This is a genomic window from Archangium lipolyticum, from assembly GCF_024623785.1.
GTDB classification, from domain to species: domain Bacteria; phylum Myxococcota; class Myxococcia; order Myxococcales; family Myxococcaceae; genus Archangium; species Archangium lipolyticum.
In genome coordinates, this window is sequence record NZ_JANKBZ010000001.1 from 57672 (window position 1) to 115342 (window position 57671).

Below are 57671 nucleotides of genomic sequence, written 5' to 3' on the forward strand. Positions count from 1 at the left end.
GCAGACCTGCCGCCGGCCGCGCTGACACATGCGGCACTGGCCGCAGGGGACCATCGTCTGGCCCACCACCCGATCGCCCACCGAGAGCCCCTTCACGCCCTCGCCCACCGCGGCCACCTGTCCGCACCACTCGTGCCCGAACACCAGCGGGAAGCGAGCCCGGCCGTCCCTCAGATACGAAGCGGTGCCGTGCAGCAGCTCCAGGTCGGTGCCGCACAGCCCGACATACGAGGTGCGTACCAGCACTTCGTCCGGCCGCGGTCCCGGGATCGGAATCTCGGTGAGCTCGACACGTCCCGGCGCGGCGATCGCCACCGCGCTCATCTTGCCTTCCGGCCACGTTGCTTTCCGCAGGGCGCTCATAATTCGGGTCTCCTCGGGGGCAGGGATTGGGAGAGCTCGCGAGGCATCACGGCGAGCCAGAGCAGCTCCAGCCCGGTGTCCCCGCTGACGAGGTGCCCCTGCTTCCCGTCGGGCAGGAGGATCAGCTCGCCGGGCTCGAGGGCGCGCGCGGGTGCGTCCGAATCCGGCTCCAGGAGCCGCCCCGAACCCGCGACGACGAACCAGGCGCTCTCGATCCCCTCACGGCCGCGCAGCGCGAAGCGGGTGCCCGGCGCCAGCCGCACGTAATCGAAGGACTCGCACTCGCTATGCAACATCCCGCGCCGTGCCAACGAGCGCCAGCGGATCTCCTCGTCTCCGTTCCGGGTACGGGAGGTGCTTCCAATGGTGGAGATGATCATGGCGCTCCACCTCCGGGTACCTCGAGGCTCGCCAGGAAGTACTCCAGCCCACCCGCCCCGGCGGTGATGACCGTCTCGGTCCCCAGGGGCAGCGTCACGGAGACTCCGTATTTCAGCGGGACCACCGCCTCGCCCGAGGTGATCTCCCCGGAGCCGTCGAGCGTGAACAGGGTGTGCTCCACACCCGTCGCGGCCAGCGGGGACTTCCGTCCGGGCTCCAGCTTCACCAGACGGATGCTGCGCAGCGGTCCGGTGAAGGTGGAGCGCGGATCGACCTCGCCCCTCTGTCGCAGGTTGAAGACCTCGGCATTCACGTCTCTTCCTCCTCGTTCAGGTGGGTTGCGGAGGGCGGTGGCCGGGCGCGACAGCTCGATCACGAGCCATCCCAGCCCCTCGTCTCCGATGTTGCGCAGGCCGTGACGGGTCCCCAGTCCCGTCAGGATGAGGCTGCCCGGGCCCACCGGGTGTGGCCTGCCATCGAGGGTCATCTCCCCGCGGCCCGAGAGGATGAAGTAGATCTCCTCGGTGCGGGTGTGCATGTGCTCACCGCTGATGCCGCCCGGGGGGATCCACGCCCACTCCACCGCCTCCCACGCGCCGAACAGCCCGGTCCGCCGCGCCAGACACTTCCACTGGGAGAGCCCCGTGGTGCCGTGGACGCCGTGAACCACGGAGGGCTCCTCGAGGTCCCCGATGATCAATCCCTCACGCATGGGCGGCCTCGCGCTCGGGCAGGGCGACGTTCCCCAGCTCCTGGAGGGTGGAGAGCGCCGTGAACAGCTCGGACGGCTGGAGGTCGTTGACGAAGCACGCCGCACCGATGCCGAGGGCCAGCGGCAACCGCTGGAGCCCGTCGCGGTGCTTGACCGTGTCGGCCAGCGCGCTCGCCAGCAGCATGGGACTGCAGAGCCGGTGGTACAGGGGCAGCTCCAGCTTGCGCATGAGCGCGAAGATCCGGTCCCGCTCCTCGGGGGTGATCAACCCGCGCTGCACGGAGAGCAGCGTGGACAGCGCCATGTCGATGTTCACCGCCTCGCCGTGCAGCAACTCCGGCAGCGCCATCATCTCGAGGGTGGGGCTGAACGAGTGGCCGTAGTCGACCACGCGCTCCAGCTTGTGCTCCCACAGGTTCAGCTCCAGTTCCTCCAGCATCCCCGTGATGGCCCGCTCGATGACCTGGGCCGCGGCCCGATCGCTCTCCTCGGTCAGACCCTGCAGGCGCTCCTCGATGAGCGAGGTGGCGTGCCGCTCGAGGAGCTCGAACAGCGTCCGATCCTTGATCAGGGCGATCTTCAGGATCTCTGCGAGGCCGTTGACGACGTGCCGGGTGTCCAGCGTCTTCAGGAAGCGGCGATCCAGCAGCGTGTCCTTCGCGGGGAAGTACGTCCCCAGCCGGTTCTTGTGAGCGCCGTGATTGACGCCCGTCTTCGCTCCGACACCGGCGTCCACCAGGCCGATGAGCGTGGTGGGGATCCGCACGTAGGGCGTGCTGCGGCGGTAGAGGCTCGCGGCGAGCCCGACGATGTCCATCAGGACTCCGCCCCCCATGGCGAGGATGGGCTCGTGGCGGCGCGAGATACCGAACCCGTCGATGGCCTTCACCACGGTGAAGACGGACTCCATGGTCTTTTCCGTCTCGGAGGCCTGCAGCGCGAGGATGTGGTGCTTCACTCCGTGGTGCGTGAGGTATTGGCGGAGCTGGACGCCATAGAGGCGATCCACGTTGGCGTCGATCACCACGAGCCTGCGGGGGTTGCTCTTGCGCTGGGTGCTACCCGCCTCCAGCAACGCCCGGTTGTCGAGCTCGAGCAGACCGTCCACCAACCGCACCTGGTAGTGGACGGGGAGGGCCGCGTTGACGATCCAGTGACGAGGAGTGTCTTGATTCAAGGTTCTTCTCCGGGAGGTCGTTGGAGGGGAGTGCGCCTCGGGACGGGAGCACCACGCTGCTTCACGGGTCCGTGTCTCGAGGAGCATCCAGAGAGATGAGGACGGCCGCGGATGTGACTTCAGCCGTGCCACTCGCCGAGCATGAAGCGCGAAGCCTGCTCGCCGATGAGGATCGAGGGCGCGTTGGTGGGGCCGGAGGTGATCTCCGGCATGATCGAGGCATCCGCCACGCGCAGGCCCTCGAGGCCATGGACGCGCAGCCGCGAATCCACCACCGAGCGCTCGTCCTGGCCCATGCGGCAGGTGCTGGTGGGATGGAAGAAGCAGGTGGTGGCCTTGCGGATCCACTCCAGCATCGCGGAACGGCCGAGCGGTCCCGGCATGAGCTCGCGCTTGCGGAACGCATCGAAGGCGCGCGAGGCACCGATCTCCCGGCACAGCTCGACGGCGACCCGCAGCGCCTCGAGGTCCGCCTCGTGGCCCAGGTAGTTCATGTCGATGATCGGCGGGACGGACGGATCGGCGGAGGCGAGCCTCAGACTGCCCCGGGAGGCCGGGCGTACCAGGCCGGGGACGAGCGCGTAGCCGTTGTCCGGCAAGGGGCCGAGTTCGGGGGTGACGAGGGGGAACTCGTGGAGGACCGGCTGGATGTCGGGACGGGCGAGCGCCGGGTCGGAGCGCCACCACAGGGTGGCCTCGGCGCCGTTGCCGTGGGGCTCGGGCAGCGGGCCCTTGCACTCGTAGTTGATGCCGGCCACCAGGATGTGGTCCTGCAGGTCACGGCCCACGCCGGGCAGGTCCCGCACCACGGGGATGCCCAGGGCATGGAGCTCCCGGGCCGGCCCCACCCCCGAGCGCAGCAACATCGCGGGCGAGCCAATGGCGCCGGCCGACAACACCACCTCGCGAGCGACCCGCACCCGGCGCACCCGGCCCGCCTGGGAGAATTCCACGCCCGTACACCGGCGGCCCTCGAAGCAAAGCCGGGTCACCTCGGCCTGGGTGAGCACCGTCAGGTTGGGCCGGACCATGGCCGGGAAGAGCAGGCCCCGGGCCACGCTGAAGCGCTCGCCACCGGAGATGCTCAGGTCGAAGAAGCCCGCCCCCTCCATCTGCTCGCCGTTGTAGTCGCGGGTGGTGGGCAGGCCGGTCTGCTGGGCCCCCTCGATGAAGGCCCGGGCCAGGGGGTTGGGATCGGCCGGCGGGGAGATGCGCAACGGGCCGCCCACGCCCCGGAACTCGTCCTCGCCGCCCGCGTAGTCCTCCAGGTCCTTGTAGATGCGACGGACCGCCTCGTACTCCCAACCGGGGTTGCCCTGGGAGGCCCAGCTCTCGAAGTCCAGACGGTGGCCCCGTACCCAGACGCAGGCGTTGTTGCTGGCCGAGCCCCCCAGCATCTTGCCGCGCGGGCACGGCACCGTGCGGCCCGCCGCGTGCCGCTGCGGCACCGTCTGGTAGCGCCAGTCCATCTCCGTGCCGAGCAGGAACCGCCAGCGCGAGGGGATGAACACATCCGGGTGGGTGCCAGGACCTCCGGCCTCGAGCACGAGCACCTGGTGCGTCGGATCCTCCGACAACCGGGCGGCCAGCACGCACCCGGCCGAGCCAGCACCGATGACGATGAAGTCGTAGACCTCGCGCGGATTTTCGCGCAGCCGCCGCTGGTTCTCCCAGGAAGCCAGGGCCTCACCGGCCAGCGCAGCCGCACGCTCCGCGGGGATACCCGCCTGCTCTGCCTGCTGGAGGAAGCCCTCCCGGTCCAACTCGCCGCTGCGCAGCCGGTGCATGAGCAGGCCGATACCCGTGTCGTCACCGCGGTCCATGATCTCCTCCCAGGAGTGTGGCTGTTACTCGCAGGGGGAGTTCAACGGTGCCGCTTGTGAGATGCCCGGGATGTCTGCTCGCCTGGAGGCCGCTCAGGTCCCGAGGCGCTGCATCTCGCGCGTCAGCTGGGACTCCAGGTCCCGGATGTTCTTGTAGACGAGGCAGCGGTAGCTCGCGACGTCGAACCGGAGCTCCTTGACGTCACGCACGAGCAGGATTGTCGGCCGCCCCCGGCCCCACGCGTAGCCGACCTCCAGGTACACGTTGGGATTGGCCATGGAGAGATCGGCGATGACGACCTTCGCGCTGTCGATGCGCTCCTTGATGCGCTCGATGATCGCGCCCTCGAAGACGGCCTGATCCACGCGCTCGCACAGGAGCCCCGCCCCCTTCACGGGCCCCTGGATGCCGTAATGGTAGACATCCTCCAGGTCGGGCTCGAAGGGCATCGCGACGAAGGCGTGGGGCTTGGCCAGAGACTGCGCGCCGGCCGAGGCCAGCGACGGAGCCTGGACGACCTGGTTCATGCGCTTGACGCGGAAGCCCCATCCCACCGGGAGCTTCTCCACGCCGGGACTCCCACCAAGTCCCCGCTCCACGGCCTTGCGGAGCCGCTCCGCGCGCCGGGCATTCACCTCCACCACGGTGATGCGCTCCAGGCTCTGCGGCCCGGCACCTCGCAGGAAGGCCTCGACGAGCCCTCCGACGAGCGCGAGCGCCGCCTCGTCCTCATCGAGCCCGTAGTTGGGACCGTGGATCGTGCAGGCGACGTGGCGGATGCCGGAGCGCGACTCGAGTGCCTTGAGCGCCCGGGCCGCGAACTGGCGGATCTCGTGGTAGCCGAAGTGCCCCAGGCGCACGGTGCCGAGGAAGAGGGCCAGGGGCGCGTCGATGCCGCCCCGCGTCTCGATGAAGCGCAGCTCTCCGGCGGGCACCTCGAGCTGGGCCTTCGGGATGCCCACCGAGTCGAGCCGCCGCGCCACCGCGCTGTCCGCGCCGTAGAAGCTCTGCGCGTGCTTGAGCAGCACCACGTCCGCGCGAGTGGTCGTGATGTCTCCAGCTTCCAGGACGACGTCGAGGGCAGCGCTCATGAAGGTGGAACTGTAGGAGGCGGAGCGCCCGGCGCTCAAGGCGTGGGCGAGCCCACCACCGGGGTCTTGGAACCCGTGCCGGAGCTGGAGGGCATCGGCCAGAAGGTGACGGCGCTCTTGCCGGACAGCGACGTGACGAGCTTCTTCGTCCTGGCGTTCCACAGCTTCGCCACGGGCTTGTCCGCGCCGTCGCTGGCGGAGAGGAGCACCCAGTCGCCACGCACGTACGCGGTGAGCGCGCCGCTCAGCGACAGGCCCTCCGGCTCGACGAGCCCCTTCTCCCCCTGGATGCGCACTGGCCCGGACAGGAACGCCAGCTCCATGCTCTCGTCCTGCCAGAGGTACAGCGGGCCTCCCGCGGTCTCGAGCTGGTACCAGCTTCCCGACTCAGACGGCGGAGGCAGCGCCTTCAACGCCGTGAGCACGGCGGACTCCTCGGGGACCGGGAAGACCTTGTCGCGGGACAGGGACTCGAGCTTCCCGGTGGTGGGAGACAGCGCGTCATACGCATCGAGGATGCGGTAGCCCGCGGCGTAGTCCCACTCGAAGGACGAGCTCTTCGTCTCGAAGCGCTTCCACGCGCCGCCCTCCTGGCGGAAGGCATGCGCCAGGCCCGGCATGCCATCCAGGGCGTGCTCGTACCGCTGGCCCTCGAAGACGAGCTCCTTCTTCGCGTCATCACCCTCGCCGACCGTCTCCACCTTCAGGTGCGAGGGAGCGGGGTTCTCCTCGTCCGGATGATAGATGTCCTCCATGAGCGCCACCGTGCGGCCCTCGGCGTCGAAGCCGAGCGTGCCGAAGAGGCCCAGCGTGGGCAGCGTCAGGGACGTGCCCTTCGCCGTCGCGAGGTCCACCCGCCAGGCCTGAGCCCCCTTGTCGGCCGGCACGGAGACCAGCGCCTCCTTGCCATCCCCCTTCCACGCCACCTGTACCGAGTCGCAGGAGGAGGGAACGGTGAAGACGACCTTCGGCTCACCCGGCGGGGTGTGCTGCACCCAGTGGCACTTCTGGTCGGCCGAGGGCTCCAGGTACGAGAGCGTGGTGTCGGAAACAGACGCCGGAGTGGGAGCGGGAGCGGGCGCCGGCGCGGTGGCCTGGGCCGGCGGAGCGGCCTCCTTGTCCTTGCTGGACTTGCAACCGGCGAGCAGCAGCCCGGCGACGAGCGCGTGGCTCCAACGGTGGTGGGCGATACGCATGATGGGGGTCCCCCTTTTCAGTGCCCCGAACCGGATGGGGCACGGGATGGGCGGACCATACCCCATCCTCAGAGCGCCGAGGGACGGCGGCGGAACAGCGCGATGGCGATCTCGGTCATCACCAGCTCGCCCTTCTGGTTGCGCACCTCCATGCGCATCTTGATGGACCCCCGGTCCGGCTTGCTGCGCGAGGGCGTGGACTCGAGCACCACGAGGCGCGGGGAGATCGTGTCCCCGGGCCGCACCGGAAGCAACCAACGCAGCTCGTCCAGGCCCGGCGAGCCCAGACTGGAGGAGTCTCCGATCAGGGACTTCACCAGCAAGCCGTGGCAGATGGACGCGGTCTGCCAGCCGCTCGCGATGATGCTCCCGAAGATGGAACGGCGGCCAGCCTCCTCGTCCAGGTGGAAGGGCTGGGGATCGTACTTGCGTGCGAACTCGAGGATCTCCTCGCGCGACACCTCATACGACCCGAGCTCGAACGTCTGTCCCACCTGGAAGTCCTCGAAGTAACGCATGCACTCCTCCGGATGTGTCCGGATCCAAGCATGCGCGCCCTCGAATGGCACGACCCGTGTGACCCGAAGTGCGAATACACTCCGGGTCCTCCCCCCCGAGGAACGCCCCATGCCCCCCGCCACACCCGTCGTGAACCAGATCGATCACCTGATGATAGAGGCGGAGGATCCTTCCTTCCTCTTCCGGCTGTTCAGCGAGACCCTGGGGATGACCGTCGCATGGCCGCTCGAGGACTTTGGCGATCTGGTGAGTGGCGGCATCTGTGCCGGGAACGTGAACCTCGAGTTCATCCGCTTCAAGCGCGAGCGCTTCGGGAGCGCGCCGCCCTCTCTCGCGAAGGGGGAGGCCGTGTTCAGCGGTCTTGCCTTCGAGCCGTATGACTCGACGGCGTCGGCCCTGGAGGCACTGGACCGGCGGGGCATTCCCCATGAAGAGCCACACGACACGCCCAACTGGACGGATGCCGGCTTCGATGGCCCGCTCGATGCGCCCTGCGTGACCTTCCTCGCCGAGTACCACTTCGACTTCCGGGGCTGGCGCCGCACCCTGCGCACGGATCTGGAGGGCAAACAGGGCGGGAAGCTCGGGGTCCGGGAAGCTCGGGAGATCCGGCTCGAGGCCGCCGAGCTGTCCCGGGCGGAGATCCTCTGGGACACGCTGCTGGAGCCCCACTCCCGCCCGTCACCCCACGCCTGGGCCTTCACGGGTGGACCGCTCCTCCGGCTCGTGCCGGGCCAGCGCGATGCCATCCGGGAGCTGGTGCTCGGGGTGGGCTCGTTGAAACACGCCCGGGAACAGTTGAGCCGGCTGGGGCTGCTCGGGGACAACTCCGCGCGGCACGTGGGCATCCTTCCGGCCGCGCTCCAGGGACTGAGCATCCGCCTGGAGGAGTGAGCTCAGGCCGGAGCGACCTCGACTTCTCCGCCCGGCTCCACTGTCACCCGCACCGGGAGGAAGCGCTCAATGACCCGCGCATGCGTGGTGAGGTGCTCCGTCACCCTGGCCGTCGTGTAGCGCGTCGTCCCCGGTGAGGCGGCGCCCAGTCTCCCCGCCGCCAGCAGCGCCGCGGGCAGGAGGATCTGATCCCCGAGGTGCTCGTCCAGCGCGCCCCCGCTCTCCATGAAGCGCGCCATCTCCTCGGCCGCCTGGCGCCCCACCTCCTCCGCCGGACGTCCCCGCTCCCCCAGCGCCGTGAAACCGGCGACGGTGTTCTCGAACTGCGCCAGGATGAACGTCACCGTCCCCACCGAGCGCGTCGTCGGCAGCGGCCGGTTCTCCGCGTGGCTGTAGAGGCCGCGCTCGCGCAACGCCGCCACCGCCGCCCGGGACTGCCGCTCCGCGATGCCGAAGGACAGTCCGCCCGCGAACGAGCTCACCGAGAGATCCCTCGGCGTCCCTCGCGCCAGCAGCTCCACGCGGCCCGGAGGATCCCGGACCGGCTCCACCTGGGCAATGAACTCCCCCGCCCCCTCCGGGTAGAAGCCCGCGTGCACCAGGCGCAGCGAGGCGTTCAGCCCATACGCCCGAGCCACCGGCTGCCACACGCCCACGAGGTAGTGGTAGCTGGGGCTGTGCGGCAGGTGCGTCCCCCCGCGCAGGGTGAGCGAGCCGCCCCCCGCCAGCGCCAGCGGGTAGAAGAGACACTGGAAGAGCAGCGGCGTGCTGCCCGCGGTGCCCACCTCCAGCAGGTAGTCGCCCGCCCGCACCGGTCCCGGCTCGAAGCGCAGCTCCGAGGCGCCCACCGCCGCGCCCTCGCTGCGTCCTCCACTCAGGGCCTCCGCGCCCCGGACACAGGCCAGATGCTGGGGCCGCAACCCCGAGGGCTGGCGGTTGGCGCGCACGCGCGTCATGTGGAAGGGCCGACCGGTGATGAGCGACAGCGACAGCGCCGAGCGGAGGATCTGCCCTCCCCCCTCGCCCTCGCTTCCATCGAGCTCCACCGGTCCCTCGTGCCGGTCAACGCCTGCCATGCCCCTCCCCGTCCGAAGAAAGATGGAAGCAGCGTAGCAGAAGGCTTTCGACTACTGTCCGCCCGCCGTGGCCCTCGCCATCTTCCTGTTCACCTACGTCTTCATCGCGGGCATCCGCCTTCCTTATCCGAAGCTGGACCGTCCCGGAGGCGCGCTCGTGGGCGCGGTCCTCATGGTGGTGGCTGGCATCGTCGCCCCCGCCGAGGTCTTCAACTACAGCTCCGACCCCGCCCGGCACGCCGTGGACATGGACACGCTCGTGCTCCTGCTGGGGATGATGCTGCTCGCGGACTACCTCTCGCAGGCCGCCTTCTTCCGAGCGGCCGGCGCCTGGGCCCTGCGCAAGGCGCATACGCCCCGGTTGCTGCTGGTGGCCGTGGCCTGCATCAGCGCCTTCCTGTCCGCCTTCCTCGTCAACGACACCATCTGCCTGATGCTCACGCCGCTCGTGCTGGTGGTCGTCGAGCAGGCGCGGCTGCCGCCCATCCCGTACCTGCTGGCCGTGTGCATGGCCTCCAACTCGGGCTCGGTGGCCACCTTCACGGGCAACCCGCAGAACATGCTCATCCAGGGCGCCTCGCAGCTGCCCTATGCGCAGTTCGCCGCCTACATGGCGCTGCCGGCCGTGCTCTCCACCGCCGTGGTCGTCGTGTCGCTCCTCTACTTCTTCCGCAAGGAGCTGTCCCACGAGCGCTTCGAGCTGCACCCGCCCCCGCCACCGGTGGACCGGCCGCTGCTGGGGCTCACGCTCGTCACGCTCCTGGGGGTGGTCGCCGCCTTCTTCGCCGGCCTGCCCATGAGCTGGAGCGCCCTCACGGGCGCGGCGGTGGTGATGACCCTGGCCCGCCGCCACCCGCGCCAGGCCATCGAGCGCGTGGACTACGTGCTGCTGCTCTTCTTCGCCTGCCTGTTCGTCGTGGTCTATGGCGTCAACAAGGCCGGCTGGGCCGATGACATCTACCGCGTCTTCTCGCCCTTCATGTCGGGGCCGCCCTGGCGCGAGACGCTCGGCTTCGCGGGGCTCACGCTGGTGGCCTCCAACCTCTTCAGCAACGTGCCCTTCGTCATGCTGGCGCGAGCCTGGGTGCCCACGCTGCATGATCCGGTGCTCGGCTGGCACGTGCTGGCGCTCGGCTCCACCCTGGCCGGCAACCTCACCCTGGTGGGCAGCGTCGCCAACCTCATCGTCTTCGAGGCCGCGCGCGGCAAGGCCGACATCAGCTTCTTCGGCTACCTGCGCGTCGGACTCCCTGTCACGCTCATCAGCTTCGTGCTGGGACTCGCGGTCCTGCTCGCCGAGCACGCGCTGTTCTAGTACTACTGTGTCATAAAGTTGAGGGATTGGCCGGTTTCAGAGGAGGCTCCGGCCATGTCAGTATAAGCAAGCACGCCCGAGGAGATGCCCGAGGCGTACGTTCCCTCGTGTGAGAGTCCGCTCCCAGCAACGCCTGACGTTTATGACACAGTAGTACTGGGGGAACGTAACGCCGTCGAGAGTCACGCCACCAGCTCCAGCTTATCCGGCCCACAGCTTGAGGGTGTAGGTTTCCCGGGCCTCGCTCTTCACCGCGTCCAGCTCCACCACGATGCGTTTCGACTTCCCCGGCGGGATCGATGAAGACGCTGGAACCACGACACAGCCTTGGCCTTCATCCCCGGCCTCCGCCGCGGGGCTTCAGGTTGACACCCTCAGGCAGCCCCAGCTCACGCAGGGCCACCTTCGTCTCCTCGATCTTCGACATCGTGGTGCCACCGGGCGGCTCAACGTCGACCGTCACGGTGAGCTTCAGGCCTCCGGCCGTGGCGAAGCGCGAGAGGACCTTCGTGTAGAAGTTCATCCACTTCTGCGGCGAGATCTCGCCGGTCCACTGGAAGCCGGCGCTCTCGATTCCGGGCGGCGGCTCCGAGGCCCCAGCAGGCGTCGGCGTAGCGCCCTGGGACGCGCCCGTAGGCGTCGGGCTCGGCGTGCCGGGATTCGGCGCTGCCCCGCCCGAAACGTGCTGTGTGGCGTCGGTAGGCGGTTGGGGCGCGGCCTTCTTCGCTACGTACTCCTCGGCGCGCTCGTGAACGATCAGGTAGACGTCGTCGGCGATCTCGATGTCGCCGGAGCCGAGGGAGCGCTTGTAGACGAACGGCTCGTAGCTCCCGTCGCTCGCCTTGCCGACGTACGCGACAGTGCCCGCGTCGAGGCCGCGCGAGATAGTGTCCTTCACGGCCTCCGGCTTCAGCAGCCTCGGGAACTTGGGCGACGCGTAGAACGCATCGCGCACGGACTTCGTGCTCCACTCGGGTAGCGCGGGCGGCCAGTACCGGGTGAGGAAGTTCGGGCTCACGCCCTCGACGACAATGTCCTCCTGCTTGAGGCGCGAGAGGATCAACTCGACCAGGGAGTTTGCAGCGCTAGAGTGAACAAGCCCGAGATCTATCTTGCGGAGCGAGTTGTCGTCGGCAAGCAGGAAAACGTTCTTGTACGCCCTCCACACGGCTTCGCGGAGGTCACGCTCTGCGCGCTTTGTGTTCTCTGCGAGCTGGCGCTGCTGAGTCTCGTCGAGCTTCAGCTCGCCGGCGTCAGCGTCGATGTCCTTCCATGCGAGGAGCTTGCGTGCCTCTTCGAGCAGCGTCGTCGCGTCCTCGGGCACCACCCAGATGAGCGCGCTCTTGAAGGTTCGCGAGGACGAGCCGCTCTCGGTCGTCATCTGCGTGATGAGGTTCTTTGTCGCGGGCTCCGGCGCGGTGTTCTCCGGTGCGAGCACGACGAGCGAGAGCACCGGACGGTCGGGAACCTCGTTGCTCTTCTTCGGGAAGTAGACGCGCTCGATGCCGCTGCCCGCGCCGAAGACCTTCTGGATCTCCTTGCGCACGACATCGTCGATGGACGCCGTACTGACGCTCGCGCGACGGTCGGCGAGGAGCTTGTTGAGGTTCGGCTGAAAGCTGAAGCGGTAGCGGTTCTTCTCGGCCGCCAGGAAGTAGCAACTGTCGGTTAGCGCTTCGAGGCACTGCTCGACGCTGCCGATGTCGAGCGCGGGCTCGGCTACGGCGAGACGCACCTCAGGTAGCGTTGCCTCCCCCCGCTGCTGGCCGCCGTTAGACTCGAAGAGGATCGTGGTCGCGACCTTGCGGTGCAGGCGCGCCTTCTTCAGCTCGGGCGTCGCCTCCGTATCGAGCCGCAACGCGTGCGCGTGGTCCTTGCCCGCAATATCCGTGGTAACGGCGGGCTCAAGGCGAGCCTCGCCGAGCTGCTCGAAGAGCGCCGCGCGGAACAGCGGATCTTCGAGTGGCGCCGTTCCGAGCGAGATGAGCGGGTCCTTGTGCGCGCCTTTGTAGCCCTCGCTGTAGGCCTTCGAGACCCACAGAGCGAGGAGGCGCAGCACACCGCGCGTCTGCTGGAAGCGCGGGAGTCCCTGCCACTTGCGCTCGAACACCGAGAGCAGCGACGGGTGGAACGGATACGACGCCTTCAGCGCCTCGCGCGCGTTCTCGACCGGGAACCAGCTCGGGAGCTGCTGCTTGTTCGCGAGCAGCCACGCCTCGTACTCCTCGACCGTCGCGATGGCCTCCTTCGGAAGCCCCTGCCACTCGAAGAGACGCCGGCGGATGATCTCCGAGGTCTCGGCCTCGGCCGACATGATGACCGCCTTGCCGAGTCGATCGAGGAGCTTCTTGAAGCGCTCGAAGTCTGACTGGTCCTCGGCGGTCATCTCCAGCTCGGACGCCGGGATGGACACGGCCAGAACAACGTTGTCGCGTGCGCGGGCGACCTCGGAGAGGTTGTGCAGGAACGCGTAGAGCTGCGCGGCGAGCCCGATCTTGCGGCTGCGGCTCACGTAGTTCATCAGCTCATCGAACAGGATGAGGGTCGGCTTGCCTTTGGGCAGCATGCGCTCGATGACGTCGCCGCCCGGAGCGGTCAGCTCCTTCTCGTGCTGCTCGACGAGCTTGAATCCTTCCTCGCCGCCGAGCTGGAAGGCGATCTCGCCCCACGGCGTCTTGCGGAGCGGCGTGCCGTCGTTGCCACCACGACCGCTGATGGAGTCGAACTCGGTGCCGACGAAGATGGCCGTCGCGGCCTTCGGCACGCTGGTCACGCCCGCGTCCTGAAGGATGCCGCTTACGCCCTTCCACGACTTCGCCGCGTCACCGTTCTGCGCGAGGTGGAAGAGCAAGGTCAGCGAGTGGGTCTTACCGCCGCCGAACTGCGTGGAGAGGTTGAAGATGGCCGACGTCTCAACCTTCACGCCGGAGAGGCGCCGCACGACCTGCGCGGAGAGCTCACGGAGGTTCTTCGTGAGGAACGTGCGCTCGAAGAACTCGGCCGGGTTCTGGTACACGGCCGGCGCGCGCCCATCGCGAACGTGGTCGAGGTGGACCGCGAACTCCGACGCGTCGAGCGGCTTACCATCGCGGAGATCCTCGCGCGGGGTGACGATCTTGTACCAAGGCTTCATTGCCATGTTCTTCTCACTTTCACTGCCGCGCGAAGCGCTCGAAACGCCCCGTGTTGGAGTTGAGCTTCCACGCCTGAAAGAACCCGTAGGGGAACGTACCCGCGTCGTTGCGTGAGCCGATGATCACCAGCGTCTCGCCTTCGAGAGCCGCTCGCTCGGCGATGGGCATCGCGTCGACTACGCCGCTGCCGAGCGACGCGATGAACGCGGGACCGTCTGCAAAGTCGGGTCGGTAGCAGAAGACGATGCGCAGGCCGCACCGCACGCACAGCACCTTCCAGAGCGAGTACGCGACAAGATCCGCGTCGGCCGAGTTCTCGAGCTCGCACACCGCAACCGGGAAGCGCCAGCCCGCGCCCGACGCCAAGAACGCCATCACGTCCTGCGAGAGGTACTCGTTGCGCTTTACCGGCAGCACCGTGCAGCGATGGCCCTTGCCGGCCGCCGCCCAGCCGAGCGCCTCGAACGAGCGCACGACGACGCCCGTCAGCGTCCCGGTCCACCGCGTGAGGTCGGAGCGCACGGACGCATCCCGGAGCTCGTAGGCGGCGAGCCGGTCGTCTCCGAGCGTCGCGAAGAACTGCGACATCCACTTGGTGGCCAGTGCGATCATCCGAACCCAAGTCCCTTCTTGCGTGCGAGGACACCATCAACCCAGCGCTTCTCGTCGGAGCCACTGGGGTAGAGGGCCGAGAACGACTGCACGAGCTTCCAGAAGAGCGGGCTCTGCCCGACACCCTCCTGCACCAAGAAGCGCTTGAGAGCTTCACCGCGCCCGGAGGCGAAGAGGAGCATGGCTTGGTGAACGCGGTCGATGGTCGTCGCGCCCGCTTTGGGAGCGCCGACGTCACTCCAGCCCTGCTCCTCGGCGGCGTGGTCCAGCTCTGCGAAGATCGTCATCTGCTTCTTCTTGCTCAAACGCTTGGGGGCAGGCGCCGCGTCGGCACCGCCGAAGAGGTGGTTCGTGCGCTCGGCTACAGCGAGCAGGCGTGCGGTCTCGCCCTTCACCTCAACGATGTGATCGAGCGCTTCGAGGCGCGCGCCCAGCCCCTGCGCGATCTTCTGGGCGGCGTCGTACTCGAGGCTAAAGCCTGCCAGCGCGTCGTCGCCTCCCCCGTCATCGTCAATCGGTTCGTCCTCAGCCCCCTCTGAGGTGGCCGACGAGCCCGGCCCGGCCAGGGTCCACAGCCACATCGCCGTGATGCGCGCGTCCTCTTCGAGACCGGCGGTCTCGGCTTCGTTGAAGATCATCGCGAGGGCTTCGCGTGAGACCGTCGCCCAGACCTGCTCAAGGTACTCGTCGAGCGGAACAATGGCGCCGGAGACCTTCTCAACGCGGGCGTAGCGAGAGAACAGCTCCAGCGCCGGGCCGATGCACGCGAAGATGGCGTCGGCACCGACGATGCCCTCGCGCGCGAGTCGAGGCATCCACTCGGTGATGCGTTTCGGGAGGGCCGAGAGGATGTCGCGCCAGTCGCCGACGGTGTCCGTGATGAGGCGGCCGTCGCGGTGCTCGCGCGGGCGACACACGAGGTGGATCGACGAGCCAAGCACCGCCGAGTTACGCACGTGCAGCCGCGAGGCGTTCTCGGTGTCAATGGGCCACGAGGCCGTGATGATCCAGCCCGCGGCGATCATCGCGGCGAGAAGGTCCTCCCAGCCGCTCGTCGACTTGTGCGCGAAGATGATGACGCCGATGCCGTCGGGCCGCGTCACGCGTCGCGCCTCAGCGAGCGCGGCGGTCATGATACGCCGATAGTAGTCGCGGTCCTTGCCGGCAATTGGGTTGACGATGGCCTCGTCCTCGCGAGGCACCAGCGCCGTCTTGAACAGCTCCGGGTGATCAGCGCCAAGCATGCGGCGCAGCCAGACATAGAAGAAGTCGGAGAGGTCCGCGTAGGGAATGGCGTCGTAGTAGGGCGGATCGGTGACCAGCAGGTGCGCGCAGTCGGTCGGCAGCGGGTGGTGGCTCGCCGAGGCCATGCCGACGTCGGCGCCGTGCGTGTCGACGTGCGCGTTGCGCAGGCCGCGAGCGACGTGCTCGACCGCGCCCGTCCACGAGCCCGACGACGACGCAAGCGGGTTCGCCTCACCGTAGTCCCAGATGATCGGCAGCGCCTGCCGCGTGAAGAGGTGCGGGAGCGCCGAGCCGCTCGGGTTCCAGGAACAGCCTGTATTCTGGTAGTCGCAGAGACGATCGACGGCGAGCGCCAGGCACGAGCGCACCGCAACGCCGAGGCCGTTCGGCGTGCGGTCGTCGGGCATCGATTCGCGCACGAGGCGCGCGAGCGTCGTGAGGGTTAGGAGCTGGCGCGGCGTGAAGAGGTCACGCCAACGGACCATGCCGTAGCGCTGGACGCGGAAGCCTAGCGTGCCGATGGGCGGCAAGGGCTCGCCCGGGAGATCGTCGCTGCGCGTGCGCTCCAGTTCGGCCACGGCGTTGGACGCAGCCGCGAGCGCCGCGCGGTCCTCGTCCGTCGGCGCACGGAACGAGCGCTCGCCCGAAGGACCGCCAAGTGCGACGGCCACGAGCAGCGCGGAGGGCGCGCCTCCCGAGCGAGTGGAGAGCTGCTCGCGCACACGCTCGACGGGGATCGTGTAGCCGCACTTCAGGCACGTCGCAGCGCCGCGCCGAACTGTCGGCCCGAGGAACGAGCGCAGGTTGCCTTCGGCGATCTCGAAGCGAGGCGTGGGACCATCCCAGCCCGCGAGGCGCAATCCGATGGAGCGCTCGCCGCGACGGGAGAGGTGGAACTTGCTCGTGAGCACCACGTCTGCCCCACACTTCGGCCCCTCGCACTGGATGCGGCGGAACGAGATGTAGGCGACGGGCATCTGGCCATCGACGACGGGATAGAAGCGCTGCAGTTCCTGCTTCGCCTGCTGCGTAATCCGCGCGCCCCACTGCCCGACCGCCGCGAAGAGCTTGTCGCCGAAGCGCTGGACGTACTCGAGCGTGACCTTGCTGATCAGCGTCGCGACCGGGTTCAGGTCCGACGCGTACGACGCGGCGCCGAGCCGGAGCCCCTCGAGCGGTATCGAGCCACCACCGCAGAACGGATCGGCGAGAAACGACGGCCCGCTCTCGAAGAGCGAGGCGTGGGCCGACGATGCCAATGTGCGCGCGGCGTCGCGGTACGCCGGGTCGGTCGCGCGCTGCCAGGACGCGAAGTCCGAGACGAGCCGCAGGAGGCCGCGACGCAAGCCTTCGTCATCGCCGTCTACCCTCGTTCCGTAGAGCTGGCCGAGTACATCGCGCGCGCTCGTCTTGAATGCCTCCGGGCACGCGGGGTCGAGCGGGTCGATGAGCAAAGCTGCGAGTGCAGCAGCGCGGCATGAAGGGAGCGGCTTCCGCGCCCACCAGATGTGGATCGCGGTGATGTGGCCGTGATGCACCGAGCGGCCATCCCGCGCGTGCTCGGACACCGTGGCGATCGGAAGATCGACTTCGATGAGACGGCGCGGATATGTCTCGGTCGCGGCCATCATTCAGAAGCCAAGCCCCTTCTTTCGTGCGAGCACGCCATCGACCCACCGCTTCTCGTCCGTGCCGCTTGGGTAGAGAGCGGAGAGCGACTGCGCGAGCTTCCAGAACTGGGACTGCTTGCCGACGCCTTCCTCGACAAGGAACCGCTTCAGCGCTTCGCCGCGTCCGGCACCGAAGAGAAGCATCGCTTGGTGAACGCGATCGAGCGTCGTGGTACCGGCCTTCGGCGCACCGACCTCGCCCCAACCCTGTGCCTCGGCGGCCGACTCAAGTTCGCCGAATAGGGTCATCTGTTTCTTCTTGGCGGCTTTCTTCACCCTGGGAACACCTTCAGCCTTGCCGAAGAGGTGCTTCGTTCGTTCGTGAACGGCTAGCAGACGAGCCTTGTCACCTTTCACCTCGACGACATGGGAAAGCTCCTCAAGTCGGGCTCCCAGTCCTTGCGCGATCTTCCGTGCAGCATCGAAGTCGAGCACGAACCCTGACGAAGATGGGGAACCGCTCTTCTCCTCCTCGTCATCAGAGTCGTCCTCTTCCTCGTTGAGTCCCTCGTCGGCATCGGCTGATGAGGCTCCGGGCGCTGCGAGCGTCCAGAGCCACATCGCGGTGAGTCGCGCGTCTTCTTCGAGGCCCGCTGTCTCGGCAGCGTCGAAGATCATTGACAGCGCCTCGCGGGAAACTGCTGCCCAGACGTGCTCAAGGTATTCGCGAAGCGGAACTACCTCACCCGATACCTTCTCGACGCGAGCGTATCGCGAGAACACCTCCAATGCGGGCCCGAGGCACGCGAAGATGGCATCGGCGCCAACAATACCTTCCTCCGCGAGTCGCGGCAGCCACTCGTGAATTCGGCGAGGGAGTTCCTGAAGGATCGCCCGCCAATCCCCAACATCATCCGCTCGAACGCTACCGTCCTTGTCCTCCCGTGGTCTGCAAACGAGATGAACCGAAGAGGCCAGAGCGGCCGACTCGATGGCACGAAGTCGCCCCGCACGCTCCGTGTCGATCGGCCACGAAGCTGTGACAACCCATCCAGCGTCCAACATCGCCTGAAGTTGCGCCTCCCAACCTGCGGTCGATTTGTGCGCGAACACCACGACGCCCAATGATTGCGGATGCGCGACCCTACGGCCATCATGAAGGCAGTCGCCCATCTTGCGCTCAAAGAATGCCGCGTTCTTCCCGAGTCCTGGGTCGACTATGCACTCCTGACCACTCGTAGTCGCGCCGTCAAGCTCGTTCGGCAGCACGCCGATGGCCTCCAACCAAGTCGCGAAGTAACCGGACAGGTGAGCGTAAGGAATCGCGTCGTAGTACGGCGGATCCGTGAAAAAGAGTGACGCGGCATCATCGGGCAACGGAATTGAAGATGCATCGGCCTGCCTCGCCGACCCCTCATGACGAACGCCACTGAGCGTGTGAGCTATGAACCTGTCGAGATAGTCAAGACCTTCGCTGAAGTCTCCCGCACTGCCAGCGTACGGATTCATCTCGCCAAAGTCCCAGACCATCGACAGCGTCTGCGAACCGAAGGTGTTGCGGACGCAACTCCGAACATTTCGCCAAGCGCAGAGACTGCTGGTGAAGTTGGCCATCTTCGAAATCGTGAGTCCGAGGATGGCCCGTCCAGCGATGGTTAAATCGGGGTCATCGCTGATCTCAAGCTTCCGAATGATTGATGCGTACGTGGACAACATGAGCATCTGCCGGTGGGTGAAGACTTCGCGCCACCGCGTGATGCCGTACTTTTGAACACGAAAACCGAGAGCACCGTCGGGAGGCAGTTCCTGTGCTCCGAAATCGACTCCCGAACGTCGCAAAGCGGCAAGTCGCTCCCGGCTCTCCTCAACAGCCCTGATATCGCCTGGAGTCGGCGCTCGGTACTCGGTTGAGCCGGCAGGAGTCTTCACGACGGTACAGTAGAGCCGAGCGTCCTGCGTCCCTCCGTGCCGCTCGCGCAACTGAAGGCGCACACGTTCAACTCTGGTAGTGTAATCACACAAAGGGCACGTGGCCGACCCCCGAGCGACGGTGCCACTGCCAACAGCACCCGCTCGCGCACCTTCGACTACTTCGAAATCAACGCTATTGCCGAAGCGGCTCTTGACGAGCCGAATAGCGACCGAACGATTCCCCTTCCTAGCGAGCCAGAGGGACCTGAGTAGAGGAACATCTGCACCGCACGCTGGGCCTTCGCACTTGATGGTCCGCGCCCAGAGGTAGGCAATCGGTTTGGATCCATCGGGATGTGGCGGATACAGCGACGCCAGTTCCTTGGCCGCCGTCTCGTTCACCCACCGCCCCCACTTACGTACTGCCTCGGCGAGACGCTCGCGGTTCTTTGGGATGAATTCCAGGCTGACCCGGTTCATGAGCACTGCGACAGGATTGAGGTCGGACGCAAACGCGTCCGCTCCAACACGAAGTGCTTCGAGTGGGATAGTTCCACCTCCAGCAAACGGATCAACGACTAGAGGACGTGCTCCAGGGCCACCGAGGGTCCTGTGCGCCACCTCCACCAGCGCCTGGCTGGTCTCAAGGTAGTCCTTTTCGTTCGACAGGTCCCAGTTAGCAAAGTCAGCGATGAAGTCGAGCAGGGCGCTTCTGAGCTCCGACGGGTCACTCCAGTCGCGGACCGGACCGCCTCTACGGTCTCGTAGCGACCTCATTCGTGAGGCGGCCTCGCGCAGAAACTCTGCCGGGCAATTAGGGTCCGCAGGATCGGGCCATAGTGCCGCCAAGATGACTGCGCGACATGCTGCAAGCGGACGCCGAGCCCACCAGATATGCAGCGTCGAGATGTGGCCGTGACGGATCGACTTCTCGCGCCGTGCGTGCTCCGAGATCTTGCGGATCGGCAGGTCGACCTCGATCAGCCGCTTCGGTCCATACAAAGATACGTTGTTCATTTCTTCGACGCCGCCTCTCGGAGTAGTTCAACGAGGGGACCGAACGAGACGCTCGCGGCGTACGCGCGACATGCTTCCCCCACGAGGAACGCACGATCACGGCCGAGTCGTTCTGCCAAACGGTCGAACCACCCGTGGTGGTCACCGCCCGCGAGCTCAGCGAGGAAAGAATCCACGTCCAAGCCGTAAGTGGTCGACCAGAGCTGCTTGACCGCCGCGTTGCCGAAGACTTCTTTCTCCGGCGGCATCGTGCCCGGGAGCTTGAACACGAAGTTTGTCGGCTCCTCTTTGGAGTCGGCATCGAGTACTGCGGCGATTCGGAGACCGGCCTCCCGCAGCGTCCGCATCGCAGCCGCGATGGCGTCCTTGCCACCACCCACGCTCTGGTCCTTGTCGTCACGGTAGCCGCCAATGACGATGGCGGTGGTCTTCAACAGCTCCGGTTCCGCCTTTGCCAGCATCTCGGTGAGAATGGCTGCGGCGACATCGTCTTCGACGAGAACCCGCAGAGCCTTGTCGTGACCATCAGTTAGGACGCTTGCGACCTGCGCCGAGGCCAAGCCCGGAAGCACTCGGACGCCCGTGCCACCATCTCGCACAATCAACATACGTGACACCTGAGGCAGCGCACGAAGCAGGTGCTCGCTATGCGTGCTGAGAAGGATCTGGTGGCCCTTTCTGATCGCGAGGTCGACGAGGTACTCGCCAAAACGGAACTGCGCAGACTGGTGCAGCGAAATCTCCGGCTCCTCAAGGAGGATGAGTGACTTCGGAGGTTGCGCCTCCAACCTGTCGATCAGGTTGTGAACGCGACATTCGCCGAAACCCATGTGATTTTCGGAATAGACGACGTGCCCGCGACCGGCGGCCAGGATTGAGCCCGACCGAGTCTTGAGCGACACATCGGCGCGCTCGACACGATCATAGTGCGTGCCGAGAACCTTACCTACCGCCTTCGATACATCGACCGCACACGGGGTCCGGGTCCCCACAACCAATCGACCGGCTTGACGGAAGTAGAACCCCTGCTCCTCAGCACGGGGCGGGAATTCGGCGGCGCCGAGAAAGAGCACTTCCCGCTCATCACGCTTCCTGTAGTCAGACCAGCGGTTGGTGCGTCGCGACAACGAAAGTGCGCGCTCTTTAGCGTCGGACTGCCACGTGCTGATATTCAGACGCGCGGTCGTAGCGAACGGCGACGGGTCGAGCTGTCCAACCGCGAAGAAGTCGCGGAGCTGGTAGCCTCTCTTCCCCTGCCGGTAGCTGCACGCAGCCAACTGGAGCAAGGTCGTTTTGCCAGTTCCGTTCGGGCCGCAGAACGCCGTAACAGGGCTGCGAAACTCAAGAATCGAGTTGGCGTGGAGTCGGAAGCCACGCACCTCAAGCCGCGTGATGACGTTGCCAAAGTTCGCGTGGCGATGGTTCGACTCAAACTTCTTTTGAAGCGTGTTTCTCGGGTCAGCCACGTGCAGCCTCCAGGATCGCCTTTGCCGGCACGTGGTAGTGCTCGACCTTCACGACGGGCTCCCATCCGAGCGTCGCCGGGTTCTGAATTGTGTTGAGCTTCGGCGTGGTCGCACAGTCGAAGACGACGTAGAGCCAGAAGTCCTCGCCGAGCCGTTGCGCGGTCCGGTACTCGTTCGCGGTGAGCGCGACCTCGCCGGTGCCCGAGCGACCCTTCACCTCGATGAAGCGGGCCTGCACGAAGACGCCCGGCTCGGTCGGGTGCGGTCGCTTCGAGAGCAGATCGTAGCCTCGGTTTTCGTTCTCGACGCTCTCGACGATCCAGCCGCGAGCGCGCTCGTGTTCCATCGCGACCTGCACGGCGATCTTCTCGATCTCTGGGTCGCTCACCATCGGCGCGATGCTCGGCGCCTCGCGCTCGGGATGCGGCAGCACCCAGGCACGCCCGAGGTGCTGAACGTCGCCGATGGAGCAGTGGCGCTCCATCTCGAGCTCCTGGCGGCGGCGTTCGAGGCGCGCGTTCAACTCGTCGAGATGGTCCTCGGCCTGCTTGATGTTGCCTTCGAGGCCCGGGATGTTCGCGCCCTCGATGCGCCGGCCCTCCAGTTCGGCGAAAGTGAGCTGCTGCCGGTCGATGAGCGCGTTGAGGGAGATCTCGATGTGCTCGCGCACGATGGTGTTTTCCTTCGTGCGCTGGTCAGCAACCTCGGCGAGAAACGGGTTGAGCGCGTGCTGGACGAGGTGGACCTCGACGAGGTCGCGTTCGGGCAGCCCCGACAGGCTCGGTGCGTGCGTTCCCTTCGCGGCTGGGATGAGGTCGAGGAAGAGCGTGGGTTGGCGCAGCGTCAGCGTGCCGTCGGGATCGGCGCGCACCACGAAGAGCTTCTTGTGCAGCGTGTTGCCCCGGCCGTCCTTGATGGACGCGGCGAAGACGTCGAGTCGGTACGGCGCCTTCGCGTGCAGGTCCCAGAGCACCGCGCCCCTGCGAAGGTCGTCGCCCACACGGTCCGCGACGTCGCTCCGCACCACCTCGAAGAGCGGGTGGCCAGGCGTCACCCACTCCAGCGTCGCGTCGTCGCCCAGCAGGCGCTTGTCGAACACGACGCGCTGGTACTCGCGACCGAGCTTGCCGAAGCGGGGCTCGAGGCGCTCGCCGATGGCGTTGAGCGTCTTCGGCACCTTGCCGACGCGGTACACATGGTCCTTACCGCGCACAGGCGACGGGTGGACACCCGCGATGGGGCCCGCCGAGGTGAAGAAGTCCTCGACCACTTCGGGGACGAGGCGCCGCTCCTTGGCCTCCACCGACTTGCCGACGAGGGCCGATAGGTTCAGCTCCTTCTTCGCGAGTCCCTCGAGCGTCGCTCCCGTAATGCGCTTGAAGCGCTCCGGGTCGATGTCCTTCACGATGCGGTCGGCGATGCTGCTCTCACTGAGCCGCTTCGCGTACATCTCGCGGAACATCTTCTCGAGCGAGTTGGACGGCAGCATCTCGCCGACGACGTCGAACACCTTGTCGGTGCCGAGCTCGTCTTTGATCTCGGCGAGACGCATCAGCAGCTTCTCGAGCACGCGCCCCTCGCGCGTGTTGACCGCCGCGAAGTTGAAGATGAGGCAATCCTTCTGCTGGCCGTAGCGGTGGATGCGGCCCATGCGCTGCTCAAGGCGAACGGGATTCCACGGGATGTCGTAGTTGATCATCAACCAACAGAACTGGAGGTTGATGCCTTCTCCGGCGGCCTCGGTAGCAACGAGCACCTGGCAGTCCTCGCGGAACTCGCGCTCGGCGTAGATGCGCGTGTTCGGCGTGTCGCGGTCGCCGATCGGCATGCCGCCGTGGATCTGAGTGCAGGAGAGGCCCCACTCCCGCAGCTTGCCGAGCGGGCGTCCGTCGCGGCCGTCGCCTGCGAGGTAGTCGAGCGTGTCCTTGTGCTCGGTGAACACGAGGAGCTTCATCCTCGGGTCCTTGAAGATCTGCTGCTCGTTCAGGACCTGCTTCAGCTTGTTGAGCTTCGACTCGACCTCGCGTTTTTCGAGCGCGCGCGCCTGATCAACGAGCTTGTCGAGGCGTTGGATCTCCTCGCGAAGCGCGATGGGGTCGACGGCGAGGACCGTCTCCTCCGCGCCCTGCATGATCTTCGCCTGCTCATCCTCAGGCAGGTCGTCGAAGTCGTCGGGCAGCTTCCGGTCGATCTGCTCCTGGCGATGGCGCTCGGGGTCGTCGAGGATCTTGCGGCGCTTGTCGCGCATGCGCTCAAGGCTGCGGCGTACGGCGTAGATGCTGGAGGCGAAGCGGCGTTGCAGCATCGCCATCTGGAACGAGAGGATGTTCGCCTGCACGTTCTCGGCAGCGGCGGCCTGAATCGACTGGTCTTCGACGTAGCGCGTGAGCGCGTCATAGAAGTCGAACTCGTCGCCATCGAGCTCGAACCTGGTCGTGCGCACGTCGCGGTTGGTGAAAAGCTTTTTCACCTCGCCGGTCTCGGGATCAGGGAAGGCGACCAGAGCCTCCTTCAAGCGGCGTAGGTAGAACGGCGCCTCATGCCGGCGCATCGCCTCTTCGAGGCTCTTCACGTCGCCGTACACGTCACGGTCGAGGAGGCTCAGGAAGAGGCGGAAGTTCTCCGGGTCACCCTTGTGCGGCGTCGCCGTCATCAAGAGGAAGTGGTCGGTGCGCTGCGACAGCGCCTCGCCGATCTGGAAGGCGAGCGTCTTCTTGTCGGCGCTGTAGGCACTCATCTTGTGCGCCTCGTCGACGATGACAAGGTCCCACTGGGAGCGCAGCAGGCTCTCCTTGGCGTCCTCGACACGGGAGATCCACGAGACCGAGGTGACGACCTGGTTGTGTTCCTGCCAGGGGTTCTGGCCATATTGCGTGCGCAGCACCTCGCCGCGCATCACGTCGAACTGCTCGCGGAACTTGTCCTTCAGCTCGCGCTGCCACTGGAACGTAAGGTTCGCGGGCGCGACGATGAGCGTGCGCTTCACGAGGCCACGGATCTTCAGTTCCTTGAGGAGCAGGCCCGCCATGATCGTCTTGCCGGCGCCGGGGTCGTCGGCGAGCAGGAAGCGGATGCGCGGAAGCTTCAGGAAGTAGTCGTAGACGGCCTCGAGCTGGTGGGGCAGCGGATCGACACGCGCGATGGAGAGGGAGAAGTACGGGTCATGCTCGTAGGCAAGCCCGAGACGCGCGGCCTCGACGCCCAGCTTGAAGTGGAGCGGATTGCCGTCGAAGGGCTCGGTCTCCGGCGTTGCTTCGAGGAGCTTGAGCTGATCGGAGTGCAGGACTCGCTGGTGGACATGCCCCGTCTTTTGCCCGGCGCCCGTGAGCTTCACGACATCGCCAAGAGGCGTGACGACCAGAACCTCGACGGGTTCGGGCAGCATTGGGCCGCGGACGATGATGCCGGGCTTCAGGTCAGCGGCGTTCATTCGTTGTCCCCATCGGCGTCACGGGACGCGCCCTTCTGTTGCTCGATCCACTGGTCGAGGTCGGCGCGCTTGAACCGCCACTGCCCGCGCACCTTGAACGCCGGCAGCTCGCCCTTCTGGGCCATCGTGTAGACGGTTTTTTCGGCAACCTTCAGCAACTGGGCGATCTCGGGCAGTGTGAGAATCTCGTCCTGCATCGGGACCAGGCTCCACCTGGGTAGCGGTTGGCAGATGTTGCCAGCCGACGCCAAGGTACACCACGTGCGCTTGAGCCAGCAACGCCTCTGGCGGGGAGCTTCGTCGCCAGCTGGTGGCGAATCAGCCCAGATGCTCCGCCCTGTTCCTCCACATGTGCCGCCATCCGCAGTGCTCGCTACACTGCTCCGCCCCATCCACCACATCACGGGTCGAACTTCCGCTGCTGTAGGTCCCGTGCGCGCAACTGAAGGACCATGCGCTGCGCCCTTCGAAGCTCCACCCCTATCTGGAGTCCAGGCTGGCGGAGGGCAACTTCGATGCGCCGCCGGTTCCGCCCGCTCCACCGCAGATGCTGGAGTCGTTCACTTCAGCGGGTGACAGGCCGAGGCGTCGTTTCCGCAACGCGCGCGGGCAGACGAACGACCGGCAGCTCGTGGACGTTGGAGATTGCTGGGATGGACTCCACGGTCTTCGGTTTCATCCCAGAAATTTAGGACAAATTGCGTGGAAGCCATGCGCGGTGCTCATCCCTTCGGAAACTGCCACCCCGCCGCCCGCTCAAGCCGGAAGGGCCCACGCGCGCACGAGAGGGGATGACGTGTCACGCGGGGAAGACGCGTGCCCGCCAGAGGTAACCCAGCTATTTCCTACGAATGCTGGGGACCCGTAGGAATGCCTCGCGCGGCTCGCCGTAACGGGCTGCCCCCTACTCCTCCCCAAAGTCCTCAAGCGTGATGATGCCCCTCTGGAGCCCGTCAAGCACGACCTCGAGTTCGGATTGAAGGCGGTCGAGCTTGGCGTGGAGGTGGACGAACAATGAGCCTGCCCCGAAATGGAGTGCCGATGGCCGGACTGACCCCAGGATGATGGAGGGGGCTGACAGGCACTTACGGATCCGGATCCGGCAGCTCGCCGGGCGCCAGCTCGGGCTCGGGGGCTTCACGGGAGGCGGCGGCTCACGGACAGTCGTGTGCACGCGGGGCGCCCTCTAGAATGGGGTCACCCATATGCGCGCTGACTCGCCCCGGCCCCGGCAGGTGAACCTGCTGCTCGCTCTGGCCCTGCTGTCCACTGGATGTGTGTCGCTGACGCCACCACCCGGCCAGGGAGCGAACCTGCGTTACACGCCACGCGAGCCTGTCCCGACCGTGTCGGCGACGGGGCCCGGCTTCGAGGCTCCGGACGCCCTCCCCTCTCCGCCTGATCCCGAGGCACCGCAGCGGCTGAACCGGCGCCGGACCCTCCTTGAAAGGGTAACGGCGGCGGGCCCTGACAGCGCGGAGAGAGATGCGCGGCAGAGCGCCCTCGCAGCCCAACTGGCGCTCCGCGGTGCTCTCGGAGACGTGTCCGGTTCCACCCACCGCATCTCCGGCGAGCTCTCCAGACTCAAGGCCAGTGGGCGGGGGATCGCCAGCGGATCGGGTGTCTTCGTCCGCTTTGTCGATTATGGCGAAGGTCAACTGCGGTGGATTGACGCCCAGCTCGCCGCCGCCACCCGGCTGGCCAACACTGCCTCGAAGGTGGAGGACCCGAACATGCAGCACGCCCTGCTGCGCCTCGCCGGCCCACGGCTCGAGGCAGCCATGATGGGCTCGCTCCTGCTCGCCGTCTGGTTCGACTTCATCCACCTCACCGACGTCATGCTCAAACAGGCCCTCCACAGCGTGGAGAAGGTGTTCGTGGACATGGACCGCTGGCAGGGGATGATCGAGCCCTCCATGACGGCGCTCTCCTCGCTGGAACCCGGGCAGGTGGAGGCCACGGCGCAAGACGTTCCCGCGCTCGTAGGCCACCTCACGGGCGAGCTCGCCGCGACCCTCGGGACCGTGCGCAAAGGGGCGAAGAACGTCGAGAAGGTGCTGGTGCTCAAGGAGGCCCTCGAGGCGCTCACCCTGCTCTCGGCGTTGAAGTTCTCGCTGCCCCCGGTGTCTCCGTCCGCTCCCGCCCTGCTCGGCATTGGACTCTCAGTGGGAGGCGACGGCGTGATGATGGGCACGCGGATTGTCGTGTCCGCCGAGTGGGTGGAGATGATGCGCCAACTGGTGCTGGGCCGCACATGGCCCGGCGAATGGAACCGGATGATCATGGAGGTGTTGCAAAAAGCCGAGACCAGGGCCGGCCGGATGTTGACGCGCAACGAAGCCCTGGACATCGTCGCAAGGTACATGAAGGAGTACAAAATCCCGATGAACTTCACCCCCTGGAGAGGAAGATGAGCGGGGACCGTTCCTGGGAGGGCAACTGGAAGGTGCGCCTGTACGATCGGGTCCGCGAGCGTGGCTATGATTCACTGACCGCCTTCGCAGAAGCGCGCCCCACCGCCTCGCTGCTGGCACTGGCCGAAGAGCTTGGCAAGGATGACCTCGCTGCGGTCCAGGTGTTCAGCGGGTTGGTTGCCGAGGCGGAGCGGGGGCGTCGGGTCACACGTTTGGTGCGTGGCCAGCTCGTACGCGAGTTGGCCGAGGCACTTCCAGACGGCTGGCCAGCCATGCTGGACGATGCAAACCGCTTCAAGGTTGCCGTGGCGCTCGCGCGTTGGGGTACCTACACCCCAGAAACCCATAAGGAGCGCGTCGACCGGGCCAGTGATGTGCTCCTCGCCACGCCCCCTCCCCCCGGCTGGTGCCCGCTCGGCCCCGATGACGAAGTACTGCGCTCGCTCCTGCCCGACGAGGAAGTCTGACCCCAACAAGCATGGGTCGAGCCGAGCCACTGCACTGGCAGCGGGGACTGGCCCCAGGATGACGGAGGGGGCTGACAGGCACTTACGGATCCGGCAGCTCGCCGGGCGCCAGCTCGGGCTCGGGGGGCTTCGCGGGTGGCGGCGGCTCACGGCCCGTCGTGTGCGTGCTGTCCGGACCTTCGCCCTCGACCAGCGGTGCGCTTCCCTTGCGATCCTTCGGGCTCAGATCCTGGGCGAACTGCCCCGCGAGCACGTCCAGCATCTCCGTGATCTGCTGCCGGAACAGCGTGGGCTCCTTGCCCACCTTGAAGGGATCCAGCGGCTCCGCTCCCTCCGCCACCCGGTCCACCCGGAACGGACGGCGCCAGAACTCCGCTCTCCCCTCGAGCTTGAACATCCGCGCATAGCCCTGGATGTACGGGCCCGCCCGCCCCTTCTCGCTCCGCATCCCGTAGTCCTGGATGACGAACTCCACCACCGTGTCCACGCCCAGCCGTGACAGCAAGTCGTAGTCCGGGGCGTTCGCCGGCACCTCCTCCACCAGGAAGCTCTCCAGCACCGTCGCCACCCGCGCCGGATCCACCGTGTTCATCCACGGCCTCTCCTCCAGCGGCAGCTGCCGGAACGTGTTCACCCGCAGCCGCTCGGAGACCTCGAAGCGTGTCACCGCCGCGGCCAGCTTCGCCTGCAGCCGGCGATCCGCCTCCTTCGGCTCCAGCTTCTTCAGCTTCTGCTTGTACGCGTCGTCCTCCTGGAACACGAGGCTCCGCGGGCCGGCCTCGATCTCGATGCGTGAGATGAAGGCGGGCCTCCTCACCTGATCCAGGTCCGCGCCGGCCAGACGCTGCGAGGCGCAACCCGCCGTCAACAGCGCCAGGAATACGAGGAATGAGTTTCGCGCCATTCCCCACACATACAGCAGTTTTCCGCTTCCACCCAACGGATGGAGTCTCCTGGAGCACACTCTCTTCCTGGGGGAGCAGGCTTCAGAACAGCACGAGCTCCTCGTGCGGCTCCACCGTCTCCCCGGCGACTTTCCGCGCCCCTCCACCCAACAGCGCCTCCGTGCTGCGTTGCCGCGCATCCGACAGATCCGACACCAGGGCGAGGATCTGCGGATGGGTGAGGATGAGCGTGTCGAAGTCCTCGCGAGGCAGCCGCAGCAGCGACGTGTTCCGCGCCGCCGTCACGGTGGCGGTGGCGGGCGTCTTCTGCAGCAGGGACATCTCGCCGAACAGCTCGCCCTCGCGCAGCTGCGCCAGGGGCTTGCCGCCCTTGCTCACGCCCACCTCCCCCGAGAGCACCACGTACAGGCCGTCCACCTGGTGGCCCTCGTGGATGATGACGTCGCCCCGGCGCACCTCGCGGGCCCGGAAGCGCTCCACCAGCTCGCGCCGATCCTTCCGGCCGAAGGGCTGGAAGAGCGCCGAGGTGTTCACCACGTCCGACAGCAGCCGCTGCCGGCAGAACCGCCTCAGCGCCTTCGCCACCGGCGGGAAGCGGCGGGCCAGGTCCGCGAGCACTGGCGCCGACAGCTCCAGCACCTGCGTCTCCTCCGACGCGCTCACCACCGAGGCCGAGCGGGGCGAGCCGGACAGCAGCGCCATCTCGCCGAAGAAGGCCCCCTCGCCCAGCGTGGCCAGCTCCCGCTGCTCCGCGCCGATCCGGCGCAGGACGCGCACCCGGCCCGCGCAGAGGACGTAGAAGGCATCGCCCCGGGTGCCCTGCTCGATGATCGTCGCGCCCTCGGGGACGCGGCGCAGCGGGCAGCGCTCGAACAGCGCGATGAAGGCGTCCCTCGGCAGGTCCGAGAAGAGCGGGATTTGCGGCAGTGTCCCCTCGGTCGCGGGCGGCTCGGTGACGTGCTCCTCGGCCGAGGCCGGCTCCGCGTGCTGCTCGGCTCCCGCGAGCGCCGCCAGCTCCACGGCGTGCAGGAGTGAATGGGCCTCGATCGTGAGCTCCGTGAAGGGCGTGCTGCCCGGCACGGGAGGCTGGAAGTCCACCCCCTCCCGGGGCGTGAAACGCTCGACGCGCGGGGGGCCGGCGGGTCTCACCGGGGCGGGTTGGGGCTTGGGCTCAGGCGCGGAGGGCGTGGGCTCCGCCGGTGTCGCGGGCTGGACCGCCCGGAATTCGCCCGTACGGCGGGGGCGCAGGCCCGGAGGAGCGGCTTGCGCCACCGTGGGCGGTGGGGACGGCGCTGTCGCCTCGGCGCCCTTCTCCGCGTCGCTGAGATCCAGCTCCACCTCGATGGAGGCGTCGGAGGCCTCCTCCCGAGCCAGCGTCTCGTCAATCTCCGGAGGCAGCTCGATGTGCAGCGCGGCCCGGGGAGCCGGCGCCTCGGCGGCCACGGCCTGCTTCACGGGCACGGGGGCCGGTTTCGGCGTCAGCGCGCGAGACGCTCCTCCTGGCCCACTCCGGCGGGCGTAGAGGTTGGCCAGCATCTGCTGGACGCCCTGGTGCGACGGGTCCAGCTCCAGGACCAGCTTGCTAGCGGCGATGGCGCGCGGAAGGAACCCCTCGCGCGCGAAGCCCTCGGCGGCGGCCTGGTAGGCGACGACGGCCCGGGCGCCGTTGCCCGCCTTCGCCCACGCATCCCCCAGCCGCAGCCGCGACTGGAAGTCCTTCGGGTCCAGCTGACAGTACTCCTCGAAGAGTTCGGCGGCTCGGGAGAAGCGGCCCTTGAGGAGGGCTTCGTTGGCTTTGTCCCTGAGCTGCCGTGGCTCCATGTCAGCGTGCCCCCTCCGCTGCTGTCGTCGTCTTCGCCAACGCCGACACGGCGGCTTCCCGGACACGACGGTAATAGTCACTCTTGAGCGCGTCCAGTGCGTCGGCCTGGGAACCCGCGCCGATCCTCGCCAGCGCCCCCGCCGCCGCCGCCCGGATCTCCGGGAGATCATGGTACAGGTCGCGCGCCACCACCTCCGCCGCCGAGCTGTCGCCAATCTCCGCCAGGGCGTTGAGCAGCTCGCGCCGGCCCAGGCTCGAGGAGTCCTCCAGCGCCTTCACCAGCGTGGGCACCGCCTCCTTCGCCTTCATCCGGCCCAGCAGGGAAATGGCCAGTACCGACTCGGGGCCGCCCTCGGACACCACCTTGCGCAGCGGCTCCACCGCGGAGGCCGGCGCGCCCGTCCGGCTCAGCGCATCCAGCAGCACCAGCTTCTCGCTGCTGATCTGTGGCAGCACCTCCATCAACGCGGACTGTCCGGCCTCGCCCTGCTCGGCGAGCGCCTGCGCCAGGGCCTTGACCAGATCCCTCTCGGCCTCGAACAGGCCCGCCTTGGCGATGGCCACTCCCTCGGGCCCCAGCCGCGTCAGGCCCACCAGGGCGGCCGTGCGCAGCGTCACGCTGGAGTCCCCGGCGAACCCCTTGAGCAACTCCAGCGCTCCGGGCGCCTTCACCGCCGCGAGCGCGCGCAGCAGCCCGGCCAGCGGCTCGAACTGGGCGGAGTCCACGTCGTCGAAGAGCTCGGTGGGCACGCGCTGCTGCACCACGGGCCGGCCCAGGCCGCGCGCCTTGGCCGCGTTGAGCGCCTTCACGCGCGCCAGGAGGCTGGTGTGCTTCTCGCCCTTCTGCCGCTCCTTCTCCACGTCCGGCTTGGAGGGATCGAACCCCGGCCCGTAGCGCTCGGGCAGCGCCTGGGCGACCCAGTCCTGGCGGAGCGACTTCACGGTGGCCAGCTCCTGCTCGAAGGCCTTCTGCAGCACCGGGGCCGCGGAGACATCCCCGATGGCCGCCGCCGCGTCCACCGCGAGCGCGCGCAGCGTGGCGTCGCCCTGGGTGATGTAGGGCAGCACCTTGGGCAGTGTATCCTTGGCCGCCGGGCCGAGGCCGATCACCGCCTGCAGCCCACCCGCGGCGGTGGCGGGCCGCGACAGACGATCGACGATGGGCTCGAGCGGGCAGCCGCCGCGCTCGCGCATCGCCCGGGCCACGGGGATGGCCTCAGAGCTCACGGCATCGAGCACGATGGCGCACAGCACGGCATCCGTCTGCGGCTGGCGCGGCATGTCGAGGAGGGCGTCGATGGCCAGGGGGCTCACGGAGCTCTTCTCCACGGCCACGGCCTGCAGCCGGGGAATGGCCTGCGGCTCCTGCAGCCGGACGAGCGCGGTGATGGCGGACTCGCGCAGCTCGGGGAAGCTCTCGTCCAGCAGCGGGAGGATGGCGGGCACGGCGCGCTTGTCGCCCAGGTCTCCCAGACCCCGCACCGCCGCGGCGGCGAGGATGACCTGGCTGTCACGCACCAGCGGCAGCAGCCGGTTGAAGGCCTCGGGCCGGCCGCTCTTGCCCAGCTCCTCGGCGGCGCCCACGCGCTCGGGCAGCGCGCCCTCGGTGAGCGCCAGCAGGTTGCGATCCCAGATGCCCTTGGACTCGGCGGCGACGACCTCGGCCATGGCGCCCGGCACGTTGGCCTGCTTGAGCGCCTGGACGATGACCTGCCGCGTCTGGCGGCCCCTCCGGCCGTACTGGAGGGTCAGGTAGGCCTTGGCCTTGTCGTTCTTCACCTGCGACAGGGCCATGGCGGCCTTGCCCTGGACGTCCACGTCGGAGTCCTCGAGCAGCTCGCCGAGCAGGTCCACGATACGGGCATCCTGACTCTTGCCGAGCGCCACGGCGGCCTCGCCGCGGACGATGGCGGCCATGTCCTTGGCCGCGCGGGTGAAGAGGGCGAGATCGTCGGGGCGGGCCTCTTCGGCCAGCTTCTTCACGGCGAGAGCCCTCACCTCCGGGCGAGGGCTCTGCAGATCCGCGAGGAGCTGATCCCGACTGCCACTGCACCCGGCATTGACGAGGAGGGCCAGGACGACGAGGAATTTACGCGCGCCGGTTCGCATCGTTCTCCGGGGAAGAGAAAGCGTGAGACGCGGGCGGTTATATCAGCGGCGCGCGTGACCGCCCACGACTCAGCGGCCCTTACGGGGCCCTCGTCCCCTCGGCGGCCCACCAGCGCCCCGAGGACCACCCGCACCGCGAGGCCCACCCGCGCCACGGGGTCCACCGGCGCCACGAGGCCCACCCGCCCCACGAGGAGGACGCGCGGTCCACTCGGGCTTGGGCTCCTGGCGCTTCCTGGAGCGCCAGTCCACGAAGGAGCCGGACTCCTTGCCCGCCTCCTCGCCCGCCGGCCGTGCCGCGCCGCGGCGTGCCGGGCGTCCCTCGTCTCCGCCCCACGTCTTGCGCGCCGGACGGCCCTCGGCACCACCGGCCGCGCCCCACGTCTTGCGCGCCGGACGAGCACCCGCCTCGCCCCGAGGCCCGGGACGAGCACCGCGCTCGCCGCGCTCCTCACCGCGCGGAGCCCACTCGCGACGCTCCGGACGAGGACTCCTCGCGGGAACACGACGCTCGGCGCTCCCGCCCGCGAACGGCGTGCGCTCGGCACGGTCACCGCCACGCGCCTCACCGCGCGGGGCCCACTCGCGACGCTCCGGGCGAGCACCGCGCTCGCCGCGCTCCTCACCCCGAGGCTTCCACTCGCGACGCTCAGGACCCGCACCACGCGCGGGACCACGACGCTCGGGACGCGCACCAGCGCCGAACGGCTTGCGCTCGGGACGCGCACCAGCGCCGAACGGCTTGCGCTCGGGACGGTCACCGCCACGCGCCTCACCGCGCGGGGCCCACTCGCGACGCTCCGGGCGAGCACCGCGCTCGCCGCGCTCCTCACCCCGAGGCTTCCACTCGCGACGCTCGGGACCCGCACCACGCGCCGGTGCACGACGCTCGGCACCCGCGCCAGCGCCAAACGGCTTGCGCTCGGGACGACCACCGCGCGCCGGCGCACGACGCTCGGCGCTCGCGCCGAAGGGCTTGCGCTCGGGACGGCTGCTCCGCTCCTCACGCTCCTCACCGCCGGACAGGCTCTCCTCCTGCTCGTCCTCGCGAGGCGTCCACGTGCGGCGCTCGGCACGGCCACCCGCGGCCCCACGGAACGCGGGCCTCGAGCCACCCTCCCCGCGCGGCGCCGACTCCCTGCGCTCGGGCCGGGCAGCGGCGCGTGCCGGACGCTCCGCCTTCGCGCCCTTGCGCTCGGGACGCTCCGTCCGGGCGGCCCGCTCGGGCTTCGCCGCCGCACGCGACTTCACGGGCTCGGGAGCCTCCTCGCCGAAATCCTCGTCGTCCATGTCCGACTCGAAGCCCGGTGCCGCGCGCCCATGGCGCCGAGGCGGCAGCTTCAGCTCGCGCTCCGGCGGCGTGGCCTTCCCGTCGGCCACTTCCTGCAGCATGCGCACCTGGTTCTCGCTGAGCGGCCGCAGTTCACCCGGGCGCAGGCCCTCGACGGTGATTCCCGCGTAGGACGGCCGGTACAGACGCACCACCGGGTAGCCCACCGCGGCGCACAGCCGCTTGATGAGGTGCGGGCGGCCCTCGGCCACCACCAGCTTCAGCCAGGTGTTGCGCTCGGCCTGCTCGAAGACGTCCACGGACAGCGGCGTGGCCATGCCGTCCTCCAGCCGCACGCCGCCGCGCAGCTTCTCCAGCGAGGCCGCGTCCGGGGTGCCCTTCACCTTCGCCAGGTACGTGCGCGGCACCTGGAAGCTGGGGTGCGTCAGCTTGTGCGCCAGCGCCCCGTCGTCCGTGACGAGCAGCGCCCCTTCCGCGTCGTAGTCCAGCCGGCCCACCGGGAAGAGCCGCTTGCCGGTCTCCTCGAGGTAGTTGGCCACCGTGGGGCGGCCCTGCGGATCCGACAGCGTCGTCACCACGCCCACCGGCTTGTAGAGGAGGTAGTAGGAGGACTCCTCCGGGGGCGAGACCAGCTCGCCGTCCACCGTCACGAGGTCCCCCGGCTCCACCTTGCTGCCGAGCTCCGTGACCTTCTGGTTGTTCACCGTCACGCGGCCCCCGGTGATGAGGTCCTCCGCGTGCCTGCGCGAGGCCACGCCTGCGCGGGCCAGGTACTTCTGTAAACGTTCAGCCGCCATTTCCGCCACCTTCCACTTCTTCGCCCACCCGTCAAGCAGGCTCTGGTCCCTTTTCGCCCTCTTCGGAGGGCGGCGGGGTCGGGTTCAGGACACTGGAAGCGGCCTTCTGGGTCTTGTCCGCCTCGGACATGGCCGCCTCCAGCTCCTCGAGCGCGGCCTCGGACGCCGCCACGCTCTTCTCCATGCGTTTCTGGAATTCCGGATCCGCCAGCGTCTCCACGGTGCCACTGGCACCCGGCGCCGACGGCCGTTCCTTCTCGACGATCTCCTGGTGCTCCTGTGTCAGCTCGTGGAACTCCCGCAGCGTGGGCAGGGCGGAGAGATCCTTCAGGGCGAAGAACTCGAGGAACTCGCGGGTCGTCCCGTACAGCATGGGCCGGCCCACCTCCTCCTTCTTGCCGAGGATCTTGATGAGCTTGCGATCCAACAAGGCCTTGATGACGGCACCGCAGTCCACGCCGCGGATGTCCTCGACCTCCGGGCGGGTGACGGGCTGCCGGTAGGCGATGATGGCCAGCGTCTCCACGGCGGCGCGGGTGAGGCGCTGGGGCTTCACGCGCAGGTAGCGCCGCACGTACTCGCCCGAGTGCGGATCCGTGCGGAACTGCCAGCCGCCGGCCACCTCGTACAGGACGATGCCGCTGATGCCGTCGCGGTGGAGGCCGGAGATCTGGTTGAGCGCCTCCTGGATCTTCTCGCGATCGATGCCCGTGGCCTCGAAGAGCTGATCCAGATCCAACGGCTTCTCCGCCACGAAGAGCACGCTCTCCACCACGGTGCGGACGCGCTCCGGGGAGAGGTTGCGGCTCTTCTGGACGAGCTTCTCGAAGGACGACTGGAGATCGGGGACCTCGTCGGACTCGATGGTGGCGACGTCCGAGTCCTCCAGCTCGTCCTCGTCACCGGGGCCGGTGACGGCGGCGATCTCCTCCTCGGTGAAGGGGCTGGGGCCGCCGGAGCCGCGCGGCGGCCTGCCGCCGGGGTTCTCGGGGCCTTCGTTACCGGTACTCACTCTCGTCCACCTCCGTGGGGACCAGCCGCTCCAGGGCATCCCCGTTGGGCGTGAGCAGGATGTCCGCCAGGGGGGCCTCCTGGCTGACCTTGATGAGCCGCCGCTTCACCATCTCCAGGATGGCCAGGAAGGTGATGACCACCTCCTGACGGGTACGTTGCTCATCGAAGAGGCTCTCGAACGTACACGGCGCCTGGGCGCGCAGGCGCTCGGCGATGCGCAGGATGGCCTCCGAGAGGCTCACCTTCTCGCGCACCACCTCGTGTTGCAGCTTGGGGGCCAGGCGCTCCAACACCCGATCGAGCGCCTCGATCAACTTGAGGACGGAGAACTCCTGCAGGCCCACCTCCTCCTCGGGGATGGGCACGGCCTCCACGGGCACCCGGCGCGGGAAGACGTCGCGGTCCAGGATGTCCTGCATGGCCAGCTGCTCGGCGGCGTCCTTGTACTTCTGGTACTCGAGCAGGCGGCGCACCAGCTCGGCGCGCGGGTCGCCCGCGTCCTCCTGCTGCAGCTCCGTCACCGCGTCCGTCGTGGCCTGCTCCGCGGTGTCCTGGCGCGGCAGCAACATGCGGCTCTTGAGGTGCGCCAGGGTGGCGGCCATCACCAGGAACTCGCCGGCGATGTCGAGGTTGATCTCCCGCATGCGCTCGAGGTGCTCGAGGTACTTCTCGGTGACGAGCGCGAGCGGGATGTCGAAGATGTCGAGCCGGTGCTCCTTGATGAGGTGGAGCAGCAGGTCGAGCGGGCCCTCGAAATTGGGCAAGGCGACCCTGAAGGCGTCGCCCGGACTCCGGGGGACGTCCGCCTCGAGGGTCTCCTCGGTGGGAGGGGCGCTGCGACGGCCTGCGCTCACCAGACGTCCTTCACGGGCTCAGGGAATGCCCACGGCGCGGCGCACCCGCTGCATGAGCCGGGACGCCTCGGCACGGGCCCGCTCGGCGCCATCCTGGAGGATGCGCTCGAGTTCGGCCGGGTCGCTCAACAGTTCCTGGCGGCGCTGGCGCGCTGGCCCGAACGTCTCGTGGAACGCCTCGAGGAGCTGCTTCTTGTAGTCGCCGTACCCCTTGCCACCCGCGCGCCAGGAGGCATCGACCTCCTTGAAGCGGGACTCGGGCAGCATGACCTTGAGCAGGTCGTACAGGGGGGCATTCTCGGTGGGCTTGGGCGCCTCGACGGGGGTGGAGTCCGTCTTGACGCTCATGATGCGCTTCTTGATCTCCTTCTCGTCGCCGAAGAGCTCGATGGTGTTGCCGTAGGACTTGGACATCTTCTGTCCGTCCACGCCGGGCACCACGGCGGTGCTCTCCTGGATGCGCGCGGCCGGCAGCTTGAGGATGCCGGGGGCGTGCCCCTTCTCCTTGCCCTCGGGATCCTGCGGATCGTACCCGGGCACGTAGGTGACGTTGAACTTCACCGCCCAGTCGCGGGCGAACTCGATGTGCTGGATCTGATCCTTGCCCACCGGCACGGCATCCGCGCTGTAGAGCAGGATGTCGGCGGCCATGAGCACCGGGTAGGCGAAGAGGCCGAAGTCGGGGCTGATGCCCTTGGCCACCTTGTCCTTGTAGCTGTGGGCGCGCTCCAGGTGGGCGTGGGGCACCACGGTGCCGAGGATCCAGTTGAGCTCGAGCACCTCCTTCACGTCGCTCTGCCGGAAGAGGACGGCCTTCTTGGGATCCAACCCGAGCGACAGGTAGGCGACGGCGGCCTCGCGCGTGAGCTCCTCGGCCTGCTTGGGATCGCGCACGGTGGTGAGCGCGTGCAGGTTGGCGATGAAGAAGTAGGCCTCGCCCTCATCCTGGAGCTGAACGAACTGACGCAGGGCACCGTAGTAGTTGCCGATGTGCAACCGGCCCGACGATTGAACTCCCGAGAGAATCCGCATGACTCCGACGCCTATACACGAAGGGGGTGACAGCCCTGGTTCGCACACCCAGCGCTGCCCTGCAACTTTCCTGCGACCCCACCCCACCTTTCGCAACCGCCCGCCTGCTCCCCGGTCAGCCTGATTACTGGGAAGTTCTCGCGACGCGAGACAAAGGTGTGTGAAATCAAAGGGTTGCGGTGCGATATGGGGTCCGGTACCGTGTGCTTCCCCCCGCGAGAAGGAAGTCGTCGAATGGAGCGCTTCAAGGGCAACCTGGCCACGTACCGGCTGCAGTTACTGATGCCCGCGTTCTTCGAGGCTCCAGCGCTGGACGGGATGCTGAAGGTGGAGCGGGCGGCGGTGCGCAGACACTTCTTCCTCCGGCACGGACGGCTGGTGGGAGAGAGCTCGAGCGAGCCGATGGAGCACCTGGGGCAGGTGCTGGTGCGGCTGGGCATCCTGGACGCGACGCGGGCGGCGGCGGCTTTCGGCGCGGCGGAGACGGCGGGCAAGCCCTTCGGCACCCTGCTGGTGGAGCGGGGATGGGTGTCGAAGGCGCGGCTGGTGGAGGCGCTGGAGCACAAGACGCGCGAGGCGCTCTTCGACTGCTACGGCTGGGAGTCGGGCGAAGTGGAGTTCCGCCCGGGGTTGCCGCCCCTGGGGCCCGCGGTGGAGCTGCAACTGGGCCTGAAGGAGCTGCACCGGGACGCGCTGGCGCGGCTGCGCGAGTGGAAGGTGTTCTGGGAGCTGTTTCCGGGGCCGGACACCACGTTCCAGGTGTACCGGGAGTTCGCGGTGGAGATGGTGTCGGCGGTGGAGGAGCACCTGCTGAACCTGGCGGCGAAGGGCGCGACGCTGAGCGAGCTGCTGGCGGCGGCGCCGGAAGGTCCGCTGCACGGGGCGCGGTGGGTGCTGCGCCTGTACCGGCGCGGGGCGCTGACGCCGCGGAGGCCCGAGGGGCCGAAGGTGGGCGAGGCGACGCGGCTGGCGGATCTGCTGGCGCTGGCGAGGGGGCTGGTGGAAGCGGGCCGGTACGAGGAGGCGGTGGGAGTCGCGGCGCAGGTGCTGGAGCGGGCGCCGGTGCCGGAGGCCCACGCGCTGTACCGGGAGGCGGAGGTACGGCTGACGGTGGCGCTGGCGGACGAAGTGCTGGAGCTGGACGGGCGGCTGTACTTCGAGCCGTTGCCGCGTCCCACGCCGGCGTCACTGACAGCGGACGATCTGTACCTGTACGCGAAGCTACGAGGCAGCCGGAGCGTGCGCGAGGTGCTGCACAACGCGGCGATGGGAGAGCTGGCGGCGTACCGGTCGCTGAGAAGACTGATGGACGCGGGGATCGCGCGGGTGTTGCCAGACAACAGCGGGACCCCCCGGAAGAGAACGAAAACAGACCCCTACGGCATCCCCGTGTACATCCCCTCTCCCTCTGGGAGAGGGCTAGGGTGAGGGTATAGGAGCCCGTGTGGCTCCAGCCCGTGGCAACCACAGCGAGCCCAGATTCAACGGAACCGCGTCGAACGGCTCCGCGCGTACCTCTCCATCGCCGCTATAGCAGTCAACGAGCAACCAATCCCGATCCCGTCGACGGCGGATCTCCAGGGTGCGAGTCAGCGGATCGATGAACCAGACATGGCCTACGCCCTCGCGGTGGTAGAGCGGTAGCTTGCGCTCCCTGTCGACGTGGACGGTGGAGGGCGAGAGGATCTCGCACACCCAATCCGGAGCCACCGTCGCGAAGGGCTCGTCCATGAAGGAGGGGTCAGGCATCCGCTCGCGGCGCCACCCCGCGAGGTCTGGCACCAGAACATTCCTCCCGAAATGCAGCTCGGGCTCATAGAGCAACCACCATCCCCTGCCCGGCTCTTGCTGACCCAGATCGAAGGTCGTGGCCAACAGAGCGCTGAGAGCCACTCCCACCCGCGCATGAGGCATGGCCGGTCGCGGCGAGGCCACCAGCTCATCGCCCAGGAGCTCCCCCACCCACCCGACCGGCAGTGCCTCGATGTCCTCGTAGGTCGCCGGCTTCTTCCCCTTCCCCATCTTGGCCTCCTGACTTCCGTGGTCAGAACCCGCGAAGCGGCCCTCCGCTTCCGCGTCCACTCCGATACTATACCGGATTCTGACTTCTCCGGTAGGATCGGCCCCTGGCTCCCATATCTTTCAAATTGTTTCAGGACCCTGTTGGTCCTTGGGGTTGGCATGGATTCGTGACACAGAAGGGCCCTTGGAGGCCGGGGAGAGCCGGACCCGGTGCGCTCCACCTGCGAGGGCCCGTGCGCGTTCATCTGGATCCCACTCGAGGAATCGAGCGTTTCGCATCGTTGTCGTACCGGCGACCTGGCGTGGTGCTCACGTGTGTACTGGCCGTGGCGCTCGTGGCGGGGCTGCTCGCCTCACGGCTCGTCTTTCACGGCTCGTTCGTGGAGTTGCTCCCGGCGCACACCCAGGAAGTGCGCGAGCTGGAGGCGGTGTCGCACAAGGCCGGAGGTGACGGCTACCTGGTCCTGCGGGCCCGGGGAGCGAGCCAGGAGACCCTGCGCCGCTTCGCCCACGTGCTGGCCCCCCGCCTGGAGGCGCTGGAGGAGGTCCGCTACGTCGAGTTCCGCTACGACACGCGCTTCTTCGAGGATCGCGCCCTGCTGCTCCTGTCCGCGCAGCAACTGCGGGCCCTGCGCGAGGATCTCGAGGCGGCGGTCCAGCAGCAGAAGCTCGCGGCCAACCCGCTCTTCGTACCGCTCGACGAGGAGCCCACCCCGCCGCTCTCGCTCGAGGAGATCGCCCGCCGCCATGCGCCTCGCGCGATGGTGCGCGAGTACCTGAGCCCGGAGGACGGCAGCGAGCTGTACCTGTTCGTGAAGCCCTCGGGGCTGGCGGGAGACCTCGTCTTTGCCCAGCGCCTGTTGACGCGGGTGCAGGCCACGAGCACCGAGGTGGCACGGGACTTCCCGGGCGTGGAGACGGACGCCACGGGCGCGCACGCGCTGCGGCTCGAGGAGGACCGGAGGATGAGAGCGGATCTCACGCGCTCCTCGGTGCTCTCCTGTGCCATCGCCGCGCTCATCGTCGTGCTGTCCTGCCGGCGCCCCACCGCGCTCCTCGTGGTGGGAGCCCCCGTGGGCGTGGGCCTGCTCGTCACCTTCGCGGTGGCACAGCAGACCATCGGCTACCTCAACATCATCACCGGCTTCCTCGTCGCCATCCTCATCGGACTGGGCATCGAGTACGGCCTGCACCTGGTGATGCGCTACGCCGAGGAGCGGCGCCAGCTGGCCGCCGGCGAGGCGCTGCGCGAGGCCGTGCTGGGCACCTGGAAGGGCGCGCTGACGTCCGCCTGCACCAACGCCGCGGCCTTCGCCACGCTCATGCTCGCCCAGTTCCAGGCCTTCGCCCAGTTCGGGTGGATCGCCGCCGCGGGCGTGCTGTTCACCGTGCTGGCCACGTACCTGATCGGCCCCGCGCTCATCGCCCTGACCGAGCGGCTCCGGCCGGCCCGCGCGGAGGCCCCGCTGCCGGCCCGGCCGCCCCGCGGCCCCAGGTGGTCCCTGCCCCGGGGCGCGCTGGTGGGCATCGTCGTGGGAGTCGGCGCGCTGGTCGCCTACTCCGCCACGGTGATGAACGCGGTCGGCTTCGAGCCCGACATGCGCAAGCTGCGCGGGGAGTTCGCCGCCACCCGGCTCGACGATCGCATCATCGCCCAGCTGGGCCGGCGCCACTCGCCCACCGTCTTCCTCACCCAGGACGCGTCACAGGCGGGCCAGCTCGCCGCCACGTTGCGTGAGCTCGAGGCCCGCCACGGTGAGAAGCGCGCCTTCGCGGAGGTGGTCTCCCTCAGCGACTTCCTGCCGCGCACCGGCGCCGACGTCGAGGCGGAGCGCGCCGCGTTGCGCGCGTTCGCCGAGCGCCTGCCCGAGAGCGTCCGGAGCTCGGAGCGCTCGGGCCCCGCGGTGCGCCGCCTGGAGGCCCTGCTGGATGCACGGCCCTTCGGCGTGGAGGAGCTGCCCGCCGAGGTGCGCCGCCGCTTCACCGCGCTGGATGGCGAGGGCAGCTTCGTGCTCGCCTTCAAGCGCGAGTCGCTCTCCGACACGGACGCGCTGCACCGCTTCGGCGAGCAGATGGGCGAGCTGCGGGTGGCTGCCGCGGCCCGGGGCCTCCAGTTCCAGGTGCTCGACTCCAACCTCATCGCCTACCGCATCTTCGATCTGGTGCGGCAGGATGGACCCTGGCTGCTGCTCGCCGCCGGGCTCGCGGTGTTCGCGATGATGGTGGTGAGCCTGCGCGGCATCCGCCGGGCGGCGCTGGTGACGGGTCCCCTCTACATCGGGCTCGCCTGCCTGCCGGCGGCGATGCACCTGTACGGCCTCAAGCTCAACTTCATCAACGCGGTGGTGCTGCCCAACCTGCTGGCGATCGCCGTGGACAACGCGGTGCACCTCTACCACCGCTACCGCGAGGAGGGGCCGGGCTCGCTCCCCCACGTGGTGCGCACCACGGGTGTCGCGGCGGTGGTGGCCACGCTGTCCAATGCCGCGGGCTACGGCGCGCTGCTCACGGCGCGCCACCCGGGGTTGCGCTCCATCGGGGAGCTCGCGCTGCTGGGGGTCCTCTGCGCGTTCCTCGGTACGACAGTGCTGTTCCCGGCCGTGCTCGCGCTGCTCGAGCGCCGCGATTCCCGCTTCCAGGAGCCGGACGGAGACGACCTCATGCCCCTGCCGGCCGAAGTGGAGACCGACGAGGAGATCCGTCCCTCCGTGTGACGGTGGCACCCCAGCCCCGAGGCGGCTCAGGGGCTCCCGGTGCCAAAGCCGTCGTCGGACATGTAGCTCAGGTTCAGGTGCAGGCCGCTTCCACCGATGGCATGGCGGCTGTCCGGGCCGAAGTCCGAGACCCGCAGGGCCATGGGCAGCTCGAGCCCCACCGCGAGCCGGGGCGCGACCCGGAGACGGCCCTCCCAGGTGATGTAGGTGATGGACTCGAAGCCCTGCCTGGGCTCCGTGTACGCACCGCTCACCCACCAGCTCCTGGCCTGGACCCGGAGCAGGCCCAGGCCCCGGCGCACGAGCTTCGCCTCCAGGAGGGACTGCACGCCCGGACCGATGTGGTAGTCACGGACGAGCTCCGACTGCGACTCCAGGTCGAGGCTTCCCGCCGCGGCGAAGCCCAGCCCCGCCAGGATGGCCGTCCCCTGCAGCGACGTGTTCTGGCCGAGGCGCGCCTGAAGGGTCGTCCCGAGCCCCACTCCCACGGACGACACCCGCATGATGTCGTTCGCTCCGAAGTCGTAGAGGCCGTACATACCCCAGAGCCCGCGCGCCGAGCTCGTCTCCCCCCCGTACTGGGAGCCCACCACCAGTCCCCGGATGTAGAGATTGCCCATCGAGACCCCGGGGAAGGTCACCCCCGCACGCGCCTCGAAGTAGGAGAAGGGATGGCGGTAACGCCATTGGGGATCACCCGGTGCGCCGTAGACGAGCTCCCCCGCCAGGGAGACCTGGGGCCCCTGGCTCAGCAGGAGCCGGGGTGTGTCTCCCGCCCTCTCCAGGAAACGGGTCCTCAGGCTCACGCCCGGGTTGAGCTCGGCGTACAGGGGCGGAGACCGATCGATGTCCCCCGGGGACATCTCGCCCCCGAAGATCCAGTCGTTCAAGGAGGACGCCGGGCTGACGAGCACTCCCGCGAGCCTCCGGGGGATACTCACCTGCCCTCCGGCATCATCCATCAGGAAGCGGTACGTCCGGTGGAGGACCTCGCCCAGGAAGACGCCGCCCAGGGTCGTGGTGATCTGATCGTTGATGGAGGGCGGCTCGTTCTCCGCGAAGTACTCCCACGAGAGACTGGCGAGGAAGGTGTAGAGGCTCGCCTGCCAGAAGGGCACTCCCGACGACCGCGCCCCGGCGAAGGTGAAGGAGCCATGGTACGGGTGCCCGAACTGGTTCGTGACGAAGTGATCGACATCGAAGGTCCAACCATCCGAGCCATTGAGATGGTTGCGCACCGAGTCCCAGGAGATGAGCGCGAACTGCTCACCCGAGATGAGGTTGTGGAAGGCGAAGATGCCGAGGTTCAACGCCGTCGCCTCGAGGGCCGGAACGACGTAGTTCCTGCGCACGGGCGCATCCGCGGGCAGCCCGGTCCTCGGTGATTCCGGCTCGGGGGCCGGAGGGGCGGCCTCGGCGTGCGCGAGCGTTCCACAGAGGCACAGCACCCCCAGCAGCCCGCCCCCTCTCACGGGAACGTCCCCGTCAGGGAGACTCCGCCGCCGTGCGGAGCGACCATGACGGACGCGGACACCGCGCCCGGACGCTCCGGAGTCCAGCTCCACATGACCGCCGCGACCCCCACGGCGCACGCCCCGACGAGCGTCAACGCCATCCCGCCCAACTGGTACTGCTGGGCAGCCCGCATCGACGGATGGATCTCGGCGGGGATCTGGCTGGTCGGGGCGGCGGTTCCCTGCTGAACGTTGCCGATGATCCAGAACACCGTGCCGGTCAGCGCCATGGAGGCGCCGATACCGGCCATGAGCGGGGCTCGGGCCCGCATGGGAGAGGCCGACGCAATCTGGACAGTGGGAGCGGACCCGGTCTCTTGCGAGGAAGTGGACACCGGGGCCGTGCCCAACAGGGTGGCGTACAGGAGGGTGGTGAGCATGTACTTCGATCCGAGGTGATGAAAACGCCACGGATGTATGTACCCTCGGGTGGCATTGCCACTGGATCGCCCACTCCAGGACCCTTTTTCGACAGTTCCTACTCGCCCCCTGCCCTCTTCCTGGCGGCGCGACCTCCCATGGGGCCGCCCCGGCCGCGGACGTCGTCTCCGCGCGGGTGGGCACTGTCGTACACGGCCCGCAGCCGCGCGCCGTTCACGTGCGTGTAGATCTGCGTGGTGGCCAGGTCCGCGTGGCCCAGCATGGCCTGCACCGCGCGCAGATCCGCCCCGCGCTCCACCAGGTGCGTGGCGAACGAGTGCCTCAGCTTGTGCGGCGACAGCGGCTTGCGGATGCCGGCCTTGAGCGCGTAGCGCTTGAGCAGCTTCCAGAAGCCCTGCCGCGTGAAGCCGTCCCCTCGCGGGGTGACGAAGAGCGCCTTCGACTCGCGCTCGCCCAGCAGCGCCTGCCGGGGGCCCTCCAGGTACGCTTGCACCTTCTCCGCCGCGATGCTGCCCACCGGGACGATGCGCTCCTTGGCGCCCTTCCCCTTCGCCACCAGGTAGCCCGCCCCCAGTTGGATGTCGTTGATGCCCAGGCCCACCAGCTCGCTCACGCGCAGGCCGGTGGCGTACAGCACCTCCAGCATGGCCTTGTCCCGGAGACCCACGGGCGTGCGCTCGTCCGGCGAGGCGAGCAGCTGCTCCACCTCCTCGAGCGTGAGGAAGACGGGCAGCTTGCGCGCCGAACGCGGCGTGTCGAGGTCCTCGGTGGGATCCTTCTCCACGTACTTCTCCGCCACGAGGAAGCGGTGGAAGCCGCGGATCGCCGCCAGGTGCCGCGCCTGGCTGCGCCGGGACAGCTTGCGCGAGTTCAGCGTCGTCAGGTGCCCGGAGATGTCATCCGGCTTGACGCGCGCCACGTCGGTGATGCCCTTGCGCTTCAGGTCCGCGAAGTACACCGACAGGTCCGCGGCGTAGGCGTCCACCGTCTTGCCGGACAGCCCGCGCTCGGCACGGATGAAGGCGATGAATGCGTCGAGGTAACCTTCCATCGTACGTGCAGGGTAGCCCAGAGACGGGATCCGGCAATCTTCCGGAAGACCCTCACCCCCCGCCCTCTCCCAGAGGGAGAGGGAGCATGCGAAACCTCAGTCCAGCTGGCCCTTGCCCTGCCGCAGCACCTCGATCTGATCGCCGATCAGCGACACCACCGTCGAGGGCTCCATCAGCCTCACCCCTCCATCCAGGATGAGATCCAACCCGTGCCCCAGGACGTCCTTGATGTCCCTGGCGTCGATGAGCGGCTCGCCCTCTTCGTTCGTGGCCGAGGTCGTCACGATGGGCCGCCCCAGGGCCGCCGCCAGCGCCCTCGCCAGCCCCGAGTCCGGCACGCGGATGCCCACCTGCTTCTGCTTCGACATCATCACCTCGGGCACCAGCCGCGTGGCCTCGAGCACGAACGTGAAGGCCCCAGGCGTCAGGCTCTTCATCGTCCGGTATGCGAAGTTGCTCACGTGCGCGTACTTCGCCACGTCCGACAGGTCCGGGCACAGGAAGGACAGCGGCTTCTTCCGGTCCCGCCCCTTGAGCTGGTACAGCCGCTCGACACCCTTCTTCGACCCCAGGTCGCACCCCAGGCCGTAGTAGGTGTCCGTCGGGTAGGCGATCACCCCTCCGCTGGAGAGCACCTCCACCGCGCGCTGCAGGTGCCTCGGCTGCGGGTGATCCGCGTTCACCTCGATGATGGGCGCTGCCGCCATGGTGTGACTCCGTCAGGCCGTTCCCTGCGCCTCATCGGAGTGTATCTCCCCACTCCGCTGGAGGGCACGCCGGGTGAGGACGGGGCCGATCAGCTCGTGGGCGGTGATCATCGCCACGATGAGCACCTCCACCTGCGGCCCGAAGTCCGGGAAGGTTCGAGAGATGAGCGCCGCCAGCCCGAAGGTGACGCCCGCCTGCGAGATGAGCCCCATCCACAGGTAGCGGCGCAAACGGGGATCCTCTGGAGGGGCGAAGCGCCGGCACGAGCCGTAGATGGCCAGCGCGCGCAGCGCCACCAGCAGCAGGGCCGCCGGCCCCACCGTCACGAGCGCGTCCAGCTTGAGCCCCGCCCCCGCCGCGGCGAAGAAGAGCGCGAAGACGGGCAGCCCCGCGCGCTGGATGGCGTGGTGGATGCGCTCGCCCTCGCGCTCGTCCAGGTTGGCGATCAGCGCCCCGGCCGCCAGCGACACCAGCAGCGGTGACAGGTGCAGGTGCGCGCCGGCCTCGGCCGACACGAAGCCCAGCGCCACCAGGAAGAGCGGCAGCTCGTGCTTCACCCGCCGCATGTACAGCAGCATCACCAGCGCCAGCACGCTCCCCACCAGCACCGAGCCGAACAGCTCCCACACCACCCCGCCCAGCAGCCCTCCCACGTCCAGCCCACCACCGAAGCTCGCCCGCGTGAAGCCCGCCGCCACGGCGAAGCCCACCATCACGAGCAGATCCCCGATGATGACCAGGGCCATGAGGAACTCGGTGAAGCTGCCGCGCGCGCTCGTCTCCTGCACGATGGCGATCGTCACCGTGGGCGAGAAGGACACCACCACCGTGGACACCAGCGCGCTGACCGCCAGGGCCTGTGACACCGTCATGGGCGTGAGGAAGGGCAGCAGCGGCTTGAGCGCGAAGAGCACCCCGAAGATGGCCAGGAAGGTCACCCCGCACACCGCGGTGCACAGGGCCGCCACCCGGGTCCCCACCCGGCGGATGAGCCCCAGTTGCAGCTCCGTGCCCGCCACCAGCGCGATGAGGCTCACCGCCAGCCCCTTCACCAGCTCCAACCCCTTCACGCCCGCGCCGGGGATGAAGCCCAACGCGTAGGGCCCCACCGCCACGCCCACCAGCAGGTACCCCGTGAGGCGGGGCAGCCCCAGCCCCTTGGCCACCTTCCCCGCGAACAGGCCGCACAACAGCAGTGCCCCCGCGGCGAGCGTCACCGACGTGCCCGTGTCCACGCGCCACGTCTGGGCCCGGCCGATGGCCGCCAGCACCACCACCAGCAGCAACAGCCGCAGGAGCGCGCCCTTCATGGCCCGCCTCCCCGCGTCGACACTGCCGCTGGCTCCAGCACGTAGCGGAACGCACGGCTGCCGAGCAGCTCGTTGAAGACGGCCCCCGCCACCACCACGTCGAAGACGCGCTGGGACAGCGGTCCAGGCACCAGCGACAGGTACTCCACCACCAGGCACAGCGCGAGCCCTCCCTGGGCGATGAGGGCGTAGCCGAGCCGCGGCGGCAGCGCCAGCGTGCCCCCGGCGATGCGCTGCGCGAACGAACCGCCCAGCACCTTGCCCAGGAAGCGCAGGCCCAGGAAGCCCGGCAACAGCGCCCAGGCCATCATGTCGCGCGCCTGGACGTGGGCCCCCACCAGGAAGACCAGGAGCAGGTACGACGGACGCTCGAAGCGGCCCAGCACGCGCGCCGCCCGCTCCACGGACCGGCCGCCCACCAGCGCCAGCGTCGCCCCGCAGGCCACGCCCGCCAGCAGCGCCGACACGCGCAGGTACGCCGCCGCCCCGGACACCAGCGCCACCCCGCCCAGCAGCACCGCCATCAGCTCGCCCTGGTCGTTCAGCCCGTGCATGAGGAAGGACAACAGGCCCCCACACGCCATGCCCAGCAGCAGCGCGAGCGCCACCAGGCCCAACCCCTCCAGCGGGTGGGCCGCCGCGCCGAAGACGAGCGCCAGCGCGAGCACCCCCAGGCCCACCACGTCATCCAGCATGGTGAGCAGCGCCACGGACAGCCCTCGCCGCCGCTCCATGCGTCCGCTGCGGTAGCCCAGCACCGCGAAGTGGCCCGAGGACAGGCTCGCCGCCGCTCCCAACAGCGCCGCCGCCCCCACCGCCGCCTCGGGGGCCAGGTTCATGGTGAAGAGCAGCGGACCCGCCAGGGGCAGCGCCACCCACAGGAAGGCCGTCCCGGCGTGGGCCAGTGCCGCCGCGTACACCTCCCGGGGCAGCAGCCGCAGCAGCCGGGGCTCCAGGTTGAGCCCGATGATGACGCCCGCCACGCCGACCCCCAGGGCGAGCACCGGCCGCAAGGCCGTCAGGTCGCCCGAGGACAGCACGCCCAGCGAGCCAGGCCCCAACACCGCGCCACAGGCGAGGAAGAGCAAGCCGCTGGCGGCCAGCTGGGCGAAGGCCGGAAAACGGCCCGGATCCAGCACCGTCCGGCTCGAGGCCAGCAGCGAGAGCGCCGCGATGGAGAGAAAGACGAACAGCGCCTGCACGGATACGGTGCTTACACCGCTCCGCGAGCGCCGTCACTCCCGGCGATGCATGGGGGCGCCGATCACCGGCAGGGCCACCAACCGGCCCATCGGAGGGTCGTCCGCATCCATCTCCAGTTGGACGCGCTGGACGAGCCGCTCCACCTCCTCGGCGGGGAGGGTAGGCATCAGGCTCACCAGGATGAGCCGGTCCTCATCCGCCCCGAGCGCGAGACCGCGCAGGCCGGCGAAGATGGGCACCTCGGCCGACAGGGTGGCCATGGCGCTGCGAGCCCGTAAGACCAGCGGCTCCGGGATACCGAACTCCCGAAGCCGCCGGATGGCCCGTTCTGGTTGGTCCGCGTGGTCGAGGAACGCGAGGAAGAGGTACACGACCCGTGTCTATCCGGTCCGCGGCCCTTTCGTCACGTTACTCGCTACGGCCTGGGCTCGACGACTCATCTGGAGGCGCCGCCGAAGATGACGCCGGCTCCTCCTGCTGCGCGCCCGCGCCTTCCTGCTGCTTCTCCATGGCCGCGCGAGCCGCCCGCTTGCCCTCCTCGATGAGCTTCTTGACCTTCTGACCGCCCTTGCGGCCGATCTCCTCGTAGAAGTTCGGACCCCGGGTGGCCTTCACCCGGTCTCCCCCCTTCTTGCCGATCTCCTCGTAGAACTTCGCGCCGCGCTCGGCCTTCACGGTCTCGCCGCCCTTGCGGCCGATCTCCTCGTAGAAGGAGCGGCCCCGTTCGGCTTTCACCGTCGCACCACCCTTGCGGCCGATCGTCTCGTAGAACTCCCGGCCGCGCTCGTTGCGCACGGTCTCTCCGCCTTTTCGGCCCGCCTCGGCCACCGTCATGCTGCCCTTGTTGTCCTTGTCCTGCTGCATGTCTTGCCTCCTCCTACTGACTCCCCCTTCCCCGCGAGGGTGCCCCTTGCCTGAAAACTTGGGACGGAAGCGCCCCGATGCAAGCAAGCTCCGTACACCGCCAGCCGTTCACGCCGGACAGAGCACATCCAAAACCCCAATGGTTTCAGGGGGTTGGGGGTACACGCTGTCCCGGCGGGCGTGACTACGGCCTGCCCGCCCGGACGCTTCAGTGTCAAGAACACACCAGTTCGCATTGCCGATTCCCGTTAGCTGTCCCACCTTTCCCGCCGATCCAGCCAGGGAGGCATGGCGTGACGGGTGGTGGTAGCGGTCTGAAAATGTGGCTCCGGATGCTGGCACCCGTGCTGGCCTCGATCGCGGGGCTCACGATGCTGCGGCTGCTGGGCCCGGACTTCATCAACCAGAAGGATTTGCACGCCTTCCTCGCGCCGATGGGGAAATGGGCGCCGGTGGCGTTCATCCTCTTCCTGGCCGTGAGGCCGGTGACACTGCTGCCCGGGCAGGTGTTCACCGCCGTGGGTGGGATGATTTTCGGCACCCGGGCGGCCACGCTCTATTCACTTGCGGGCAGTTTCCTCGCCACGTTGCTGATCTTCGCGTTGTCTCGCTGGTTGGGAACGCGGTTGATGAAGCGCATGGCGGGCAGCCGTTATCCGGTCATCACCCGGGTGGCGAAGCGGCACGGCTTCAAGTTCGCGCTGCTCTCGTGCATCAACCCGCTGCTGCCCACGGACGTGATGATCGCGGCGGCGGCATCGGCCAGGGCGCGCTTCTGGCCGCTGACGCTGGGTGTGCTGCTGGGAACCGTCCCCGGCACCCTCCTCACCGCGCAGTTCGGCAGCGGCCTGGCGCAGGGCCATACGCTGGCGACGGTGGTATCCGGCGTGGGGATGGTGGTGTCGCTGGTGCTGGGCGCGTTGCTCGGCCGCCGCATCTTCCGCGAGCTCAACGAGGAGGCGCCACCGGAGGGCCAGGACGAGAAGTCCCGGCCCCAGGCGCCCCAGGAGCCTCAGCACCACCCGCCGCTCGCGGTGAAGGGGCGGATCGGCCGGCCGGCGTTATCGACCTTCCAGGAGCTCCCGCCCGCCGGTCCGTGACGGCCCCGGGGGCGTCTCACGCCCGGGTCTCCGCGCCCTCGCGCTCCAGGGACTCCAGGGCCTCGGTGATCGCCGCCACCAGCGCGGCCTCGCCCGGAGCGCCCTCGACCTTGGCGCCCTGGCGGGTGACGTAGAACGAGTCCATCGCGCGATGGGCCTCGGTGGCCACCTTGGCGACGGCGATCTGCGCGCCCGTGCGGGTGAGGGCCGAGGAGATGGCGTGCAGCAGGCCCACCCGGTCCTGCGTCACCACGTCCACCACGGTGAAGTCCCGGGAGGCGCGGTTGTCCACCGTCACCTTGGGAGCCACGGGTGGCAGGGGCCGCTGCAGGAGCGAGCCCGAGCGGCGCCGCCGCAGCACGTCCTCGATGGAGGCCTGGCCCGTGAGGACACGGAGGAGGTCCGTCCGGGCCATGCGCCAGCGCGAGCGCTCGAGCAGGAGCCCATGGGGAGGCCGCACGTCGAAGACGTCCAGCGCGAGCCCGTCGGAGGTGGAGACGATGCGCGCGGAGAGGATGTCGATGCGGTGGGCGGACAGCACACCCGCGAGCAACGAGAGCAGACCGGGCCTGTCGCGGGCCGCGAGGGACAGCTCGCTGTAGCCGGCCTCGGGGTGGTGGCGCAGGGCGGCGGCCAGGGGACGCCTCCGGGCACACGCGAGCAGCCGCTCGTGGAGCGTGGCGCGCGCTGGATCCGTCCCGAGGAAGTACCGCTCGGGGAGCACCTGCCCGAGCTCGCGCGCCCGCGGCTCGCCGGACACGCGGGCCCAGCGCGCATGGAAGTGCTCGCGGACACGCTCGGAGGGAGACGAGCCCGAGAGCGCCGCCGTACCGACGAGGTGGGCCCGGGCCTTGTCGTACAGCTCGCGCAGGAGCTGGGCCTTCCAGCCCGTCCACATGCGAGGCCCCACCGAGCTGATGTCCGCCCAGGTGAGGAGGTAGAGACAGGTGAGCTTCTCCACGTCGCCCACCTGGCGCGCGAAGTCGGCGATGAGGGCCGGGTCGCTCAAGTCCCGGCGCTGGGCGGTGTGGCTCATCGCGAGATGGTCCTTCACGAGGAACTCGGCCACCTCGCGCTGGCGGGGCGAGAGGCCCAGGCGCTCGCCGAGGGCCACCATCAACAGCCGGCCCTTCTCCGAGTGGTTGCCACCCATCCCCTTCCCCGCGTCGTGCAGGAGCATGCCGAGGTAGAGCGGGAGTGGATCCTTCAGGTCGCGCATCTCGCGGGACAGCTCGGGCTCCTGCTCCACCAGGTCTCCGGCGCGCAGGGCGTAGAGGCGGCGCACGGCGAAGAGCGTGTGAACGTCGACGGTGTACACGTGGTACAGGTCGTGCTGGTGGTGGGCGGTGACGCGGCCGAACTCGGGCACCACGGCGCCGAGCACCCCCGCGTCATGCAGCTCGAAGAGGAGCTCGCCGCGGGTACCTGGCCGCGAGAAGAGGGCCTTGAAGGCGGCGGACACGGCGGGCGTGGCGCGAGCGGCCTCCAGCGCCGGGAGGGCCTGCGCCACCTGCGCGCGGGCCCACGAGTAGAGCGGCAGTCCGTGCTCCTCGGCGGTGCGGAAGAAGTCGAGGATGGAGGCGGGCTCGCGGGTGAAGAGGCTCGGGTCCGAGAGGGTGAGCTTGCCGCGGAACACCTTGAAGGCGCCGATCCGGCGCTCGGACGGGAGGGAGAGCTTCCGGCCGGTGCTGAGCTCCTCGCAGCGGGAGATGAGCGCATCGGCTGTCTGCCGGATGGCGTTGGCGGCCAGGTAGTAGTCGCGCATGAAGGCCTCGACGGGCAGCACGGGGCCCTGCTGGTAGCCGAGGAAGCGCGCCACCTCCTCCTGGAGGTCGAAGGTGAGCCGGTCCTCCTTGCGTGCGCGGAGGAAGTGGAGGTGGTGACGGATGCGCAGGAGGAAGTCGCGGGCGGCCTTGAGGCGCGTCACCTGCGAGCCGGGGAGGATGGATTGCTGCAGGAGCCCGGTGAGGCCCCGGGTGCGGAAGCGCACGCGGGCGATCCACAGGGCCGTCTCGAGATCGCGCAGGCCGCCGTCGCCCTGCTTGAGGTTGGGCTCGAGGAGGAAGACGGAGTCGCCATAGCGCTCGCGGCGGGAGCGCAGCTCCTGGACCTTGTCCTGGATGTAGGCGTCGGCGTGGAGGGTGAGTATTTCGGGGAGGACGTCCTCGGAGAAGAGCGAGAAGACGGTGGCGTCGCCGGTGAGGAAGCGCGAGTCGAGCAGCGCGGTGCGGACGGTGTGGTCGGCCTCGGCGGCGCGGAGACACTCCTCGGGGGCGCGGGCGCTCCAGCCGACGGCGCGCTTGAGATCCCACAAGAGCGTGGGGAACGCACGGGCCAGCGGAGCCACGGCCTCCTCGGAGACGCCGGGCCCGCGCAGGAGGAGCAGGTCCAGATCCGAGTGGGGAGACAGCTCGCGGCGCCCGTAGGAGCCGAGCGCGACGAGGGCGAGATCGGGAGGCGCGTGGAGCTCGGCGGCGATCTCGGTGAAGAGGCCGTGGATGAGCCGGTCGGTGGCGGCGGAGAGGAGCCGGCAGGTGGACAGGCCGGCGGCGCCGTCGCGGTGGAAGGCCTCGACGCGGACGAGGGCGTCGCGGAAGTAGTCGCGGGCACGAGCCAGACGGTCCTCGGGACCGCCGTGGGGGAGCTCGGGGAGCGAGCCGAGGGCCTCGCGATGGTTCTGCGGCGGCGGCGACGGGATGGACGGGACGCTCATGACGGAAGTTCTAGCGCAGTGGCGGCGGAGGGGCCGTCACGAGTTGTCCCCGGGTGTGAGCTTGACCGCATCGGGACCGCCACATAAGGAGGCCACCGCCGTGACGTCTCCCCTCCGCATCCAGCTCACCGATTCCGCGGATGAACACTGGGCCCAGGTGCGCCGGCTGCAGGCGGAGACCGCCATGGGTGGCCCGCTGCCGCTCGTCATCCAGCGTGGCGAACGACGCGCCAGCGCCTGGCTCTCACTGGGCGGGAGCGGCTTCGACGTGCTCGCCTGGCGGGGAGAGCGGCTGGTGGGCTTCGCACACGCGCGCATCGAGCGGCGCATGGTGGAGGACGGAGGACGGCTGCGGCCCGCCGAGCTGTTCCATGGCGGAGACCTGCGCGTGGCCACCGAGGCGAGGGGAACCGGCGTGGTGCGGGCCCTGTTCGACGCCGTACGCGAGCACTGTGCCTCACGCGGCGTGCACCAGGGGTGGGGCCTCATCAACCAGGGCAACGACAAGTCACTGTCCGTCATGATGGCGGGCCAGCACGGGCAGCGCGCCGCCGTGCAGCGCACCTTCGTCACCGCGAGCCGGCTGCTCCTGGCACGCCCCTCGGCCCCCAGGGTGCCCGTGCTCGAGGCCTGGGAGCCCACGGACGCGGAGCTGGAGACGCTGCCCGGGGAGTGGAGCCACCGCTTCCTCGCGCCCGTGCCTCCACCGGGTGCCGTGGCCGCCGCGCGCGCCATGTTCCCCGAGCTGCGCTTCTTCCGCCGCCGCGCCGACGGCCGCTTCGTCGCCGCCCTGTGGAACCCCTCCCGAGCCCGCCAGTTGCGGTTGGGCGGAACGACTCCCGCCCTGCGAGCCCTGGCCGCCGCCTGGACGCTGCTGCGGCCCCTCACCCGGGCCAACCCCTTCCCCTACCCGGGCCAGCCCATCGAGACGGTGGAGCTGGCCTTCGCCGTCCGCGAGCGGCTCGACGCCCCCGCCCTCCAGCAGCTGCTCCACGAGGCGCACCGGCTGGGAGGGCACATCGTCAACGTCATCGAGGACGGGCTGGAGAACCAGGGCTCACCGCGCGTGCGAGGCCCGGCGAACCGGATGCGCACGCACGTCCTGACCTTCGCCATCGGCGGCGCCCCGGTGCCCACCTGTCCGCCCGAGGTACCGGTGTACGTCGACCTCGCCTTCCTCTGAGGGCTCCGGGACTACAGCCGGTAGGCGACGCGGCGCCGACGCTCCACCTGCTGGGACGAGCGCTCGCCGGTGAGCTGCCGGTGGACCTCGTGCACCCAGAGACAGGGGAGATCCGCGGGAGTGGAGGCCAGCGGGCGATCCGGGTAGCGCTCCAACTGGCGCGCCTGGTCCTCGAGGATGAGCACGTCCTGGGCCAGAATGCGCGCGGTGAGGGGCCGCAGGGCCGCCAGCACCACGCGGTTGAGGAGACCGAAGCGCACACCCAGCCGTGTGTAGATGCGGGTCCTCCGCTCGTCGAGCGGCGTGCACACCGAGGTGGTGACGAAGTGCTGCTCGCCCCACCAGTAGTTCACCTCCACGGTGTGCGGAGCCCGGTAGGTGTCCGTGTGGCGGATGGCCCCGGAGCCCCGGGAGAGCAGCCAGGCGCCCAGTGAACCGGGGTTCGTCTCTCCGAGGTTCTCCACGTGGACACCGTCCGGCCGGCGCTCGACGAGGGCCTCGATGTCGCGCGAGGGCTCACCCCGGAAGAGACCGCGATGGAGGATGCCCGTGTGCGCGCAGTCGACGAAGTTCTGGACGACCCATGGCAGCGGACACTCCACGTCCGTCACCAGCGCATCGAAGGAGTACCCCCGCTCGCCCCAGAGAGGCCAGCGCGGAGGAGCGGCCTCGCCCTCCTGGGCCAGCCGGACCCAGACCACGCCGTCCTGCTCCACCGTGGCGAAGGATGGGACACGGCACCGGGCGGGAGGCGTGGAGGCGGTGGCACTGGGGACATGGACACAGGCGCCATCGGAGGCGAAGCGCCAGCCGTGGTAGGCGCACGCCAGCGTGCCGTCGCGAACCGTTCCCAGGGACAACGACACACCCCGGTGGGGACAGAAATCCTCCAACGCCGCCGCCCTGCCCTGCCGATCCCTGAAGAGGACGAGCCGCCTGCCGAGAAGGCTCACTCCCATCGGGCTCCGGCCCAGCTCGCCACTCCACGCGAGCGGAAACCAGTGCGCCTCCAGTCCCGTCGAAACCAACTTCACGTACCTCCATGCTCCGAGCCAGCGGAAGGGCACGGACGGCGCGGAGTGTGGACTACAGTGTCCGCATCGTCCATCGCCGCTTCTGGGCCGACTCCATGCACGCTCCTGACAGCTATCACGCGCGCACGGCCTTCTGGGCCGCGCAATCCTGGCACTCGGGTTACCTGCGACGCTGCTACCGCTGGGCCCTGGCCCGGGTGCTCGCCGATCCGAAGGCCCCCCTGCATGCCCCGGGTGCGAGGGTGCTCCTGTGCGGCACCGGCTCGGCGAGGACGACGCGCACCTTCCTGGACACACTGGCGGAGCATGGCCTGCGACCCGAGGTGTACGTGGTGGACATCGCCGAGGAGGCGCTGGCGCGCTCACGCGAGGTGGTCCGGGAAGACGAGCGCGTGCGCTTCCTCCAGGCGGACGCGCGCCAGTTGCCCCTGCCCGACGCCTCCTTCGCGCTGGTGGAGACGGACTTCTTGCTGCAACTCATTCCGCCTCGTGACCGGGCCGCGGTGGTGGGAGGCTGGGCGCGAGTGCTCACTCCCGGCGGCGCCGTGACGACGCGGGACTGGGTCCACGAGGACATGAGCCCCACCGCGCTGGAGCGTGGCATGGACACGCTGCGGCTGGCGCTGCTGCGGCGCTCACTCGGAGTGCCCGTCCACGCACTGGCGCGCACGGAGGTGGAGACGCTCTTCTCGGAGGCGGGGCTGCGGATGGAGCTGCACCCGCTGCGGCTGCCCGGCACTCCGGTGCATCTGCCGCTACTCAACGCCATCCTCGGCTGGCGATGAGGTCCTGGGGGAACACCAGCCCGCTCTCGTGCTTTGCCCACGTCTGGCTCTGACTCCCCTGGTGCATGTCTCGAGCCAGTCGTCACGAATACGGTGGGCTACTAAAGAACGTGCAGATCATCCACTTCGACTGTGTAGGTTTCGCCCTGCTTGATCGCCGTCAACGAAAGAGTCAGATCACTGCGGCCTTCCTCCTGGGTCCACAGAGGTACATCGAGGGTGACCGCATCTGGGTGAGACGGTTGCTCATAGACATCTACAATCATGTCGACGTCATCTGGCAAGGGAACAAGAGTCCGCCCATACTCCTCGACAGCAGCTCTCAACTCTGCTTCGCTCAAGCGTCCTGCGCGACCATCTGCTGCGATCTCCGCATACCGTCCCGCCGCCAGATCCTTTATCAGGCGCCGAACTTGAGCCATCAGTTTCATGTCCACAGTGCGGCCTCCTATCGATTGCCGGGGATTCTGGTCGGTGTCGATGGCGTGACGCCGATCGATTTGAAGTAGTCATCCGCGCGGCCAATCAGCGATTGCGTCTCTTCATGAGACAGCCCTGCGCGTCGCAAGGCCTCATAGGCGATCCTGCGCTCGTCAGCATAGGTCCCCCCTCCGGCCTGACGCTGAACCTGAGTCGCCTCATAGTGTGCAGTGCCAACGCGTGTCGCTGGGCCCTTCAGTTCAACAGCAGGGGCTGCACGACTATCATATCCAGGCAGATCTCGAACGGCGGCATCTTGAATCACATGGTGAGCGTCCTTGATGCCAGCATTCTTGAGTTCACCGTAAGTCCCGGCTCTGAATCTTTCTATGGCGCCGCTGCTTGAGCTGTCGCGAGCCGCCATGGCCACGGCGTTGGGAGCCAGCACGAAGGTGACGCCCTCGGCGCCAAGAGCAACCGACTCCACCTGAGCCAGTGCAGGGGCTGTCAAGCGAATGTTCAATTGCGCCTCTGCCACCACCGCCGCCTGTCCAGCTCCAGGCAACTTCGGCAGCGTCGCTACCATGCCCGTCGCCGTGTTCCCCATGGCCACCGTGGCCAGCATCACGAACGCTCGAGCAGCCTTCTCCCCCATGGTGCCTCCGAACTTCTCTCCAGACACGTGGAGTTCGTCGAAGGTCGTGGCTCGATCCACTTCCTTCATCAGCACCAGCCAGCCATCAATCGCTCGCACCACAGCAGGTAGCAGCGCTTCAGTTCCTCGTCCTCGGGCAACAGGCGCAGGTCCTGGGCGTTCCCCGGCTCCGAGGGAATGAGTCGCCGGCTCCTCCCTTCGTACCGCAACCAGCCGCTGCGCTCGGGCACTCCAAACAGCTGCCGGGCGTACACCAGGGGACGCTCCACAACTGGCACGAAGGGGGCGTGCTCCGCCACAGCCTCCTTGAACCCCTCTTGGCTCAGTTCCATCGG

The 57671-nt window shown here is 68.7% G+C and carries 45 protein-coding genes and 1 pseudogene (2 of these 46 cut by a window edge); 9 read left to right on the forward strand and 37 right to left on the reverse strand.

Features of this window, described 5'->3' with window-relative positions:
- From NR810_RS00210 to NR810_RS00245, 8 genes are all read right to left on the reverse strand, one after another.
- Positions 1–363 carry the 5' end (the start) of a zinc-dependent alcohol dehydrogenase gene (locus NR810_RS00210; protein WP_257445949.1) on the reverse strand. The gene continues 708 nt to the left of window position 1, outside the view, so 363 of the gene's 1071 nt are visible here — the first part of the coding sequence; its start codon is at positions 361–363; the stop codon falls past the left edge of the window.
- The gene (locus NR810_RS00215) at positions 360–743 is read right to left on the reverse strand and encodes a hypothetical protein (protein ID WP_257445951.1); all 384 of its coding nucleotides are present in this window, start codon (positions 741–743) and stop codon (positions 360–362) included. Before NR810_RS00215 ends, NR810_RS00210 begins: the two co-directional genes overlap by 4 nt.
- On the reverse strand, positions 740–1456 hold the full coding sequence (locus NR810_RS00220; RefSeq protein WP_257445953.1) for a cupin domain-containing protein: 717 nt from the start codon (positions 1454–1456) through the stop codon (positions 740–742). Before NR810_RS00220 ends, NR810_RS00215 begins: the two co-directional genes overlap by 4 nt.
- Complete coding sequence (locus NR810_RS00225; protein ID WP_257445956.1) at positions 1449–2633, reverse strand: sedoheptulose 7-phosphate cyclase; 1185 nt, start codon at positions 2631–2633, stop codon at positions 1449–1451. Before NR810_RS00225 ends, NR810_RS00220 begins: the two co-directional genes overlap by 8 nt.
- 119 nt (positions 2634–2752) lie before the next feature.
- A complete protein-coding gene (locus tag NR810_RS00230; RefSeq protein WP_257445959.1) occupies positions 2753–4456 on the reverse strand; it encodes a GMC family oxidoreductase in 1704 nt (567 codons plus the stop codon).
- Positions 4457–4549: 93 nt separating this feature from the next.
- Positions 4550–5548 carry a nucleoside 2-deoxyribosyltransferase gene (locus tag NR810_RS00235; RefSeq protein WP_257445961.1) on the reverse strand — a complete coding sequence of 333 codons (999 nt, stop codon included), beginning with the start codon at positions 5546–5548 and terminating at the stop codon, positions 4550–4552.
- A gap of 35 nt (positions 5549–5583) precedes the next feature.
- A complete protein-coding gene (locus tag NR810_RS00240; protein ID WP_257445964.1) occupies positions 5584–6744 on the reverse strand; it encodes a hypothetical protein in 1161 nt (386 codons plus the stop codon).
- Between the two features lie 68 nt (positions 6745–6812).
- Entirely contained in the window at positions 6813–7262 is a 450-nt protein-coding gene (locus tag NR810_RS00245; RefSeq protein ID WP_257445966.1) for a MaoC family dehydratase, read from the reverse strand.
- Between the two features lie 109 nt (positions 7263–7371).
- Here NR810_RS00245 and NR810_RS00250 point away from each other — a divergent pair, with 109 nt between their 5' ends.
- Positions 7372–8157 carry a hypothetical protein gene (locus NR810_RS00250; protein ID WP_257445968.1) on the forward strand — a complete coding sequence of 262 codons (786 nt, stop codon included), beginning with the start codon at positions 7372–7374 and terminating at the stop codon, positions 8155–8157.
- Positions 8158–8159: 2 nt separating this feature from the next.
- Here NR810_RS00250 and rtcA read toward each other — a convergent pair whose 3' ends face one another.
- Complete coding sequence (gene rtcA / locus NR810_RS00255) at positions 8160–9233, reverse strand: RNA 3'-terminal phosphate cyclase (RefSeq protein WP_257445970.1); 1074 nt, start codon at positions 9231–9233, stop codon at positions 8160–8162.
- 67 nt (positions 9234–9300) lie between these two features.
- Here rtcA and NR810_RS00260 point away from each other — a divergent pair, with 67 nt between their 5' ends.
- On the forward strand, positions 9301–10548 hold the full coding sequence (locus NR810_RS00260) for an ArsB/NhaD family transporter (RefSeq protein ID WP_257445973.1): 1248 nt from the start codon (positions 9301–9303) through the stop codon (positions 10546–10548).
- Between the two features lie 201 nt (positions 10549–10749).
- Here the strand turns inward: NR810_RS00260 and NR810_RS00265 are convergent, their stop codons facing one another.
- From NR810_RS00265 to mads1, 8 genes are read right to left on the reverse strand one after another with little or no spacing between them, the layout of a single operon-like run.
- Complete coding sequence (locus NR810_RS00265; RefSeq protein ID WP_257445975.1) at positions 10750–10866, reverse strand: DUF2381 family protein; 117 nt, start codon at positions 10864–10866, stop codon at positions 10750–10752.
- Positions 10867–10882: 16 nt separating this feature from the next.
- Positions 10883–13687 carry an ATP-binding protein gene (locus NR810_RS00270; RefSeq protein ID WP_257445977.1) on the reverse strand — a complete coding sequence of 935 codons (2805 nt, stop codon included), beginning with the start codon at positions 13685–13687 and terminating at the stop codon, positions 10883–10885.
- Positions 13688–13700: 13 nt separating this feature from the next.
- Entirely contained in the window at positions 13701–14294 is a 594-nt protein-coding gene (locus tag NR810_RS00275) for a hypothetical protein (RefSeq protein WP_257445979.1), read from the reverse strand.
- Positions 14291–17170: a DUF1156 domain-containing protein gene (locus NR810_RS00280; protein ID WP_257445981.1), complete on the reverse strand. Its 2880-nt coding sequence runs from the start codon at positions 17168–17170 to the stop codon at positions 14291–14293. Before NR810_RS00280 ends, NR810_RS00275 begins: the two co-directional genes overlap by 4 nt.
- Positions 17171–20077 carry a DUF1156 domain-containing protein gene (locus tag NR810_RS00285; protein ID WP_257445983.1) on the reverse strand — a complete coding sequence of 969 codons (2907 nt, stop codon included), beginning with the start codon at positions 20075–20077 and terminating at the stop codon, positions 17171–17173.
- Positions 20074–21543: an ATP-dependent nuclease gene (locus NR810_RS00290; protein WP_257445985.1), complete on the reverse strand. Its 1470-nt coding sequence runs from the start codon at positions 21541–21543 to the stop codon at positions 20074–20076. Before NR810_RS00290 ends, NR810_RS00285 begins: the two co-directional genes overlap by 4 nt.
- On the reverse strand, positions 21536–24973 hold the full coding sequence (locus NR810_RS00295; RefSeq protein WP_257445987.1) for a protein NO VEIN domain-containing protein: 3438 nt from the start codon (positions 24971–24973) through the stop codon (positions 21536–21538). Before NR810_RS00295 ends, NR810_RS00290 begins: the two co-directional genes overlap by 8 nt.
- Complete coding sequence (mads1, locus tag NR810_RS00300; RefSeq protein ID WP_257445989.1) at positions 24970–25170, reverse strand: methylation-associated defense system helix-turn-helix domain-containing protein MAD1; 201 nt, start codon at positions 25168–25170, stop codon at positions 24970–24972. The genes NR810_RS00295 and mads1 overlap by 4 nt, the downstream gene beginning before the upstream one ends.
- Before the next feature lie 1008 nt (positions 25171–26178).
- Between mads1 and NR810_RS00305 the strand changes: the two genes are divergently transcribed.
- Together NR810_RS00305 and NR810_RS00310 are read left to right on the forward strand one after the other, a co-directional pair.
- A complete protein-coding gene (locus tag NR810_RS00305; RefSeq protein ID WP_257445991.1) occupies positions 26179–27387 on the forward strand; it encodes a DUF2380 domain-containing protein in 1209 nt (402 codons plus the stop codon).
- A complete protein-coding gene (locus NR810_RS00310; protein ID WP_257445993.1) occupies positions 27384–27854 on the forward strand; it encodes an NUDIX hydrolase in 471 nt (156 codons plus the stop codon). Before NR810_RS00305 ends, NR810_RS00310 begins: the two co-directional genes overlap by 4 nt.
- A gap of 82 nt (positions 27855–27936) precedes the next feature.
- Here the strand turns inward: NR810_RS00310 and NR810_RS00315 are convergent, their stop codons facing one another.
- From NR810_RS00315 to trpS, 7 genes are all read right to left on the reverse strand, one after another.
- Positions 27937–28758 carry a hypothetical protein gene (locus tag NR810_RS00315; protein ID WP_257445995.1) on the reverse strand — a complete coding sequence of 274 codons (822 nt, stop codon included), beginning with the start codon at positions 28756–28758 and terminating at the stop codon, positions 27937–27939.
- An 82-nt stretch (positions 28759–28840) separates the two neighbouring features.
- Positions 28841–30580, reverse strand: coding sequence for a cyclic nucleotide-binding domain-containing protein (locus tag NR810_RS00320; protein ID WP_257445997.1), 1740 nt, complete (start codon positions 30578–30580; stop codon positions 28841–28843).
- Position 30581: 1 nt separating this feature from the next.
- Positions 30582–32690, reverse strand: a complete 2109-nt coding sequence (locus NR810_RS00325) for a HEAT repeat domain-containing protein (protein WP_257446006.1) — start codon at positions 32688–32690, stop codon at positions 30582–30584.
- Between the two features lie 69 nt (positions 32691–32759).
- Complete coding sequence (locus NR810_RS00330) at positions 32760–34778, reverse strand: pseudouridine synthase (protein WP_257446009.1); 2019 nt, start codon at positions 34776–34778, stop codon at positions 32760–32762.
- 31 nt (positions 34779–34809) lie between these two features.
- Positions 34810–35790 (reverse strand): SMC-Scp complex subunit ScpB, encoded by a 981-nt coding sequence (gene scpB, locus NR810_RS00335; protein WP_257446026.1) that lies wholly within the window; start codon positions 35788–35790, stop codon positions 34810–34812.
- Positions 35777–36646: a segregation and condensation protein A gene (locus NR810_RS00340; RefSeq protein ID WP_257446044.1), complete on the reverse strand. Its 870-nt coding sequence runs from the start codon at positions 36644–36646 to the stop codon at positions 35777–35779. Before NR810_RS00340 ends, scpB begins: the two co-directional genes overlap by 14 nt.
- A gap of 18 nt (positions 36647–36664) precedes the next feature.
- Entirely contained in the window at positions 36665–37678 is a 1014-nt protein-coding gene (trpS, locus tag NR810_RS00345; RefSeq protein ID WP_257446047.1) for a tryptophan--tRNA ligase, read from the reverse strand.
- Between the two features lie 234 nt (positions 37679–37912).
- Here trpS and NR810_RS00350 point away from each other — a divergent pair, with 234 nt between their 5' ends.
- The gene (locus tag NR810_RS00350; RefSeq protein ID WP_257446050.1) at positions 37913–39106 is read left to right on the forward strand and encodes a DUF4388 domain-containing protein; all 1194 of its coding nucleotides are present in this window, start codon (positions 37913–37915) and stop codon (positions 39104–39106) included.
- Here NR810_RS00350 and NR810_RS00355 read toward each other — a convergent pair.
- On the reverse strand, positions 39098–39700 hold the full coding sequence (locus NR810_RS00355; RefSeq protein ID WP_257446053.1) for a Uma2 family endonuclease: 603 nt from the start codon (positions 39698–39700) through the stop codon (positions 39098–39100). The two genes, NR810_RS00350 and NR810_RS00355, sit on opposite strands and share 9 nt — an antisense overlap.
- A gap of 302 nt (positions 39701–40002) precedes the next feature.
- Here NR810_RS00355 and NR810_RS00360 point away from each other — a divergent pair, with 302 nt between their 5' ends.
- A complete protein-coding gene (locus tag NR810_RS00360; RefSeq protein ID WP_257446056.1) occupies positions 40003–42414 on the forward strand; it encodes an efflux RND transporter permease subunit in 2412 nt (803 codons plus the stop codon).
- Positions 42415–42440: 26 nt separating this feature from the next.
- On the opposite strand, the gene NR810_RS00365 is transcribed toward NR810_RS00360, so the two are convergent.
- The 8 genes from NR810_RS00365 to NR810_RS00400 form a co-directional block, all read right to left on the reverse strand.
- A complete protein-coding gene (locus NR810_RS00365) occupies positions 42441–43886 on the reverse strand; it encodes a DUF3943 domain-containing protein (protein ID WP_257446059.1) in 1446 nt (481 codons plus the stop codon).
- Positions 43883–44308 carry a hypothetical protein gene (locus NR810_RS00370; RefSeq protein ID WP_257446062.1) on the reverse strand — a complete coding sequence of 142 codons (426 nt, stop codon included), beginning with the start codon at positions 44306–44308 and terminating at the stop codon, positions 43883–43885. Before NR810_RS00370 ends, NR810_RS00365 begins: the two co-directional genes overlap by 4 nt.
- 98 nt (positions 44309–44406) lie before the next feature.
- Positions 44407–45360 (reverse strand): site-specific tyrosine recombinase XerD, encoded by a 954-nt coding sequence (gene xerD, locus NR810_RS00375; RefSeq protein ID WP_257446065.1) that lies wholly within the window; start codon positions 45358–45360, stop codon positions 44407–44409.
- Between the two features lie 96 nt (positions 45361–45456).
- Positions 45457–46068, reverse strand: a complete 612-nt coding sequence (locus NR810_RS00380) for an L-threonylcarbamoyladenylate synthase (protein ID WP_257446068.1) — start codon at positions 46066–46068, stop codon at positions 45457–45459.
- Positions 46069–46080: 12 nt separating this feature from the next.
- Positions 46081–47379 (reverse strand): cation:proton antiporter, encoded by a 1299-nt coding sequence (locus NR810_RS00385; RefSeq protein WP_257446071.1) that lies wholly within the window; start codon positions 47377–47379, stop codon positions 46081–46083.
- Entirely contained in the window at positions 47376–48581 is a 1206-nt protein-coding gene (locus NR810_RS00390; RefSeq protein ID WP_257446074.1) for a cation:proton antiporter, read from the reverse strand. Before NR810_RS00390 ends, NR810_RS00385 begins: the two co-directional genes overlap by 4 nt.
- A 33-nt stretch (positions 48582–48614) precedes the next feature.
- A complete protein-coding gene (locus NR810_RS00395; protein WP_257446077.1) occupies positions 48615–48953 on the reverse strand; it encodes a hypothetical protein in 339 nt (112 codons plus the stop codon).
- Positions 48954–48990: 37 nt separating this feature from the next.
- Complete coding sequence (locus tag NR810_RS00400; protein ID WP_257446080.1) at positions 48991–49446, reverse strand: general stress protein; 456 nt, start codon at positions 49444–49446, stop codon at positions 48991–48993.
- 332 nt (positions 49447–49778) lie between these two features.
- Here NR810_RS00400 and NR810_RS00405 point away from each other — a divergent pair, with 332 nt between their 5' ends.
- The gene (locus NR810_RS00405; protein WP_257446083.1) at positions 49779–50546 is read left to right on the forward strand and encodes a TVP38/TMEM64 family protein; all 768 of its coding nucleotides are present in this window, start codon (positions 49779–49781) and stop codon (positions 50544–50546) included.
- A gap of 16 nt (positions 50547–50562) precedes the next feature.
- Here the strand turns inward: NR810_RS00405 and glnD are convergent, their stop codons facing one another.
- Positions 50563–53259 (reverse strand): [protein-PII] uridylyltransferase, encoded by a 2697-nt coding sequence (gene glnD, locus NR810_RS00410; protein ID WP_257446085.1) that lies wholly within the window; start codon positions 53257–53259, stop codon positions 50563–50565.
- A 100-nt stretch (positions 53260–53359) separates the two neighbouring features.
- On the opposite strand from glnD, the gene NR810_RS00415 reads away from it, so the two are divergent.
- Entirely contained in the window at positions 53360–54442 is a 1083-nt protein-coding gene (locus NR810_RS00415) for a GNAT family N-acetyltransferase (RefSeq protein ID WP_257446088.1), read from the forward strand.
- A gap of 11 nt (positions 54443–54453) precedes the next feature.
- On the opposite strand, the gene NR810_RS00420 is transcribed toward NR810_RS00415, so the two are convergent.
- Positions 54454–55476, reverse strand: a complete 1023-nt coding sequence (locus NR810_RS00420; RefSeq protein WP_257446091.1) for an aromatic ring-hydroxylating oxygenase subunit alpha — start codon at positions 55474–55476, stop codon at positions 54454–54456.
- Positions 55477–55523: 47 nt separating this feature from the next.
- Here NR810_RS00420 and NR810_RS00425 point away from each other — a divergent pair, with 47 nt between their 5' ends.
- Positions 55524–56261 carry a class I SAM-dependent methyltransferase gene (locus NR810_RS00425; protein WP_257446093.1) on the forward strand — a complete coding sequence of 246 codons (738 nt, stop codon included), beginning with the start codon at positions 55524–55526 and terminating at the stop codon, positions 56259–56261.
- 101 nt (positions 56262–56362) lie between these two features.
- On the opposite strand, the gene NR810_RS00430 is transcribed toward NR810_RS00425, so the two are convergent.
- A complete protein-coding gene (locus NR810_RS00430) occupies positions 56363–56692 on the reverse strand; it encodes a DUF7668 domain-containing protein (protein WP_257446096.1) in 330 nt (109 codons plus the stop codon).
- Positions 56693–57072: 380 nt separating this feature from the next.
- Positions 57073–57671, reverse strand: a pseudogene (locus tag NR810_RS53000) (AHH domain-containing protein) (its annotated part continues 126 nt past the right edge of the window); the annotation flags it as partial.

Coding starts and splice junctions, on each gene's coding strand:
- NR810_RS00215 (WP_257445951.1), bottom strand. CDS start 743: ATGATCATCTCCACCATTGGAAGCACCTCCCGTACCCGGAACGGAGAC.
- NR810_RS00220 (WP_257445953.1), bottom strand. CDS start 1,456: ATGCGTGAGGGATTGATCATCGGGGACCTCGAGGAGCCCTCCGTGGTT.
- NR810_RS00230 (WP_257445959.1), bottom strand. CDS start 4,456: ATGGACCGCGGTGACGACACGGGTATCGGCCTGCTCATGCACCGGCTG.
- NR810_RS00235 (WP_257445961.1), bottom strand. CDS start 5,548: ATGAGCGCTGCCCTCGACGTCGTCCTGGAAGCTGGAGACATCACGACC.
- NR810_RS00240 (WP_257445964.1), bottom strand. CDS start 6,744: ATGCGTATCGCCCACCACCGTTGGAGCCACGCGCTCGTCGCCGGGCTG.
- NR810_RS00245 (WP_257445966.1), bottom strand. CDS start 7,262: ATGCGTTACTTCGAGGACTTCCAGGTGGGACAGACGTTCGAGCTCGGG.
- NR810_RS00250 (WP_257445968.1), top strand. CDS start 7,372: ATGCCCCCCGCCACACCCGTCGTGAACCAGATCGATCACCTGATGATA.
- rtcA (WP_257445970.1), bottom strand. CDS start 9,233: ATGGCAGGCGTTGACCGGCACGAGGGACCGGTGGAGCTCGATGGAAGC.
- NR810_RS00270 (WP_257445977.1), bottom strand. CDS start 13,687: ATGGCAATGAAGCCTTGGTACAAGATCGTCACCCCGCGCGAGGATCTC.
- NR810_RS00275 (WP_257445979.1), bottom strand. CDS start 14,294: ATGATCGCACTGGCCACCAAGTGGATGTCGCAGTTCTTCGCGACGCTC.
- NR810_RS00280 (WP_257445981.1), bottom strand. CDS start 17,170: ATGATGGCCGCGACCGAGACATATCCGCGCCGTCTCATCGAAGTCGAT.
- NR810_RS00285 (WP_257445983.1), bottom strand. CDS start 20,077: ATGAACAACGTATCTTTGTATGGACCGAAGCGGCTGATCGAGGTCGAC.
- NR810_RS00295 (WP_257445987.1), bottom strand. CDS start 24,973: ATGAACGCCGCTGACCTGAAGCCCGGCATCATCGTCCGCGGCCCAATG.
- mads1 (WP_257445989.1), bottom strand. CDS start 25,170: ATGCAGGACGAGATTCTCACACTGCCCGAGATCGCCCAGTTGCTGAAG.
- NR810_RS00305 (WP_257445991.1), top strand. CDS start 26,179: ATGCGCGCTGACTCGCCCCGGCCCCGGCAGGTGAACCTGCTGCTCGCT.
- NR810_RS00310 (WP_257445993.1), top strand. CDS start 27,384: ATGAGCGGGGACCGTTCCTGGGAGGGCAACTGGAAGGTGCGCCTGTAC.
- NR810_RS00315 (WP_257445995.1), bottom strand. CDS start 28,758: ATGGCGCGAAACTCATTCCTCGTATTCCTGGCGCTGTTGACGGCGGGT.
- NR810_RS00320 (WP_257445997.1), bottom strand. CDS start 30,580: ATGGAGCCACGGCAGCTCAGGGACAAAGCCAACGAAGCCCTCCTCAAG.
- NR810_RS00325 (WP_257446006.1), bottom strand. CDS start 32,690: ATGCGAACCGGCGCGCGTAAATTCCTCGTCGTCCTGGCCCTCCTCGTC.
- NR810_RS00330 (WP_257446009.1), bottom strand. CDS start 34,778: ATGGCGGCTGAACGTTTACAGAAGTACCTGGCCCGCGCAGGCGTGGCC.
- trpS (WP_257446047.1), bottom strand. CDS start 37,678: ATGCGGATTCTCTCGGGAGTTCAATCGTCGGGCCGGTTGCACATCGGC.
- NR810_RS00350 (WP_257446050.1), top strand. CDS start 37,913: ATGGAGCGCTTCAAGGGCAACCTGGCCACGTACCGGCTGCAGTTACTG.
- NR810_RS00355 (WP_257446053.1), bottom strand. CDS start 39,700: ATGGGGAAGGGGAAGAAGCCGGCGACCTACGAGGACATCGAGGCACTG.
- NR810_RS00370 (WP_257446062.1), bottom strand. CDS start 44,308: ATGCTCACCACCCTCCTGTACGCCACCCTGTTGGGCACGGCCCCGGTG.
- xerD (WP_257446065.1), bottom strand. CDS start 45,360: ATGGAAGGTTACCTCGACGCATTCATCGCCTTCATCCGTGCCGAGCGC.
- NR810_RS00380 (WP_257446068.1), bottom strand. CDS start 46,068: ATGGCGGCAGCGCCCATCATCGAGGTGAACGCGGATCACCCGCAGCCG.
- NR810_RS00385 (WP_257446071.1), bottom strand. CDS start 47,379: ATGAAGGGCGCGCTCCTGCGGCTGTTGCTGCTGGTGGTGGTGCTGGCG.
- NR810_RS00400 (WP_257446080.1), bottom strand. CDS start 49,446: ATGCAGCAGGACAAGGACAACAAGGGCAGCATGACGGTGGCCGAGGCG.
- NR810_RS00405 (WP_257446083.1), top strand. CDS start 49,779: ATGCTGGCACCCGTGCTGGCCTCGATCGCGGGGCTCACGATGCTGCGG.
- glnD (WP_257446085.1), bottom strand. CDS start 53,259: ATGAGCGTCCCGTCCATCCCGTCGCCGCCGCCGCAGAACCATCGCGAG.
- NR810_RS00430 (WP_257446096.1), bottom strand. CDS start 56,692: ATGAAACTGATGGCTCAAGTTCGGCGCCTGATAAAGGATCTGGCGGCG.